The sequence below is a fragment of the Aquimarina megaterium XH134 genome, assembly GCF_000520975.1.
Taxonomy (GTDB): domain Bacteria; phylum Bacteroidota; class Bacteroidia; order Flavobacteriales; family Flavobacteriaceae; genus Aquimarina; species Aquimarina megaterium.
This window is the reverse complement of sequence record NZ_JACB01000013.1, coordinates 1-57,671: the sequence shown is the minus strand read 5'-3', so window position 1 is coordinate 57,671 and position 57,671 is coordinate 1. Positions and strand designations below refer to the sequence as shown.

Sequence of the window (57,671 nt, the reverse complement as noted above, 5' to 3'; positions counted from 1 at the left end):
CTGTGATAGAAGATGGTCACACCACAGGAGACAGACCCCACTTAAAAGCCAAAAAAGTAATTGAGCATTATAATTGGGTTTGGCAAAATATGATTCCAACCAATGGAAAAGTAGAGGTTAAAAATTTTGAATGCATAAAAAATGACCTAATAAGGCATTAAATTTCTTCTTCTATAAATTTTATTAATACTATTTTTAGGCCTTTAAACAATAAATATTTCATTAAAAACGATAAAATATTGAGGAGTTAACAAATTAAAGCTCCTTTTTTTTATATCTTAGAGTTGTGTATTATAAGATTTTTTATAATTTGCGAAACTATGCGCGCATAATAGTTCTTTTAAGTTCTTAGGCAATGGTGTATTCTAATTTGTTTATCTGTAAATTAGTTACCCAATTACCTTAAAAACAACCATCGAAAAAGAGCTTTAGAAGGCTACAAAAATTATTTTTAAACAACTTATGACAAAAATTACGAGATTATTTGATTTCCCACATTATCAATTAGAAAAATTTAATTTAGACAAGGCTTTAATAACTAAATATAATGGTGAATGGATTGCTACTTCTACTAAGGAATATGTAGAAAAAGCAAATCAAATTAGCCGTGGTTTGTTACGATTAGGAGTAAAACCCAATGATAAAATAGCAATTATATCTTCTAATAACAGAACAGAATGGAATATCACAGACATTGGTGCTCTTCAAATTGGAGCACAGGATGTTCCTATTTATCCTACAATTTCTCAAGAAGATTATGAATATGTTTTAAATCATTCTGAAGCTACATACTGTTTTGTTTCCGATGAAGAAGTATTTCAGAAAGTTAAAAACATTAAAGATAATGTACCTTCATTAAAAGAAGTCTATTCTTATGATGATATTTCAGGTTGTAAAAGTTGGAATGAAGTTCTTGAATTAGGTAAAGATAACAGTAACCAATCCGAAGTAGAAGAAATTATGGCTTCTGTAACAGAAGATGATCTTGCTACTCTAATATATACTTCAGGAACTACAGGAAGACCTAAAGGTGTGATGCTAAGTCATAAAAATGTAGTGAGCAATGCTATAAACAGCTCTACCCGGTTCCCTATTGTAGATGGAGAAACAAAAGCTCTAAGTTTTCTTCCCGTATGTCATATTTATGAAAGAATGTTAATGTATTTATATCAATATCGCGGTGTAGGTATATATTTTGCAGAATCTTTAGAAACTATTAGTGACAACCTAAAAGAGGTTAGACCCGAGGTTATGACTGCGGTACCGAGATTACTAGAGAAAGTATATGACAAAATTATTGCCAAAGGAGCTGATCTCACAGGTATTAAAAAGAAATTATTCTTTTGGGCAGTAGATCTAGGGTTAAAATACGAACCTTATGGAGTAAATGGCTGGTGGTATGAAAAAAAATTAGGTCTCGCTCGAAAACTTATTTTTAGCAAATGGCAAGAAGCTCTGGGAGGTAATTTAAAATTAATTGCTTCTGGTAGTGCTGCACTACAGCCAAGACTTGCACGAATATTTAATGCGGCAGGAATGGGAGTTATGGAAGGATATGGCCTTACCGAAACGTCCCCTGTAATCTCTGTAAATGAAACAGGAAACAGAGGAATGAAAATAGGCACTGTAGGAAGAATGATCCCAGATACCGAAGTAAAAATAGCAGAAGATGGTGAGATTCTGGTAAAAGGTCCTCAAGTAATGTTAGGATATTATAAAGATGAAGAAAAAACCAAAGAGGTATTAAAAAATGGGTATTTTCATACCGGAGATATTGGTGAAGTTGATAGTGATGGTTTTTTGCGTATTACCGATCGTAAAAAAGAAATGTTTAAAACTTCTGGAGGTAAATATGTCGCTCCGCAATTAATAGAAAACGCCATGAAACAATCTCGTTTTATCGAGCAAATAATGGTAATTGGTGAAGGAGAAAAAATGCCTGCAGCATTTATACAACCTAATTTCGAGTTTTTAAAAGAATGGGCAGAGCGTAAAGGCATACAAATAGGAAACTCTATGTCAGAAGCTCTTAAAAATCAATCAATTATTGATCGTTACCAGGAAGAAATCGACGAGCATAATAAAAAGTTCGGAAAATGGGAACGTGTTAAACGATTCGAACTTACAGCAGATGAATGGAGTATTGATGCGGGTCACCTCACTCCTACTATGAAATTAAAAAGAAAAATAATAAAAGAAAAATACAAAGATCTTTATTCTAAAATTTATGGCTAATTCAATTAACTGATTACAACGCAAAACATATGTAAGCTTTAACTGTTAATCAGTAAACTCCTCATTTTATGGGGAGTTTTTTTATTAATTCAACAAAAAAGTGTAAATTACATCAACTTTTCTCAATTTTTTACTTTATTTATTATGCACGCATAATAAATTTTCTTACCTTTACATTTATAATAATTTTTTTGAATGAGAGAAAAGACAATCGATTATGCACTTAGAGCTACCTGGATGGCAGTTGCTAAGATGTATAATGAGGAAGCCAGCAAAAAAGGAAGTACAATGGCTACTGGATTTGCATTACTAAGCATAGATCCAGAAAGCGGTACACCTTCTACTTCATTAGGTCCCAAAATGGGAATGGAAGCTACAAGTTTATCACGCACTTTGAAAACCATGGAGGAAAAAGGATTGATTTTCAGAAAGAAAAACCCTCAGGATGGACGTGGTGTATTGATTTATCTCACTCCGTTTGGTCTAGAAATGAGAAATTTCTCTAAAGAAGTGGTTTTTACTTTTGATGCTACAGTAAGAAAACATGTACCACAAGAAAAATTAGATATTTTCTTAGAAGTGTTTCAGACCATAAATGATCTGATATCATCCAAAAAAATTTACTCAAAACAAGAATCTATAAAACCTTAACAACTCTAAGTTAAAAAATGAAAAGAATCATTAAAAAAGTTGCAGTTATCGGTTCAGGAATCATGGGATCCGGTATTGCATGTCATTTCGCTAATATTGGTGTCGAAGTACTATTACTCGATATAGTCCCTCGAGAACTTAACGACAAAGAAAAAGCGAAAGGCCTTACTCTTGACAACAAAGTGGTGCGTAATCGATTAGTAAATGATTCGCTTACTGCTGCTCTTAAATCCAAACCCTCTCCTATATACCATCAAAAATTTGCAAATCGAATCACTACAGGAAACCTGGAAGATGATATCGCAAAAGTTGCAGATGTAGATTGGATTATAGAAGTTGTTGTAGAAAGATTAGATATCAAAAAAATAGTTTTTGAGAATCTTGAAAAACACAGAACACCAGGTACATTAATTACTTCTAATACCTCTGGTATTCCTATTCATTTTATGAGTGAAGGAAGAAGTGAAGATTTCCAAAAACATTTCTGCGGAACTCATTTCTTTAACCCTGCTCGTTATCTTAAATTATTCGAAATCATTCCTGGTCCAAATACTTCTCAGGAAGTTTTGGATTTTCTAAATGGTTATGGAGAACAATACCTGGGAAAAACTTCTGTAGTTGCAAAAGACACTCCTGCTTTTATTGGTAATAGAATAGGAATCTTTAGTATTATGAGTTTATTCCATATGGTAAAAGAAATGGGATTAACCATAGAAGAAGTTGATAAACTTACTGGTCCTGTAATCGGTCGTCCAAAATCGGCTACATTCCGTACTGTAGATGTGGTAGGTCTCGATACTCTGGTTCATGTGGCTAATGGTATTGCCGATAATTGCCCAGATGACGAACGTCATGAGTTATTCAAACTTCCGGATTTCATCAACTCTATGATGGAAAACAAATGGTTAGGAAGCAAAACCAAGCAGGGATTTTATAAAAAGAATGTTGGTGCCGATGGAAAAAGAGAAATCTTGTCTTTGGATTTAGATACTTTAGAATATAGAGAAAAGAAAAGAGCCTCTTTTGCTACTCTTGAAATGACAAAAACTATAGATAAAGTAGTAGATCGTTTTAAAGTATTAGTATCTGGTAAAGATAAAGCTGGAGAATTTTATCGTAAAAATTTATCTGCATTATTCGCATATGTTTCCAATCGTATTCCTGAAATTACAGACGATTTATATAAAATCGATGATGCAATGAAAGCTGGTTTTGGCTGGGAACATGGTCCTTTTCAGATCTGGGATGCTGTCGGAGTAGAAAAAGGAATCGAAATGATGCGTGCAGAAGGTTATGAACCTGCTTCATGGGTACTGGATATGATCGCATCAGGAAGTACTTCCTTTTATACCGTAAATAACGGAGCTACATTTTTCTATGATATTCCTAAAAAAGAACAGGTAAAAGTACCAGGACAAGATGCATTTATCATTCTGGATAATATTCGTAAATCTTCAGAAGTATTTAAAAATAGCGGAGTCGTAGTAGAAGATCTTGGTGATGGAATCCTAAATGTAGAGTTTCAAAGTAAGATGAACACTATTGGTGGTGATGTGCTAGCCGGACTAAACAAAGCTATCGATATTGCTGAAAAAGATTTTCAGGGATTGGTTGTTGGTAATCAGGCTGCGAATTTCTCTGTAGGTGCAAATATCGGAATGATATTTATGATGGCTGTTGAGCAAGAATATGATGAGCTTAATATGGCAATTAAATACTTCCAGGATTCTATGATGCGCATGCGTTATTCTTCAATCCCAACAATTGCTGCTCCTCATGGTATGACGCTCGGTGGAGGATGTGAGCTTTCTTTGCATGCCGATAAAGTAGTTGCTGCTGCAGAAACATATATAGGACTCGTAGAATTTGGTGTTGGCGTTATCCCCGGTGGTGGTGGATCCAAAGAAATGGCATTAAGAGCGTCAGATACTTTTAAGAAAAATGATGTAGAACTTAATGTACTACAGGAACATTTCTTAACTATAGGTATGGCCAAAGTATCTACTTCTGCTTATGAAGCATATGATACCAACATCCTTCAAAAAGGAAAAGATATTGTAGTCGTTAATAAAGATCGCCAGATTGCTACAGCAAAAGCACATGCAAAATTAATGGCAGAACAAGGGTATACACAACCTGTAAAACGTAAGGATGTAAAAGTCTTAGGGAAACAAGCATTAGGTATGTTCTTGGTAGGAACTGACTCTATGGAAGCTAGTAAATATATTTCTGAGCATGATCACAAAATAGCTAATAAGTTAGGATATGTAATGGCAGGAGGAGATTTATCTGAACCAACATTGGTTACAGAACAATACTTATTGGATCTAGAACGTGAAGCTTTCTTGTCACTTTGTACAGAACGTAAGACTCTTGAGCGTATCGAGCATATGCTTAAAAAAGGAAAACCGTTACGTAATTAGTATGGAGAATTTAGTATTGAGTAATTAGATAAATGATGCACAAAGTTGAAGATTTGAAAATATGGAAAAAATCAATTGATTTAGCCAAATCTGTATATCAACTTACCAGTCAGCTTCCATCTAATGAAAAATATGGCTTAGTTTCTCATATAAAACGTAGTGCTATTTCTGTTTCTTCTAACATTGTTGAAGGTGCTGGAAGAAATTCAAGTAAAGAATTTAAACATTTTTTAAGTATTGCTAATGGTTCATGTTATGAACTCCATACACAATTAATATTAGTAATAGAATAAAATATAATAAGTAAAGAAAAAGTAGAACATGTTATTGAATTATGTATTGAAATACAGAAAATGAATTATTCTTTTCAAAAAAGATTATAAATCTCAATACTAACATCTCAATACTCAATACTATAAAACAATGAAAACAGCATATATAGTAAAAGCATATAGAACAGCCGTAGGAAAAGCTCCTCGCGGAGTGTTCAGGTTTAAACGAACAGATGAATTGGCAGCCGAAACCATAGCACATATGATGAAAGAGCTTCCTAACCTTGACAAAGCACGTATCGACGATGTAATTGTTGGTAATGCTATGCCCGAAGGGTCTCAAGGATTAAATATGGCACGTTTAATCTCATTAATGGGGTTAAATTCTGTTGATGTTCCCGGAGTAACGGTAAATAGATTTTGTTCATCAGGAATAGAAACTATTGGTATTGCAACAGCCAAAATACAATCTGGAATGGCAGATTGCATTATTGCAGGTGGAGCAGAAAGCATGAGCGCAGTTCCTATGACAGGGTATAAGACAGAACTTAATTATGACTTAGCCAAATCAGGGCATGAAGATTATTACTGGGGAATGGGTAATACTGCAGAAGCAGTTGCTCATCAATTCAAAGTATCTCGAGAAGATCAAGATGAATTTGCATATAACTCCCATATGAAGGCCTTAAAAGCTCAAGCAGAAAATCGTTTTCAGGATCAAATTGTTCCTATTAATGTAGAGCAAATCTACGTTGATGAAAATGGGAAAAAGGCAACAAAATCATATACTGTATCTAAAGATGAAGGACCTCGTGCCGGAACTAGTAAAGAAGTGCTAGGTAAACTTAGACCTGTATTCGAAGCTGGAGGAAGTGTAACTGCTGGTAATTCTTCACAAATGAGTGATGGTGCTGCTTTTGTGATGGTCATGAGTGAAGAAATGGTTAAAGAACTAAACCTTGAACCTATTGCAAGACTAGTTAATTATGCCGCTGCCGGTGTAGAACCAAGAATCATGGGTATTGGCCCCGTAAAAGCTATTCCGAAAGCTTTAAAACAAGCCGGATTAAAACAAGATGATGTAGAACTTATAGAACTTAATGAAGCTTTTGCTTCTCAATCTCTTGCAGTAATGAGAGAATTAGGTCTCAATCAGGATATCGTGAATGTTAATGGAGGTGCAATTGCATTAGGACACCCGTTAGGGTGTACGGGAGCAAAACTTTCGGTTCAATTATTCGACGAAATGCGTAAACGTGATATGAAAGGTAAATACGGAATGGTAACCATGTGTGTAGGTACAGGGCAAGGTGCCGCAGGTATTTATGAATTTTTAAATTAAAATTAAAATTAGAATTGAGATCTAAGTATTAAAAAATTACATTTTTAATTGGCCTCAATACTAACTACTAAAACCTTACTAAAAAAATGAGTGATAAAACTATAAATAAAGATATTCTTAGAGGAGGACAATTCCTTGTTAAAGAAACAAATTGTGAAGATGTATTTACTCCAGAAGATTTTTCTGAGGAGCAAAGAATGATGCGTGATAGCGCTAGAGAATTTGTAGATCGTGAGCTATGGGCACATTGGGAGCGATTCGAAAGTAAAGACTATGCATATACAGAAGAGTGTATGCGTAAAGCTGGTGAACTTGGACTTTTAGGAGTTTCTGTACCCGAAGCATATGATGGTCTGGGAATGGGATTCGTATCTACCATGTTAGTTTGTGATTATATCTCTGGAGCTACCGGATCGTTTAGTACTGCTTTTGGAGCTCATACCGGTATCGGTACTATGCCAATCACCTTATATGGTAATGAAGAGCAAAAGAAAAAATATGTTCCTAAGCTTGCTACCGGTGAGTGGTTCGGAGCATACTGCTTAACAGAACCAGGTGCGGGATCAGATGCTAATTCTGGTAAAACAAAAGCCGTTCTTTCTGAAGATGGAACGCATTATTTGATTTCTGGACAGAAAATGTGGATATCTAATGCTGGTTTCTGTAGTTTGTTTATTGTTTTTGCTCGTATTGAAGACGATAAAAATATTACAGGATTTATTGTAGAAAATGATCCATCTAATGGAATTTCTCTCGGTGACGAAGAAAAGAAGTTAGGTATTCACTCTTCTTCTACTCGCCAAGTATTCTTTAGCGATACCAAAGTACCGGTAGAAAACATGTTATCAGAAAGAGGTAATGGGTTTAAAATTGCAATGAACGCATTAAATGTAGGCCGTATCAAACTTGCTGCTGCCTGTCTTGATGCGCAACGTCGTGTGATTGGTGAGGCAACTAAATATGCTAATGAACGTATCCAGTTCAAAACACCTATTATGAATTTTGGTGCTATTAAAGCTAAAATTGCAGAAATGGCGACTAATACATATGCCGATGAATCTGCCAGTTACAGAGCAGCAAAAAATATCGAAGATAGAATTGCTATTCGTCAAGCAGAAGGAAACACACATCAGGAAGCAGAACTAAAAGGTGTCGAAGAATATGCAATCGAATGTTCTATTCTTAAAGTTGCCGTTTCTGAAGACGTACAAAGTTGTACTGATGAAGGTGTACAGATTTTTGGTGGTATGGGATTCTCTGCAGATACCCCAATGGAATCTGCATGGAGAGATGCTCGTATCTCCCGTATCTATGAAGGTACCAACGAGATCAATCGTATGCTTGCCGTAGGGATGTTAGTAAAGAAAGCGATGAAAGGCCATGTAGATCTTCTGGGACCTGCCATGAAAGTTGCAGATGAACTTACCGGTATTCCATCTTTTGACACTCCTGATTATTCAGTTTTATTTTCTGAAGAAAAAGAAATCATAGCTAAGCTTAAGAAGGTATTCTTAATGGTAGCAGGAGCTGCTGTTCAAAAATTTGGACCGCAACTAGAGGATCATCAACAGTTGTTACTAGCTGCTTCAGACATTTTAATTGAAATTTACATGGCTGAATCTGCAATCTTACGTACCGAGAAAAATGCAAAACGTTTTGGTGAAGAAGCTCAGGAGACTCAAATAGCAATGTCTCAATTATATCTGTACAATGCGGTAGATATCATTATTAGAAAAGGAAAAGAAGGAATAGTTTCTTTTGCAGAAGGAGATGAACAACGAATGATGTTAATGGGACTTAAGCGTTTTACTAAATATGCAAATCAACCAAATGTAGTTGCATTAAGAACCAAAATTGCTGATAAAATTGCCAAAGAAAATGGGTATTTTATTGGGTAATCATTAGAATATAAAGAAAGAGATTATACATTAAACTCTGTTTGAATAAAAAAATAATTTTATTCAAACAGAGTTTAAATTACACTTCCCTAGATAAAGGGTGATCTTTTTATATTCCTAAAGAAATTGCCAGAAATTATTTCCATACATATACATCTTGCTTAAAAGAGGTCGTTTCTTCTATATTATTTTCATTATCTTCATTATTCTCATCATTTTTATTATTTTTTGCAAGAGTTTCTTCTTTTGATTCTCTATTGGGAGTGTCAAGAATACTGTCATCTTTTTCACAGCTACCTATAAAAATAACCAGTACTAATACCATAATTGTTTCAAGAATTGTTTTTTTCATAATTTGTTTTAAAAATTTAAGATATTGCTAATAATTAATCACATGATAAACAACAAAATATATGATAGGCCAGCTATATGGCACTAAACATGTTTTGTTAAAATCAAAATTAGGGGTCGAAGTTTTTTTTCACCCCCCTCTTTTCCGTGAAAAATAATATTTCTTGATATAAAAGATGATTACTCTAGATTTCTAGGTTTAGTCTTGTTTTCAATTCTAGCTTTCCTTTTCCTGTTACCAAAATCTCTCTTGAATCTTTCTTCCTTCGTATCCAGTCATTTTGTAACATCATTGTAAGAAAAGAGGCCCCCAATGCACCTGCCAGGTGGTGTCTACGTTCACTCCAATCTAAACATGGATGAGCAAAAGATCGTTTTTGCAACATTACATCATTGATATCAATACCAACATTTTGAAACCAATTCTTTCCTATAGAAGTAATTTTATAGGTTCGCTCTACAATTTCAACCATACCATTATCTAGCAAGGCATCAGTAATTTTTACACCAATTTCTCCTGCCAAATGATCATAACAGGTTCTGGCATATGTAATACCTTTAAGTTCTGGCTTTTTTGTTCTGATATATTCATCATTAATAGATACTAGCCCTGCCATAGATTCAATAACTTGAGCTACTTCTGAGCTTGCATACCTATAATACCGATGTCTTCCTTGTTTTTCTACCTGCAATATATTAGCCAGAATCATTTTTTTTAAATGATTACTCGCTGATTGTGCAGAGATATTAGCACATACAGATAACTCAAGAGCTGTATATGCTCTACCATCAAGTAAACACCATAGCATCACAGATCGAGATTTATCCCCTAATAAAGAGGCAATCTCAGCAAATTTATTTTCAAACTCTTCCATTAACTATTATCACAATATGATCTGGTTTCAATACACAAAACTAATACAATAACATTTGTGCATTGAATTTACTATAATATAACCGATATCATCATTTTCAATCCCATATTTTAGGTCTTTTTACTCCAAGTGTTCTTAAATAATCAAGCATCTGTCCCATGTGCACTGCTTCATGAAACACAATTCTATTGAGATAGTCACCAAGTTTTTTGCTCTGCCCTACTTCTGTTCTTTCTATTCTTATGTTTTCAAGATCTGCCTCTGTTACCCCTTCTATCATATTAAGAAAATTCTTTCTATAACTTTTTGCCATCTCTAGCTCAAACTCCAGATCTTCATACTTCATTCCTTGCCATGGTGAATGATAATTACCCAGGTTTCCTCTATTTTCAATTATTTTATGAAATAAATGTTCGGTTTCTAATACATGTCTAATCATTTCAATAATTGAGAATGCATTTTTATCTGGTTTCCAATCAAAATATTCTTCTGGTATTCCATTCCAAAGTTTAATACTTCGCCTTCTTGTTTCTATACAGTTTAATAAAATAATTTCTATCGAATTCATAATGTGTGTTTTAATATATTCCTCTACTCCAATTCTCTGAAACTACTTTACCTTTTTCATGATCGTCTACAACTAATATTAACTGATTATCGTGATCACTATATTGTGTTATTATATTAATATTATTTTTTTCCATCAAACGGCAAATTTTTCCTAACTGCCCAGGTACTCCCTGATTTAATTTCTGAATTAGTACTTTATTAATTGTAAAGACTTCTACCCCATAAGATTCTAATGCTTTCTTTCCTTTCTCTGCATCCTCTACCAAAAAATTGGCTACTCCTATATTGTTATGTACAAAAACACCTCCCCCTTCGAGGCTCACTCCTGCATTTCCTAAAACCTCTCCCATTTCTGCCAAAGCTCCGGGTTTATTGTCTAATTTGATTGCTAAATTTCTCATACTTGATTTTATATTAGTTTAATTTGAATATTTGCTATAATAGAGTTCGCGATATAGCAATTAGAATGTGCTAGATTATGCATTTGCTCTATAGTTTTTATTGAAGGAGAGTTTTCTTTAAAAATTACCTTAGGGAATAACGTAATCGTAGTAATTGCTTTTTTTCCATTTATTTCTTTTAACAACCCTACAGGATGATCTTCATAACGCTCTACAACGTATTTTTTCTTTGAAGCAATAGAAAGAAAAAATAGCATATGACAACTCGAAACAGATGCTAAAAACGCTTCTTCAGGATCTACAGCAGATGCATCAGACATTGGAGTAGGAATTATGTCTGGAGAAGAAGAAGCTAGTACTTCTGCGCCTCCATCAAAATGCCAGGTATGCGCCCTGCTATATTTTCCATCTTTAAATATTTCATGTTGATTTTTCTTCCAAAATATTCTTGCCGAGTGTTTCATTTTACGTATTGGTTTCTGTGTAATGCAAAAGTAAAACAGCTTTATTTTTTTTATTTCATTCTAGAATGAAGTGTCAAATTCTAGCATGTTAACCAAAAGACATGTATATCGTCTGTTTTTAAAGAAAATATTTTCTTATTGTATCTTTAACAAGGCATACAACTAATATTATTAAAACATGAAAACAACAACACCGATTATAATGATCATCTTTTATATAGTGGTAGTAGTTGCTTGTGCCGATAATGACAACACTGCAAAAAACCCTATCATTGAAACTGAAAATGAAGGAATTACAATAACATCTAATTGGTATGACGTAGATTATCTAAAAGATAAAACTTATATTATTAAAGAGCCTAAAAGTTCTCAGACCAATGTGAGTTATTTATTAATCGGAGATAATAAAGCTATAATGTATGATACTGGTTCTGGTGAAAATGAACCTGAAAATGGAACTAAAATTAAGCATATCACAGACCAATTAACCAATTTGCCGGTTTCTCTTTTACTCTCACATTTTCATTTTGACCACAATCAAAACATATCAGAATTCGAAAACATTGTTTTTCCAGATTTACCTTTTTTAAAAGAACGTATCACTGGGGATAATATATTTTCTTTTACTACCGGAGATCTGTTTATAGGAGAACATCCATCTCAAGTACAAGTAAATGAATGGCTCCCAGTTAACGAGGATATAGATCTGGGTAATAGAATTATACAATTGGTTAATATCCCTGGTCATACCATAGAATCTACCGCAATTATTGACAAGACCAACAAAATTGCTTTTTTAGGAGATTACTTATATAATGGGGCTTTATTTTTATTTAACAACAATGATCTTAATGTATATAGAGAAAGTATTGATCATCTCATCTCTATTTTAGATTCTGATTATACGCTCTATGGTGCTCATGGTGCTCCAAAAATTGCTTTTAACAAACTACAAACCCTTAAGGATTTCTTAATATGTATCGAAAATAACAATTGTCAATCTTCGACTGCAACTCTATGGGGATATAATGTAAAACGTTATAATTATAGTGGGATGGAAATAATTATTTTTCAATTGTAATACACTTTACATAGACAAAAAATGTATGGTATTTATATACGATATTCCATATTTTTTCGTCCCAAACAATAATAACCAAGAGCTCCTTATTATTATTTAGCACCTAAATTCTGTCTATATATCTTTTACCTCATCCTTTTATTACTTACACAGAATAAAAGAAAAACCTAGTGTTTTGTTTAAAAATGAGTATTACGTTTTATTGAATGCTTACTAAAATCAAAACTCAACTTAATACACTTTTTAATATCATATGAATATAAAATATCTATTTCTGGTTATCCCGTAATCTACCGTTAGAAATACAAATGATTATTACTTATTTATATGCTACAACTAATTTTTAAATTTTGTTCACTACATTTATCATGATTATGTCACTAAATCTCATTATGAAAAGAATACTTTTATTATTCATTTTATTATTTATACTAAGCTGTAAAAAAAACCTTCCTAACTCGACTAACGACGAACTGGCAATCCTAGATCAAAAAGATTTACGAAAACAGAACGTTAAAATTGATCATCAAATCAGAAAAGTTAAAAAAGCAGTAATTGTTCCTAAGTTAGATGGCATGATGAATGACCCTATATGGAAAGAAGCTACCTGGTATGGTTTTGATCAAAGATGGTTAGGGGCACCTTATACCTTTGATGATTTTTTTGGAAGATATAAAGTGGTCTGGACTCCAGAGGCCTTATATGTATTAGTCGAAATCAAGGATGATGTTTTATTTGATCAAAACAAAGATCCGTTAAGTTTATGGTGGGATGATGATTGTGTAGAAATTTTTATTGACGCAGATAATTCTGGCGGAGATCATCAATATTCTAATAATGCATTTGCATACCATGTGGCATTAGATGGAAATGTGGTGGATCTGGATAAGCATAAAAAACCTTTACTATATAACAATCATGTTAGTTCTAAACGTGTTACTAATGGTGATGTATCGGTATGGGAATTTGAGATTATCGTATATGATGACACTTATGAAGAAGGAAAAGTTAATGACCCAATGATCTTAAAAAAAGATCAGAAACTAGGTTTCGCTATTGCTTATAATGATAATGATGGCAGCAAAGAAAGAGAAAATTTTATAGGTTCTGTTTTTATCCCGGGAGAAGAAAAAAACCTGGGATGGATTAATGCCGATATTTTCGGCACAATCATTTTAGAAGAATAATGTATTGAAATCAAAATTCTACATACTCCCGGTGATTATCATTTCGCAGTTTTTTTGTACTTCGCTATGGTTTGCTGGTAATGCTGTTATCGATGACCTTGCCTCTCAGTTTAATGTGGGGTTTAATATTCTGGGGTATCTTTTATCCTTTGTACAATTCGGGTTTATTGTAGGAACACTTACATTTGCTTTGTTAACATTAGCCGATCGGTTTTCTCCTTCTCGTATATTTATGATTTGTGCCTTTTTAGGAGGGCTTAGTAACCTATCATTGCTTATTCCTGACATCACAGTTTTTAATTTACTTACAGCAAGATTTGGTACTGGTTTTTTCCTTGCAGGAATATATCCTATTGGTATGAAAATAGCTTCTGATTATTATAAAGATGGGCTCGGAAAAGCGCTTGGATATCTTGTAGGTGCTTTGGTATTAGGAACAGCTTTTCCTCACTTAATTAATCAATTTTCATGGAGTAGTGATTATAAAGCAGTCATTATTAGTACATCTATTTTAGCATTTGTTGGAGGATCAGCAATGTGGTTTTTGGTTCCTGATGGTCCATATAGAAAACTTGTTTCTAAGCTTCAACTTGGGATAGTCACACAACTTTTTAACATCCCCAGTTTTAAAAAAGCTGCTTTTGGATATTTTGGGCATATGTGGGAACTCTATGCATTTTGGGGGTTTATCCCTATTATCCTTAAAACGTATTCTCGCCTACAATCTATACAACTACCGGTGCCATTTTGGTCTTTTATTATCATAGGTGTTGGTTTTATTTCTTGTATTCTAGGCGGTTTGATTTCATTAAAAACCGGGAGTAGAAAAGTAGCATATAATTCATTATTAGTTTCTGGAATATTTTGCCTTGCTTCTCCCCTGCTTTTCCTATTACCACCCGAATTATTTTTAATTGCTTTAAGTATTTGGGGGATGTTAGTCATTTCCGATTCCCCTCAATTCTCAACAATGGTAGCTGCTGCTGTACCACCCGAATTAAGAGGCACAGCTCTTACAATTATCAATTGTATTGGATTTGCCATTACTATAATTAGTATTCAGCTATTATCTTTTTTAACAGGAAAATTAGACAACACTATGCTATATGTATTCTTAAGTATAGGCCCTATTTTCGGAATATATACATTAAGAAAATAAGTATCTAAGTATTAATAGGTTTGAAAGTATTCTTTTTAATAAGAGATATCCTAATCAATAGGCTCTAGAGCTTCTTTAATTCTTGACATAGCTTTTGACATTTGAGCTTCAACAGTTTTTATCGAAATATCCAATTGTTCTGCTACCTCTTTATATTTAAACCCTTGAATTTTATTTAAAACAAATACTTCTTTACATTTTGGAGGAAGTTTTTCGATTTCTGCCTGAACAAGGTGTATTTTCTTCTTGATAAAATCAGTATCGTCCTCTACAAAAATATCTAAAGTGTTTTTTTGTATTTGTTCTATATAACTTAACTCTTTTTTATTTTTATTATAAGTATCTATCAATTCATAATAACATGCTTTATATAAATAACTCTTGATAGAAGTATTAATATTTAATTTTTTTTTATTCTTCCAAATCTTAAGCATTACGTTCTGAACAACGTCTTCTGACTGTTGTTTATTCCTTGATAAACTATAGATATAGGAGCACAATTCGTTATAGTACATTTCATACAAATGCCTATATACAAACTCATTACCTTTCTTAAGTTCCTTTATTTGGGTCTCGTTCTTTATAGTATTCTTTTTTTAACTCATTTTTAAACCCTCTCGCAAAACAATTAACAAAAACTTTACATAAATAATAAAAAAAATAGTTTCCGAAGTAAGGGTTTTTTATTTTTTTCAAGTCTTAACTATAAATAAGCCAATAATTCGCATGAAAAAAAATAAAGATTTGGATATAAATCAAATACTTAAATACCTAAATAATGAGATGTCCGAACGAGAACTCACCGAGTTCAAAAAATTATTGAATGATGAAGAAAATTTAAACGAATTTAAAAAATACATTATCACCGATCATTACATCCAATTAGGCAAAAATGATTTTGATAATCAAAAAGCAGCATCATCATTCCAAAAACATATACAAAGTACAAAATCTCATACTAAAATCCGCAAAAATAGAATCAATAATTATTTAAAATATGCTGCAGTTTTTGTAGGGCTTATAATTGGCAGTACTTTATACTACAACAATACTTTTTTTGGTACTGATTCTACTCTAGACGAAGTAACATTACAGTTAAGCGATGGTACTCTTGAAACCATACAAGAGAATGAGTTATTTAAAGAAATTAAAAATAATGATGGTACTGTAGTAGGGGTTCAGGAAAAAGGTAAAATAGTATATCACAACGAAAAAAATAACATCGCTGAAGTAACGCCAAGGATCAATACGTTAAAAGTTCCTTATGGAAGAAAATTTCAATTAGAACTATCTGATGGTACAACGGTTCATGTTAATGCAGGTTCTACATTAAAATTCCCTGTACATTTTGTTGCCGGGCAGGTTCGTGAAGTAGAATTATCTGGTGAAGCCTATTTTGAAGTTGCCAGAAATGAAGAAGCTCCGTTCGTTGTATCTACCAATGGTATTAAAACTGAAGTTTTAGGAACAAAATTTAACGTCTCTTCTTATGCTGATGATCCATTTTCTGAGGTTGTTCTGGTAGAAGGTAGTGTTGGAGTATTTAAAAATAAAGGACGATTTAATAAAGATACCGATCAAATACTTAAACCAAATCAAAAGGCTAGTCTTTTGAAATCAGAGCGGAATTTGAATATTTCTACAGTAAAAACAGAAAATTATACCGCTTGGGTTGATGGAATATTACTCTTTAAAAATGAAAGTTTTGAGAATATCATTAAGAAACTAGAGAGGTCTTACGACAAGAAAATAACAATTAATTACCAAAAAATAAAGAAAGAAAAATTTACAGGTCAGTTCGATGTAGAAAATATAGAAGATGTGCTAAAAACGTTTAAAAGCAATACCTTCTTTAATTTCACCATCAAAGAAAATGAAATAATTATTAACCCCTAAAGCAAAAAAAGTATGTTTCCAAAATGATTAGAAAACAAAAAAATCGAGAAATGCTGCAACATCTCCCGATTTAGAGTAAGCGTAATTTAACAATGGTTCAATCATTAAATCATATTAAAAATATGAAAATAATTAGACAAAACCACACAAATGGTGTGGCAAAATTAATATTTAATTTGAAAATGAGGCTAACAATACTATTAATTATATTGTCTCTATTTAGAATAAACGCAAATACGTATTCTCAAAACACTAAGATTTCACTAGACGTGAAAAACTTTACAATTGAGAGAGTATTTGATTTAATACAGCAAAAAACTGAATTCAAAGTATTTTTTAAAGATGCCGAGGTAAATACTAAAAGAAAGGTATCTTTTAAAGTTTCTAACAAAAGAGTAGAATATGTTTTAGATAAAATATTTAGAAACACTAATGTTTCTTATAAAATAGTAGATAAGCAAATCGTATTAGTAAAAAAAGAAGTTAATTCTAATATACCAACAATCAAAAAACGACAGTCTGCGCTTGTTAAACCTCAAAAAGGGTTTGAAATTAGCGGGCAGGTAGTCGATAAAAATGGTCTCCCCATCCCCGGGTCTACTGTATCTATTCAGGGAACTACTCAAGGAGTAGTTACAGACTTTGATGGAAATTTTACGATGCGAGTTTCGGTATCAGATATACTTAAAATCGAAAACTTAGGTTACGAAACTCAAACGCTTACGATTACAGATAAGAATAAAAAAACATTTAATATCGTATTAAAAGAATCTGTAGAATCACTAGACGAAGTTATAATCACAGATGGTTATAAAAAAGTAGATCGCCGTCTTTTTGCCGGAGTTGCTACAAAACTTAATCTGGAAGACATTAAAATCGAAGGAGTTTCTGATGCCTCAAGGCTTTTAGAAGGTAGAGATGCAGGTGTTGTTGTAGATAATGTTTCTGGTTCATTTGGTGCATCACCAAGAATTAGAATTAGAGGTAACACATCTCTTAATGGTAACAATAACCCAATCTGGGTAGTTGACGGAGTAATTCTGGAAGACAATGTTGAATTAGATCAACAAGATTTAGCTTCTGGAGATATCAATTCATTAATTGGTTCTTCTATTGCTGGATTAAACCCAGATGATATTGAGAGTTTTTCTATCCTAAAGGATGCTTCTGCTACAGCTTTATATGGAGCACGTGCCAAGAATGGTGTAATCGTAATTACAACCAAAAAAGGTAAAAGAGGAGGATTAAGTGTAAACTACAGTAATAATTTTGCTTATCGTTTAAGACCTCGATATACAAATTTTAATGTACTAAATTCTCAACAGGAATTATCTGTATATGCCGAATTGGTAGATAAAGGATTAATAGATCTTACTACAGCTCAGCTTGCAGAATCTTACGGTGTTTTAGGTCAGTATTACAACCTAAGAAGAACTAATGATGTAGAGATTGGAGCTAACGGAGAATTAGCAGATAGTTTTTTCAGACGTTACCAAGTAGCCAATACAGATTGGTTTAAAACACTTTTTAATGATTTTTCATTACAACAGACACATTCTTTAAGTGTATCTGGAGGAAGTGATGATGCGATTTATTATTTCTCTGCAAGTTACCTTAATGATCAAGGACAAACTATTGGTGATAATGCTCAGCGATACACTACAAAACTAAATACCAAATTTAACCTTTCTGATAAATTCTCGATAAATACATCATTAACGGGTAGTTTTAGAAAACAAAAAGCTCCGGGTACTAATGATAGATCATTAAACCCATTAACTGGTGAATTTGAGCGTGAATTCGAAATCAACCCATATAGTTTTTCTTTAACCAATAGTAGAAGTGTTACTCCATATGATGAAAATGGTAACCTAGAATTCTTTAGAAAAAACTATGCTCCTTTTAACATCATTCATGAATTAGAAAACAACTATATTGATATTGATGTAACCGATATTACTTTTCAAACAGATTTAAATTATAAGATTACTAATAATTTAACAGCTACTTCTACTTTTAACTATCGTAAAGCAATTACTCAAAGAGAGCATATTATTGGTGATAAATCTAACCAGGCAGAAGCATTTAGAGCAGATGAAGGCGTTTTAGCAAATGTAAACCCTTTCTTATATCAAGATAGAGATAATTTAACCAGACCTCCATACTCTATATTACCAGAAGGTGGTATAAATATTTTTAATGAAGATATTTTAGACTATGTATACTGGAGAAATTCTATTTCCTGGAACCCATACATAGGAGATAATCATCAATTTACATTCCTTTTAGGGCAAGAAATAAAATCTTCTACAAGACAACGTAGAGAATATAATGGTATTGGTATTTCTTATGATAACGGATATCTAATTAACACCAATCCCGATGCTATTGATCAGGCAATTGATAATAACGACCAATATTTTGATATTGCGAACTTTAGAGATCGTTTTACTGGTTTCTTTTTCAATGCGGGATATACTTTAAATAACAAGTATACAATTAATGGTACTATAAGATATGACGGATCTAACTTACAAGGATCAAGCCCGGATGCAAGATATCTTACCAACTATAATGTAAGTGGAGCGTGGAATATTGATAAAGAAGATTTCTTCAACGCAGAATGGGTAAATCTTTTAAAATTAAAAGCTACCTATGGTTTATCAGGAGGTAGAGGTCCATCAAACACAAGTGCTTCTCTTGATTTAAGAGGTCAGACACCATTACGTCCTCAGGATCAAGAAAGTGTAATTAGAATTAATTCGTTAGAAAACTCTAATTTAACTTTTGAAAAGCTTAAAGAATTTAGTGTTGGATTAGAATTCTCTATGTTTAATAGCCGTGTTGCTGGTGAATTAGGGTACTATACTCGTCAATCTTTTGATCTTATCGGAGATATCAAAACCAGTGGTGTTGGTGGTGAAGCTTTTAAAAGAGGAAACTATGCAGATTTAGATGTGGAAGGATATGAATTTGCATTATCTACAGTAAACCTAAAAACAGGTAAGTTTGAATGGTCTACAAATATTAATGTAGGTTATAATACTGAAGAAGTAAAAGAACTTAAATTTGATCCTCGTATGGTAGATTTAATATCTCCATCCGGAGCACCTTTTACTGGTCGTGAAATCTCTGCACTATACTCAGTTCGATTTGCTGGCTTAAATGAATTTGGTATCCCAACATTCTTTGATGCAGACAATAATAGAGTGACCAATATAGATCTTCAAAGTAGAGAAGATATTGAAAAAGTATTAAAGTATGAAGGACCTACCCAACCAAGAGGAGCGGGTGGACTTAACAATACTTTTGAGTACGGTGGTTTTTCTTTATCAGCTAACATTTCATTTAAATTCGATTACAAGATTCGTTTAAACAGTAATTTCGATGCAGCATATACAGATTTCAACTCTCTTCCTGGAGAATTAATCAACAGATGGGCTGTTCCGGGAGACGAAAACGTAACTAATATCCCTGCTATACTGGATAATCGTGTTTTAATAAGTGAACTTAATGGCTTTGTGAATAACGGAGTGGTATTTGCGGGAGATAACGCATACCAGTTATATAACAATAGTGACCTAAGAGTGGTAGACGGAACATATGCACGTATGAGATCTATAGCATTAGGATACTCTGTACCTTCTTCATATGCTGAAAAATTGGGTCTTACCTCTGCGAGAATTCGTTTACAAGGAGAGAATTTATTCTTACTATACTCTGACAAAGGGTTAAATGGTCAGGATCCTGAATTCTTTAATTCTGGAGGAGCTGCATTACCAGTGCCTAAAACTGTATCTCTTTCACTTAATGTTGGATTCTAAAAAAAGATTAATTATGAAGAATTATAAATTAACATCATATATATTACTACTACTTCTTGTAACCATTGGTTCAAGTTGTGAGAATTATTTGGATGAAACCCCAGATGATAGATTAGAATTAGATACTGTTGAAAAAGCTGCCAAAGTGGTAGCAGATGCGTACTCACAAGGTAGTTATGCTTTTACAGATGCATATACAGACTTAGTAGGACCAACAGGAAATCCAGATTCTGAAGGAGTTATCCAAACTTCGGGAGGAAATACAATTAGGCTTCAGGATACTCAGATATATACTTGGGATAATGTAACCGCTATTTTTCAGGATACTCCAACATATTTTTGGGATCAAACCTATGAAGCTATTGCACAGACCAATGAAGTATTAGCAGTAATTGATAATCTCGAAGGAGATCAAGATTTAAAAAATGTAGTAAAAGGAGAGGCTCTTCTTTCTAGAGCATATAACCACTTCATGTTAGTGAACATGTTTGGTATGCATTACGATCAAAATGCTTCTTCAAACTTAGGAGTACCTTATGTATTAAAGCCTGAGACCGAATTTCTACCAACTTACACGCGTAATACAGTGGCTGAAGTTTACGACCTTGTTGAAAAAGATTTATTAGAAGGATTAGCCCTAATCAAGGATGATTTTTTCTCGGGGACAAAAAAGTATCATTTTACTAAAAAAGCTGCTCAGGCTTTTGCATCGAGGTTTTACTTATGGAAAGGAGATTATGCTAAGTGTAAAACATATAGTGATTTATTTCTTGGAGGTTCTCCACAGACTTATATTAAAGATTATGCAACACTTACAGGATCAGGTTATAATGATATTGCCGATAAATATGGTAGTCCAGAAGACGAAAGTAATGTATTGGTTGTTCAAAAATTTAGTACATTCCAACGTCGTAGTATTGGGTATAGATTAAATAGTGCAGGTATCAACAATACCTTTTCGAATATCTTTAACGCAGCAGATGCAAGAACATCTACAGGAATCTGGAACGTAGGTACAGATGCGAGATACCTTTCTAGACTTAGAGAATATTTCTTTAGAGAAAACCTTTCTTCTAATTCGGGATTAGCATATCATATTTCTCAAGAGTTAAAAGGAGAAGAAGTGATATTAAACAGAGCTGAAGCAAACCTATTTCTTGGTGATCAAGCTGCAGCATTAGCAGATATTAATTTGATTGCCAATAATAGATATGCAGGAAATCAATATACCGATCTTGCCGCTCTTGTTACATTTTATTCTGCAAGTAGTGAAACCGATGCTATTACTCAGCTATTATTAGACGAGAGAAAAAAGGAATTTATAGATCATGGATTACGTTGGTTCGACATCAAAAGATTTAATCTTCCTGTTACTCACATATTGCCTGTAAGTGAAGGTGGAGGAACTTTTGAACTTACCGCAAATGATCTAAGAAAAGCAATACAAATTCCTGATGATGCTATTTCATTTGGATTAACCCCAAACCCTAGATAAAAATATTAATTATGAAAACATCAAAAATTTTAATAAAACAAATATTATTTATCATCCTAGGTTTAGTAGTAATATCTGGATGTGATAGAGAAGAAACATTACAACCAACAACTATTTTTGAGGGAGAGGCTGAATCAACAGATCCACTTGATATATTCCTTAAACAAGAGTTTAGAGATCCTTACGGGTGTGATGTAATATATAAGTTTGTAGATCGATATATAGATCCTACAAAATCTGCTGTACCACCACGTAGAGATGTTGTACAACCCATTGCCGAATTAATCAAACAAGCATGGATAGAACCTTATAACAAAGCTTCGGATCAGGGAGAAGATTTCTTAAAAAAATATTTCCCTGCAGAAATTGTATTAATAGGTTCTCCTCTATTCAATGGTGATGGTACAATCACACTTGGAGTTGCAGATGCCGGAGTAAGAGTAACACTTACACAAGCTAATGAGTATGCCCCAGGTAATACTGCATGGATTGTGCAAACTTTTAGAACTCTTCATCATGAGTTTGCTCATATAGTAGATCAGAATTTCAACTTTGATGTAGAATCCTTTTTCAAAATCTCGAGTGATGATTATACATCGCAGGGTACATGGACATCGGAGACTCAAGAAAGTGCAATTATAAGAGGTATGGTAACTCCTTATGGTACTTCTGCTGTTGGAGAAGATTTTGCAGAAATCATAGCTCGTATTGTTACTACAGACCCTGCTGAGTTTGCAGATACATATCTTACACCAATAGATTGTTCAGCTGCTGGAGCTCCTGCAAATTGTGCCGAAATAAATACGGGTAAAGCTCGTATTCAACAAAAATATGATGCTGTAGTAAAATACATGAAAGAAGATGTAGGAATCGATCTTTTAACAGTAAGAGACGAATTTTTAAACAGTATTAACTAATTAAACATTAGAACGACATGTTAAAAAACATAAAAATATATACATTACTATTGATTACTCTGGGTTTTATGGCCTGTAGTACCGATAATGAAGTAGAACCGTTATTTGATCAAAACGTTGATAGCCGTGTTGATGCTCTTTTAAAAGGTTATAAAAAAACACTTACTGATGCAGAATTTGGATGGAAACTTGTTTACCAACCCAATAACAGTGTAGGTTTTTATAACATCTTCTTAGATTTTAATGCAGATAATACTGTAGAAATTGTTTCTGATCACGCTCTGGGAGCACAAGATCTTGAAACAACTTATAGAGTAGGAAAAGCTCATTTTCCAGAATTAGTATTTGAAAATTACTCTACTTTTCATAACCTTTTCGAAATCAATGGTTTTAATTTAAAAGCAGAATTCGAATTTATATTCCAAAAAGTTGAAGCAGATCGAATCGAGTTTAGAAGTAAAACCGATACCGATGAAGACGATATCACTATACTTGTTTTTGAAAAAGCAACCCAAGGAGAAAAAGATCGAGTTACAAATGCGAGAGATTCTTATGAAGAGATTGCTATAGGCCATGACAGTAACCGTTTCCTTAGAAATATAATTGTTACCGATCCTAATGCAGCACCTACAGATCCTCCTTTATTTCAAGGTACATTTGCTTATGCAGAATCTGCTAGAGTTGGAGTAATTACAACTTTTGATCAATCAACAGGAAATATAACATCTACGAATTACCCTATAGCTGGTACAGATGTTGGATTTAATTTCGGAACTGCTTTACAGGTAAATGGTTCAGATATTTCTATCTTTACTTTTGATGAAACTACCAATACTTTTGTTTCTACAGATGGTGGATTAAACACTGTTATTGGTTATGATTTGGCTCCTGTTGCTACAGGACCACTTCCTTCATTATTCTCTACCGATGTAGATGCTTTTGACACAAGGTTTCCAAGATATTTATATTTTGATGATACTTCGCGATTTTACCTTCAGCGAACTTCTCCCGACTTTTTAAATCTGGTTAAAAGTATTAACGCGTTCGGTTTAGATATTAGAATGAATCGATTTGGTCCAGGTGTACATGGTATAGAGTTTAGAGGAGTTTCTGGGCCTAACGGACCACTAACTGCTGCCTTTAATTTTACAAAAACCCCAGGAGAAAAACTTACTCTTACGTATCTTGGTGCTACAGATCCTGTTGATGATGTAGTAAGTGTACTTCTTTTGCTAATCGATGCAGGAGGATGGTACATACAAGAAACCGATGAAAGTACTTTTGCTTCAAATCCATCATTTCAACTTACAAGTGTAAATTTCCCCAATTTTAGATTCTCCGTGTATGGAATCTAATCTTATTAACAGTATACACAATTGACTATTGTTCCCTCAATAGCCTTTCTAACTCAACTTTCGAAAACCCGGAGCATTAGCTCTGGGTTTTTTGATTAATTTTAGTTTTAAGTAAAAGCTAATTGTGTTTTAGCTATGTTGTGTCCAGCCACTCTGGATTGAGTTGCATAGGAAGAGCTACAGAAAGAAAAAAGCGAAAACAACATTTTTTTTAGCAAATTGAAAAAGTATAAATGCGTTCATTAACATTTACTTAAGAATAACGTCAATATTTCAATGTATTTTAGAAAACAAAAACAATGAAGCACATAATTGTTCTTTTAGTATTACTCGCTGCAATTCCTACTTTCTCACAAACCGACACCGAGGTATATCTTTTTGATATCATCAAAAAAGGAGAAACAATAAAACTTAACAACCAAAGAAACATATCTAACAACAAAGGATATGATAATCAACCTTCTATCTTTAATGATACCATGGTTTTGTTTTCCTCTACCCGTAATAAACAAACAGACATAGCTGTATATGACAGTAAAAAAGCTAAAGTAGATTGGATTACAGAAACCAAAAATGGTAGTGAATACTCCCCTACTAAAATCCCAGGGGAAAATGAAATTTCTTCTATTCGTCTTGATCAAGATGGTAAACAACTCTTGTATCGTTATAACTATAAAACCGGGGAGTCTAAAGTTCTATTAGAAGGGCTTAAAGTGGGGTATCATACCTGGTTTAATCAAGACATATTGGTTTCATCTGTGCTCGAAGATAATGCTATGTCATTGGTCATATCCAATATAAAAGAGAATATCAATCATACTTTTCAAAAAAAAGTAGGAAGATCGTTGCATAAAATGCCAAATTCAAACCTAATCAGTTATATCAGTAAAGAAAATAAAAATTGGGAAATTAGATCGATTGACCCTATAACGGGAGCTACCAAAAAAATCATAAATACAATATCAGGATCCGAAGATATGTGTTGGTTACCAGATGGCACTATCCTGATGGGAAAACAAAATCAGATTTTTAAGTTTAATCCAAAAACAGATTCTGGCTGGAACATCTTTTATACTTTTATGAATAAAGAAGTTGGTAATATTTCCAGAATAGCAACAAATACTACCGGAAACATGCTCGCTGTAGTATCAGATGTATCTCCAGAACATATTGTTCAAAAACAATTAGACGCCTATAATGCCAGAGACATAGATGCTTTTTTAGCTACATATAATGACAATGTATTAATTTATGACTATCCAAATACAGTTCGATATAAAGGCAAAGAAGCTATGCGTCCATATTATGCAAAAAAATTTAAGAATGAACCTAATCTTTTTTGTGAAATAAAACATCGTATTGTACTGGGCAATAAAGTAATCGACGAAGAATATGTTACTTATAGTGATCGAAAAGTAAGGGTCATTTCTATATATGAAATTAAAAACGGAAAGATTGCAAAGGTGACTTTTATTAGACCTCAATATGATAATACTATTGAAAAAAGTACTCTAAACATTATTGATGAACAACTCGATGCATACAATACAAGAGATATTGATGCTTTTGTTGCTACATATACCGAAGATATAAAAGTCTACAATTTCCCTTATAAATTCTTATATGAGGGTCATAAAAAAATCAAAGAAGGATATGCCGATTTCTTTAACAACACACCTGATCTTAATTGTAAAGTCAAAAACAGGATTGTTATGGGTAATGTTGTTATTGATGAAGAGTTTCTTACCATTAATAAACAACATTATAGTGCTGTTGCCATTTATGAAGTAAAAAATAAGAAAATAGCCAAAGTTGTTTTTATTCAGTGATGTAAATAATTACACAAACTAAATGATGAAAAAAATAGTAACCTTAATAATTTTATTTATAATTATTAATCCAGCTTTTAGTATAGCTCAATCAATAATTATAGAAAACATTAATATAATTGATGTTGAAACTGGGAAGATCAAAAAACAGCAAAATATAGTAATAGAAGGTCAAAAGATAATATCTATTTCTTCTAAAAAAATCGTCTCAAAAGAAAATACCAGAGTCATTAATGGTACCGATAAATTTGTCATTCCCGGTATGATTGATTCTCATATTCATTTTTTCCAAACGGGAAGTTTATATACCCGTCCCGATGCTATAGATCTAAAGCACATAGTGCCGTATGAAGATGAAATAGAATTTGCAAAAAAAATAGTCCCTGATACTTTTAAAAGATATTTAAGGTTAGGTATTACATCTGTTATGGATGTTGGTGGGCCGTTCTCCAATTTTATAATCAGAGACAGCGTATCCCAAAATAATATTTCTCCAAATGTTTATGTTACCGGCCCTCTCTTTTCTCCCTACCAACCTAAGGCCTTTTCTGAACTCGAGGACATTCCTATTGAAAAAATCACTACCAAAGAACAAGCTACTACCCTTTTTAATAAAATGCTTCCATATAAGCCTGATTTCATTAAGATTTGGTACATCGCTACAAAAAACATCCCAGCAGAAAAAACATATCCTATTGTAGAGCATATTGCTCAATTAACACATAAAAACAATCTAAAACTTACAGTACATGCCACTCAATTAAATACAGCAAAATTAGCAGTAAAAGCAGGTGCGAATATATTGGTTCATAGTGTGACAGATACTTTAATAGACAACGAGTTTATCGAATTGCTAAAAAAGAATAATGTTACATATATTCCTACATTATTAGTTTCTAAAAATTATGGGAAATCTTTTTTAGGTAAGCCTGACAACCATTATCAAGATCTTGCCTTTGCAAATCCCACTGTATATCGTTCATTAACAGATGTAAAGAAATTCTCTGATGAAAATATTCCTAAAGAACTTAAGAACCTAAGAGATAATGAAAAAGCATATCTGGAACGATCTGCTACAAAAGATAAAATTCTGTTTCATAATCTGAAAAGATTAACCGAAAACGATATAAATATAGCTACAGGAACAGATGCGGGAAATATAGGAACTATTCACGCTTCTTCTTATATACAAGAAATCGAAGCTATGAAGAAATCTGGCATCAGTAATTTAGATATTTTAAGAGCTTCTACTATAAATGCTGCAAAAGGTTTTGGTTTAGACAATCAGCTTGGTACTATTATGAAAGGAAAAATAGCAGATTTAGTTATTCTAAAAGACAACCCATTAGACAATCTTAAGAACCTAAATTCAATCGAGGAAGTAATTAAAGGCGGTAAAATAATAGGAATTTCAGATTTAATTAAAGAGACACCAGAACAAATCGTACAACGGCAAGTAAATGCATATAATGCAAGGAATATAGATGCATTTATGGATACATATTCGGAAAATATTAAAGTTTATAATTTTCCCGAAGAAATTTCAATAGATGGGAAAGATCAAATGCGGGAAAGATTTAAAAGTATGTTTCAACGTGTGCCAAATCTATATTGCGAAATTAAAAATCGCATTGTATTAGGTAATAAAGTTGTGGATCAAGAATATGTAAGGTTTGGAGAAAAATATTCAAGTGTTATAGCAATTTATGAAATAATAGATGGTAAAATTTCAAAAGTTACTTTTTTAAGATAATTCTTATCATCTTATAAATTTGTTAAGAGATCATCATTACTTGGCTCTTTTCTTTAAATTAGGCGATCAAATTCACACAAATGAAAACATTTTTTACCGCTACCCTACTTGTATTATCTACCATTTTAACCGCACAAACAGATCAACGTATTTATGATATCATTAATGCAGTCTCTGCAGATAGGATTGAAACCGATATCAAAAAATTAGCAAATTTCGGAACTCGTAATACATTTAGTGATACTATTTCTCAAACACGAGGTATTGGAGCAGCCCGAAGGTGGATCAAAACAGAATTTGAGAAAATCTCTACCGATTGTAAAAACTGTTTAGATGTATTTTATCAAAAAGATTTTGTTACTAAAGATATGGGATCTAGAGTACCTCATGATGCCTGGGTTGTAAATGTAGTAGCTATACAAAAAGGAACAAAATATCCTAATCGCTATATTATTATGAGTGGAGATATCGATTCTAGAGCCAGTGATACTATGGATTTTACTACCGATGCTCCTGGTGCTAATGATAATGCCAGCGGAATGGCAGGAACCATTGAAGCCGCACGGGTATTATCAAAATACACTTTTGAGAACAGTATTATTTATGTTGGATTGTCTGGAGAAGAACAAGGTCTCTTTGGTGGTGGTGGATTAGCAAAATACGCTAAAAACAAAGGCTGGGATATTATAGGAATCCTTAATAATGATATGATTGGAAATATTAAAGGAGTAGACGGAGTTATTGATAATCGAGCTTTTAGAATATTTTCTGAACCTACCAATCTTACAGATGACGAAAAAACAGTAAGACGTAGACGTTTTTATGGTGGAGAAGTTGATGGAATTTCACGTCAATTGGCCAGATATATCCATAAAAATGTAAAAACTTATATGCCAGAAATGAACCCAATGATGATTTATCGATTAGATCGTTTTGGTCGTGGTGGGCATCACAGACCATTTAATGATTTAGGCTACGCCGGAATTCGAATTATGGAAGCGCATGAAAATTACACACAACAACATCAAAACATTCGTGAGGAAAACGGAATCAAATACGGAGATGTTGTAGAACATGTTAATTTTGACTATGCTGCAAAACTCACCGCAGTTAATGCTATAAATTTAGCAAGTATTGCGTGGGCTCCTCCTGCCCCATCCGAAGTAAAAATAGGTGGTATTGTAGAGCCTTCAGCAAAATTTAAATGGAAAAAAACCAATGACCCTAACATCAAAGGTTACAAAATATACTGGCGAGATACGACTTCTCCCACCTGGGATCATAGCCGTTTTGTAGGAAATGTAGACAATTTTGTTTTAGATGGCATTGTTATTGACAATTTCTTCTTCGGAATAGCCACTGTCGGAAAAAACGGTCATGAGAGTCCAGTTGTATTTCCATCAGAAACTTTTAGATAAAGTACAGAAAAGAGTCTGCTAATAATTTCGAAACTAATACAAAATTGATTATTATGCGAATTCTACTGATCCAACGGTTAGACATTAAGTATAATTATCGAGAAATAAACATACCATAGATGAAAACATTCTATACTATAGTCTTTAGCATTTTAAGCCTTACGCTACTATCTGCGCAAGAATCACAATTTACCAGGCAAGATTCATTACGAGGATCAATAACTCCAGAAAGGGCTTGGTGGGATTTAACCTATTACCATCTTGATATTGCTGTAGATCCGGATAAAAAAACTATTTCAGGAAAAAATACAATTCATTATAAAGTGTTGAAAGAGCATAACGTAATGCAAATCGATCTGCAACCACCTTTAAAAATAGAAAAAGTACTTCAGAATAATAAACCGTTACAGGTAACATCTGAAGGAAATGCTCATTTTATAACACTATCAACAGCACAAAAAGAAAATAGCAAAAATGCAATAGAAGTATACTATAGCGGTAAGCCTCGTGAAGCCGTTCGGGCACCATGGGATGGTGGCATTTCATGGAAAAAAGATCAAAATGGGAAACATTTTGTAGCTTCCTCATGCCAGGGATTAGGAGCCAGCGTTTGGTGGCCCAACAAAGATCATATGTATGATGAAGTAGATAGTTTACTAATTAGTGTTAATGTACCATCTACCCTTATGAATGTATCTAATGGTCGATTGCGTAAAACAGAAAAACATGACAATGATACCAAAACATATCATTGGTTCGTAAGTAATCCAATCAATAACTATGGTGTAAATATCAATATCGGAGATTATGTGCATTTTGGAGAACAATATGAAGGTGAAAAAGGTAAACTCGATATGGATTATTATGTATTAAGAGACAATCTGGAAAAAGCAAAAAAACAATTTAAAGATGCCCCAAAGATGATGAAAGCCTTTGAACATTGGTTTGGTCCTTACCCATTTTATGAAGATAGTTTTAAACTGGTTGAAGTACCTTATCTGGGGATGGAACATCAAAGCTCTGTCACTTATGGAAACAAATATATAAATGGATATCTTGGTAATGACCTTTCTGGGTCAGGATGGGGATTGAAATTTGATTTTATTATTATTCACGAATCTGGTCATGAATGGTTTGCTAATAACATCACCTATAAGGATGCTGCAGATATGTGGATTCATGAAGGTTTTACAGCATATTCTGAAAGTCTTTTTCTTGATTATCATTATGGAAAAAAGGCCGCTGCAGAATATGTAATAGGTACCAGAAAAAAAATACAAAATGATTCTCCAATTATAGGTACATATAACGTAAATAATGAAGGGTCAAGTGATATGTACCTTAAGGGATCAAACATGTTACACACACTTAGGCAACTTATAGAAGATGATGAAAAATGGAGGTCCGTCCTTAGAGGGCTTAATTCTACATTTTATCATAAAACAGTCACAACAAAGCAGATAGAAGATTATATTAGCAAAGAAACCAACATCGATTTAACTCAGTTTTTTGATCAATATCTAAGAACTATAAAAATACCTGTTCTCGAATATAATTTTAAAGACGGCAAATTAAAATATCGTTATAACAATATCGTAGATAAATTTGATATGCCTGTACGTCTCTTTATAGATGGTAATCCAGAATGGATACAGCCTAATGCTAATTGGCAAACAAAAGATGTTAAAGGAAATAAGCTTACTGTAGATCCCAATTTTTACGTAAATGTAAAAGAACTATAGTATTATAAAATGACATCTTACCTTATTCCCTTTACCGCTGCTTTTATATTAGGTATATCTAAATCAGGGCTCAAAGGAATAGGGATTGTGGTTGTAACTCTAATGGCATTGGCACATGGTGCAAAAGCATCTACAGGAATACTACTGCCTCTTTTAATTTTTGCAGACGTTTTGGCTGTACTCTATTATAATCGACATGTCCGTTGGAAATATCTCTTCCAATTGCTCCCATGGATGATCGGTGGAGTTCTAATAGCTGTTTTCGTAGGAAAAGATCTTCCCGAATATATATTTAAGAAAGGAATGGCAGTCATTATCATTATCAGCGTTATCATCATGTTTTTTTGGGAACGATACGACAAAAAAAACATTCCTAATAAGCTTTGGTTTATTGGCACTACTGGATTTGCAGCAGGTTTCACTACAATGATTGGAAATCTGGCAGGAGCATTTACCAATATCTTTTTTATGGCAACCCGAATACCAAAAAATGAGTTTATCGGCACTGCAGCCTGGCTTTTTTTTATCATTAACCTGTTTAAACTACCTTTTCATATTTTTAGTTGGGATACCATAACTATTCAGTCGTTAACTGTGGATTTATATTTGATTCCGGGAGTTATATTGGGATTCATTATTGGACTTAAAGTAGTAAAACAATTTAAAGATCACCAATACCGAAAATTTATTTTAATTATGACAGCAATTGGAGGGTTAGTTATTTTATTCAAGTAATCAATAGTAATATCAAATGATTCTTGGGGTATGATTGTTAGAATACTTTAAGTAAAAACCACTGTTTTATTTAATTGGTTAATACCTGCATAGTTAAATTTTTAGTTAATTAATTCGATCTCTAAAAAATAACACTGCTAATTTGGTACATTTAGATATTAATCAAAATTAAATATATATCATGAAGAAAAAGCAATTAAAAAAACTTAAACTCAACAAAAACACAATTTCTAAGTTTAGTGCTCAAAAAATTAAAGGAGGTACTGGTACAGGGGATTGTGATTCTAGTATTGCTCCAAATTGCAACTTTGCTTGCGCAACAGGAACATGTATTTCGCATAGAAATGATTGTTAAATAAGATAAGCTATTTTTAAAGCTATAAAACAGCCAAATATTTAAATATTTGGCTGTTTTTATATAGTATATAATTAAAATGATTGTCAGTAATTTTAAATGTGTATGAGAATACAATTCTTTTGAATATTTTTAGCCTTTATAAAAGTTTCAAAAAACTAAATTTATAATGTTTCCAGAACTACAAACCGAAAGATTATTCCTAAGACAATTAAAAGAAAGTGATGACCAAGTGATTCTCTTTTTACGATCTAATGAAATCGTTAACACATTTGTAAAAAGACCTAAAACAAATACAACTGAAGAAGCTATCAGTTTTATCAACAAAATTAATAAAGGTATTGATCAGCAAGATTGGTTATTTTGGGGAATAACGGTAAAAAATAATCCCGAACTTATTGGTACTATCTGTCTGTGGAATTTCTCTGAAGACAAAAAAATAGCAGAAGTAGGCTACGATTTACATCCAGATTTTTATAAGCAAGGAATCATGAACGAAGCTCTGATAAGTATCCTAAATTATGGGTTTAAAACTTTGGAGTTAGATCATATAGAAGCTTTTACACATAAAAACAATGAGCCTTCAAAAAAACTACTCATGAGAAATAATTTCAATCATATTGAAGATAGAATAGATAGTGATAATCCAGATAATATTATTTTTTCTATTTCCAGAAACAAATAGTGTAAAATTATCTATTCAAAAAATATTTTTTTAGTAGTAACCAAAACCTATCCATATTTTATATCATATATGATGATTAAATACTTTTGATAGGCTTTGGTTTCTAATTTAGTTAACATCTATTCTTTAAACAGGTAGTGTTAGTCTTTGTAAAATATTTTAGAGATGCTCTCTTCTTTAGATAGAGGGTATAATTTAATAATGTAGGCTCCTTTAGATAAAGTAGATACGTCTATACTATTCTCATTTTGTTTTTTATATTCACCTACTTTTTTACCATATATATCAAATATCATTATCACAAATTCTTGTCCGGCAACAGAGTTACTTATCTGTAATTGATCTTTTGCAGGACTAGGAAATATTTTTATATCCTGTAACCCTCTACTATTTTCATTAGGTGGCAATGAGGATTTCGCTCCATTCTGGCAATATGCTGCATTTTGATATGGTGTAATCGCAACGGTTTTATACACGGGAGGATTGTTGTAATACTCACTTATTTTTGTAGCTAACCACCGATCATCATCTCCATTAGTACCAATAGAACCTATTCCTGTGGTAGATCCTCCACCCCATAAAATTGCAAAAACATTCATATCTGCTAATCTTTGCAGATTAGAGGTTCCCCAATCGTAACCATTATCCTTAGCCAAAAGCTTTCCAACCGTATTTGCATCATAATGAGGAAGTGCTGCTAACGATATATTTTTTAAATCTGGATGAATTTTATTTAGATTCGTTCCTATTCTACTATCTCCAAGAAAATAAGGAGCAGAACCCGAAGAATGATTAGCAATATCGAAATTAACAATATTTTCATCTGTAGTAGGGATATGCCCACCGGGGATTTGCCATAGCATAATAGGTACATTACCTACTCGTTCTGCTATTTCTTTACAAAAGATCAGATATTTATCCCAATGTCTGGCAGTCCATGCATAATTTTGTATTGCAGCCGGCCCAAAACAATCTCTTTCATATCGATCAAAAGCTATAAAGTCTGGTTTCCAATCTCCTGTATAAAGCTCAAGGCTATTCATAAAATCTGCTACTTCTATTGCTTCACTCACAGGATCATTAAACTCTCCTGCTTTTTCAAACACCCAACGGGCAGAACCAGCAGCCCACACATTTTGCTGATATCCAAAAGGTATTTTACATTCTCCGACGTGATGGATAAGGAAATTAACCGATTGAAAATAACCTTTTAGGTTATCAGAAAAAGAAGGAAGTCCCGTAATACTTAAATTTTCATCTTCAAAAGCTCTTTTGATATCCTGATTAACCTCAACTCTCATCGTTCTGATATTATGATCATTTCCAAAAACGACATCTTGTTGAATAGCACCTATTAGATCTGGACTAATTACAAAAGCTCCGGGATTAGGATGATCGGTATCTTCATAGCTTAACATAACTTTAATTTCCTGAATCAAATTTCTATAATGAAAATATAGGTTCTGATTTTCAGACAAATCTTTTATTGCTTCCAAAGACCCTCCTCCACTAGCGTTGGCAGTGTAATGTACCATCACGGGAAGTATTTTTCTACCACCTTGATTATTTTCTAATCTTCGTGCTTGCTCAATGGTATTCTTTGTAGGAGTCATATCAGGAATTTTACCTCTATCCCCTGCACCATCTAATCCAGAATATTTAAAAAGAACACTTAAAGGCGAGTTCTTAAAGTTATCGTCAAAAGAAGCCGCTGCATTTGTTATAGTTCCATGAGATAGGTATTCAGGAAACCCTTTAACAGTAAACTCATGCACAGAAGAAGCGGTAAAAGAAACAGCCAGAGTATTGCTACCTCCTGCTGCTACTGTAAGATTAGCAGTGTATTGTGGAGTATAAATTAGGTTATTAGCACTATCGGTATAGGCAGATATTGTAACACTATAGTTTCCTTCGAGAACCTGTGATATAGTAGTACTACCATTAGCAATCTGTGTGTTTTTACCTACACCGTTTATATCATTATTCTTAAGCGTAATTGCTGTAGAAACTCCGCTGGGAAGTCCAGATACATTAACAGTTACATTTTCTGTTCGGATAGTAGATTTAGTAAATCCTATTGCAATAGCGGTATTTGTTTCAGAAGGAGTAAATAATAAAGGTGATAATTCTGAATATGCACTGGTGTATTGAGTCATACCTACAACAAAATTATCTGCCCATATCTGGTATTGCTGATTTACTCTTAACGAAGAAGTTTTCGATGTAGTAATTGTTTCTGTGGATTGAGCATTAGAACTCATATTTTTATAGTTAACCACAACAGCATTAGTATCATTTCCTGTTACCGTAGTTGTTACATTTGTAAATAAAGAAGGAACTCCATCTTCTGTATAAAATCTAACAGAATCTGCAAGATCACTGTATGTTGATGTTACTGTTCTAAGATCAATTCTAAGTTTAAAACTTTCATTAGGAGATAAAATATGATCGACCCAGGATGCTTCAGGAAGTCCAATATTTAAGGAATTAATAAATTGATTTCCATCTTGTAGATGGGTCATAGTTACAGTTGGGTATGAAATACTTCCATTTGGTGTAAAATTTACAAGGCTTGGAGTACCATCCGATAAAAACTGAATTTTCGCATTTCTAGCATTAATACCGCTATTTCCCGTGTTTTTCATCTCTATATCAAGATAAACATCTCCCCAAGATTGTGGTAAAAATTCCATTTTTAATTGATAAGTTGCTGTAGGATTACTATAATCTCTAATAAATGTTTGGGAATACATACATAAAGTAAAGAGTAAGCATACGACGAATAAGAGTTTGTGTTTCATTGTTTACGTTTTAAATAAGTTGGATTAATATATATTGAGATTCTTTAAAAGATAGAAATAAGGAAAAGGTCTAAAAAACTAATTAGCTGAATGGCTCTAATTTGTAGATTTTCGGAGTGTTTTTTGAAACAAGAAGCAATTTACGATCAGAAAAAGAAAATAATTTTTAGTACATTAGATAGTATAAGGCGTGGTTAACAATGTATAAAAACTCTAGAAAGATGATCGTTATGATAATAGGTAGTATGGTAGTAATTAGTATAGTTACTCTTGTCTTCCTTTTGAGTAAAATTAAGCCAAGCCCTAATTGCATTTTTTATGAAAACTATATTCTAATAAAAGAATCACCTTATTCTGATGAGTTGAGTGATTATGAAATTATAAGAGAAGAACAAGAACTTAGGTTTAGAACCAAAGAAGGCTACTCTTTATTTATCATAAAATTAAATTCTAAAGAAAACCAGGAAGTAAAATTAATAGGGCTTGCCAGTTATGGTGCAAGAAATGTTGAATTTAATCGATACATCTGTAATTTGGTTGATCAAATCAATACTAAAACAAATACTAATTAAGTATATACTTCATACCAAGAGTTAGTAAGTTTTAATCGGATCATCTCTACATCATCGATTTTCGCGATTTTATCTTCAAATAAAAGTACACATACGGTATATGTACCTTTCGCCCCCTATTATTCTTCATTTCCCAGATGATAGCATATACATTTGTCTTGTAAAAAAATTCATTAATTAAAACTGAAGAACTATATGAAGCTTTTAAAAATCTCGTTATTAACACTCTTTTTGACTGTTAATTTTACATCCCTGAATGCGCAATCAAAGACAAAATCATATACCCTAAAAAAAGGGCACGTATTTGATATCATATTTCTGAATACCAAACCCGATACTAAACAAAAACTACAGCATTATTTTAAAACTGCATTTCCAGTTGCCGAAAAAATGGGATATCATAATTTACCGGGGATTGCAATAAAAGGAAGTCCGACTCAAGGTAATTATCATCCCGAAAGTATGATTTTTGGATATTGGGATACCCTTAATGGTCGAGAAAAATTCTTACAGGATATTCAAAAAATAATGCCTGATTTTCATGAAGAGAGAAGAAATATCTGGTCAACATTTGGTCTTACTTATTACGAATTAAAACAAGATCTTTCTTTTAGTATTAATCCTGAGAAATTTAATATTGTTACTGCGTATTGGCATAAAGACAAGTCGTCTTTTCAAAAATTTAAACAAAGATGGATACAAAAAATGAAAAAAGCAGGTGGTCAAACACAAGTTGAGTTTACAGAAGGTGCATCTCCTTTTGGATATAACTACAATCCAGATTATTTGGTTATTACCACCTGGGAAAATAAAGCCGCTTTTGAACAATTTTATAAAGAAAACCTAAAAATGGATCATAGTTCGGTGAAACATGTGAACCAGTTTCAGATTTAGTAACTATTTTAGACCTATAAAAAGCAGGTTATTAAATAACCTGCTTAATACATCATTATGCAAACACTTTTAAATCAACTTGTATATTTTGGTTATTTCCAGAGTTTATTTTTACTCTGTATTTATCTTTTTTCGCCAAAAAACAGAAAAAACATTAATGGATATGTTGCTTTTTTGGTTCTGGTTCTTATGATTGGTTTATCGGGGCGAGTCCTTTATATATCTGATATCTTTGGTAAAAACTTTCGGTTGATTGCATTTTCTGAGTTTGCAACACTATTATTTGGATCTACAATTTACTTGTTTACCAAATCTTCTTTATTAAACAAACGCTTTTCGTACCAGGATTTGTTACACTATCTCCCCGGGGTTTTCTATATCATTTTTGTTGTTTTTATGTTTATGCTTCCTACAGACGAAGTCATAGGAGCAAGAATTAAAAGTGGAGAATTATTTCGTACCATAACTATTTTTATAGGCATTGGATTGCTCTTCAATATCACATATTGGGTAATGAGTCTACAATTATTTCTTTCTTTTAGAAAAGAGTTACGTAACGAATTAAGTTATACTGTAAAAACTCAGTTTTTTCTTAATTTCCTAATCGCAATTGGTATTTGCTTGCTATCTTGGGTGGTTGTCTATTTCATTAGTATTTTTGGATTCGAAATGATAGAAAGAACAGCAAGAGAGACGATTTGGTTAAGTATTGCATTAATCATTCTTTTTATTGCTTATTACGGTATGATTTCTCCTGATCTGTTTAAAATCATCCCCAGTGGAGTTCAAAAAAAATATACGCAATCCAAATTATCCAAATCCGATCTTGATCAGTTGCAAGCCAAATTAGATCGATTAATGGTAGAGAAAAAACCATATCTCAACAGAAAATTATTAAAAGCAGAACTTGCCGATATGCTAGGAGTAAGTAGCCCCGAAATAGCACGATTATTGAACGAAAATATCGGCATGAATTTCTTTGAATACATCAATTATCATCGGATTAAAGAATTTGTAGAATTAGCACAAACAGATAAAGCAAAAAACTTAACTTTTTTTGGGCTGGCGCAGGAAGCAGGTTTTAATTCTAAAACTACATTTAATAAGTCTTTCAAAAAATTGATGGGAACATCTCCAAAAGAATATTTTACTTCTCAGCAATAAAAAATTAATCCTTATTGTTCGTTAATATTTAAGAAAACTTTCAAATTTAATTATTAGATATCTTCTATTTTAGAAACAAAAATAAAAGGTCTTTATCATGAAATATATGTTTAAAATTGTTTTACTATGTTGTATCGGTTTACTTTCCTATCAAACAAATGCACAATCCAAACAAGATTCTCTGGATATTAAACAAGTAGCTCTTGATTACCTAGAAGCACAACACAATGTAAATCCTAAGCAGTTTGAACGTGCTGCTCATCCTAGAATGGTAAAAAGAACTTTTTGGAAAAATAAAGCGACAAACAAAGAATACCTTCGAGAAACGTTTACAGATTTTATGGTAATTCTCTCAGAGTTTTATAATAGTAACGGAGATAAGTTTCCCAAAAAACCAAAAAAAGAGGTTATTATATTAGATGTTTTTGATAAAACAGCTTCTGTAAAACTTATTGCAGATGAGTGGATTGATTATATGCATATTGTAAAAATAAACGGCACATGGAAAATTGTAAATGTCCTTTGGCAATTTAACGATTCTTCCAAACATTAATCTCTCTTCTTATATGTATATATTCAATAACTCTAATATCCTCTGTATGTTATCAACCAACTATTGACTAAGTTTTCACAGGTCTTTTGTATTTCTTTTTATTTTTTTTATCCCACGTGTAACAATTCACAACTTTCTGCATCAAAGGGGAAAATCAAAATAGAAATACAATAAAAATAAAGACATGAAAACATTTAGAATTACCCTCTTAGCATTAGTTATCATTAACCTGGGATTTAGTCAAACATCGGCTATTACGACCAAAATAGTTGGACAAGGAAATCCTGTATTATTTTTACCAGGTTTTACTACTCCCGGATCGATATGGAACGATACTGTTGAACATTTAACTACAAAAAGTGAGGCTCATCTTATTTCCTACGCTGGTTTTAATGGTAACCCGCCTATTGCAATGCCATGGTATGATACCATTAAAAAAGAATTGATCGTATATATTAAAGATAAAAACCTAACCAATGTAACAATTATAGGGCACAGTATGGGTGGAAATCTAGCTATTGATCTTGCTGCAGCACTACCCGATACAATTACCAGATTAGTTATTGTAGATTCTATCCCGTGTATGCGAGAATTAATGATGCCTAGTGTACCAGAAAGTCAAATACAATACGATAGTCCATATAACAAGCAAATGCTACAGGCAGAAGATACACAGTTTAAACAGACTGCTACCATGATGGCACAAAACATGACCAATAATAAAGATAAAGTAGATACTCTAATCAATTGGATTATGGAAGCTGATCGCGAAACCTATGTATATGGATATACCGATTTATTGAAGCTTGATTTAAGAAAAGTTTTAAACAAAGTGACTGCAAAAACCTTAATTCTGGGAGCATCTTTTCCTTCTGTAGAAATTGCAAAGTCTAATTATGAAAAACAATATGCTACTTTAGCAAACAAATCTATCGAGATGGCTTCAAACAGTAGACACTTTATTATGTTTGATCAACCCGAATGGTTTTATACAACAGTAAACACTTTCCTCGCAAATGAGTAAAAAGAATCAACAGCTTTTTGAGACCGTATATCGCCAGTGCTATCCTATGGTTCAGCAAATGTGTCTCGGTTTTATGAAAGGAGATATAGATATGGCTAATGATCTTTCGCAAGAAGTATTCATTAACATCTGGAATGCTCTCGAAAACTTTAAAGGGCAATCCACTCATAAAACCTGGGTGTATAGAATCACGGTAAATACATGCCTGCAATACATAAGAAAAGAAAAAAAGAAAAAGAGATTATCCTTTGATAAAATTGAACATGTACTGGTTGATGAGTCACAAAATCAAGATGCAGAACAAGAACAAGGATTGTATATAGCTATAGGCCAATTAGAAGAACTGGATAGGTTAATCATTATGATGGTGTTAGAAGGACAGGACTATGAAACTATATCACATGTTTTAGGTATTAAACCCACCAATGTTAGGGTAAAAATTCACAGAATAAAGAAACGACTTAAAAAAATATTAGATCATGAGTAATGAATTTGATGATTTGCAACGTAAGTGGCAAAAAGGAAAAAAAGATATTGAGAGTAATTCTGGAGTATTAGAAGAGACATTATCTTCTATTACTTCGAAGAAAAATTCTAATACCCGTTTTCACTACGGAAATATCATAATACTATCAATCACATTAATAGGAATATCTGCCTTTTTCTACTATATAGCTCCGGTAAAAGAAATACTTAGTAGAATTGGAGTAGCTTTAATGATAGGAGGATTACTACTACGAATACTAATTGAGTGTGGTAGTGTCTTAAAATCAAAAAAGATCGATATAATAGACGATGTCTTAAAAACAACCAATAATACAATAGCATTTTATAAGTTTAGAAAACGTATTCATGGACCAATCACGATCACTATTATTGCATTGTACACTATTGGTTTTTATATGATCACTCCAGAATTTAGCTTATACTTTACCACATGGCAAATGGTATTGATCGACGTTTCCTATGTTATTAGTGCTATTATCTTTATTAAGTTCGTTAGAAGTAGTATTCAAAAAGAAATACGGACTCTTTTAGAAATTATCGAGTTAAAAAATAAAATCATTGAAGAAAACGAAGCATAAAAACCTTCTCTTTGCCCATTTAATAGTCTCTAAATAATACTATTTATTAGTATTTTAGCTTAAAATAAGATTATCAAAGATATCATTTTTGTCATACCACCCAAAGTTCATTTATTAGACATTAATGGTCCAGCACATATCTTTTATGAAGCAAAAGAATATGGAGCCGATATCAATCTTTATTTTGTTACCATAAGCAATGAACAAGAAATACAGAGCAGTGCTGGATTGTATTTTGCAAAGCTTTCTAATTTTGAGAAATTCGAATTAACAGAGGATGATTTTATTTTTATCCCAGGGATAGAATTTCAATTACTTTCTGATTCTGAATTTATACAAAAAAGTAAAGCATTTTTGGATTGGTTAAATATTCAACATTCTAATGGAGTTAATATCTGTTCTGTATGTACCGGAAGTTTTTTACTTGCTGAATCAGGATTATTAGATGGGCATAAATGCACAACACACTGGAAATACTTTAACGAATTTGCAAATAAATTTGGTGAAGTCGATCTAGTAAATAATAGATTATTCGTTGTAGATGATCGTCTGTACTCTAGTGCAGGAGTTAGTTCTGGTATTGACCTTTCCTTATTTATTCTTGAGCAACAATATGGTCCCAAATTTGCTACAGATATAGCCAAAGAAGTAGTTATATATTTTCGCCGTAGCGAATCCGATCCACAATTAAGTGTTTTCTTACAATATCGAAATCATCTGGATACTCGAATTCATGATGCCCAAGATTATATGACAAAACATCTCCACACTTCATTCACTCTTGAAGATATGGCCGAGTATGTGCATATGAGTAGTCGTAATCTTACACGGCTCTTTAAAAAAACGACCGGAATCACCGCTGGTGCTTATCTCGAAAAACTTAGGATAGATAAAGCCATACATCTTTTGGCCGATGGTAATAAGGTTAGTTATGTTGCCAATCAATGTGGATTAAAAAGTACGAACCAATTACGAGCTTTACTTAAAAAGCATAAAGAAATTTTACCTGTTAACTTCACTTATATATAATTTATCTGTCCTAATACTGCGTACACCTGTCCTTTTAAGATACATAAAAGACATTTAATTTTGAAGAATTAATCATTACTCAAAAAAGAATGCAAAAGTTACTATTATTATTGTTGTTGATCAATATATCAGCTATATCGCAATCTTCAGTAAATTCTAATGAAATTTATGTATGTCCTCCTTGCAATAGCAGCTGCGATACTTTAAAATTTAATAAACCTGGAATCTGTCACCATTGTAATATGAAACTTACGACAAAAAAAGAACTTCAAAAACTCGCCAGCAAAAAAATGAAAATTGCTTTCTATTTACAACCTGGTATAGAAGTATTAGATTTTGCTGGTCCTATGGAAGTATTTGCCTATGCAAATTTTGAAGTTTTTACGGTTTCTAAAACCAAAGAACCTATTATTTCCCAGGGTATCCTAAAAGTACTTCCTGATTATAGTATAGCTAATAGTCCTAATGCAGATATACTTGCTTTTTTTGGAGGAAATTCTTCGAGTGCTTTTAATGATCCACAAGTAATTGAATGGATAAAAGCCCAACAAAATATCAAATACCATTTCTCTGTATGTACAGGAGTATTTGCACTAGCAAAAGCCGGAATTCTTGATGGTAAATCAGCAACCACTTTTCATAACGCATTGAATGGCTTAGAAACTAATTATCCAAATATAACAGTGATAAAAGACGCCCGATTTGTTGATAATGGACAAGTAATCACCACAGCTGGTATTTCTGCCGGTATTGATGGTGCTTTACATTTGGTAGCAAAACTCCAAGGGTTTAATGAAGCGCGAAGAATAGCATACCATATGGAATATGATAAATGGATACCAGGAGAAGGGGTAATTTTATCAGAAGATGATCCTTATAAAAATTATAATGACATAACAATTCTCGAAGCATATACCGGAACCTATGAGTATCTGGACGGAGCCAAGGTGAAATTAAAAATTAACTCTAGAGAAAAAGCCTTATATGCTATAATAGACGATAGAAACTATCCAATTTTTCATGTGCAAAATAATACTTTTATAAACCTGGCAAACCATAAGATCACATTTATAAAAGATAAAAATAAAAAAGTTACAGGGTATACGTCTTCACAACATCCAAAAACAATATTTCATAAACTAAGTGATTAATACCAATCTATATAACAGCACAGTTTAAAACCTCCTTGTTTAACTTTTATTTCAATTTATAACTGCAAAACTGTAACAATCTTTAAACAATAGTATCTTTAGAAAAGATGATGTTCTTTAATGTCATCTTTTTTAAGGAATATAGCTATTTATTCACATTTTAAATCAATCATTATGGGTTTGCGCTTTAATTCTCTTACAGATACCATTCATCATCAATCCAACGAACATCGTAATATTTCAAAAAGAGTAGTGCATATAACACTACTCTTTTTTGTGTTTTTCAATACTGCATACAGTAATTTGAATGATACAAAAACAAAATCAGAAAGTTTAATAGAAATCTCTAATGGTGCTATCGCCCATGCATATCCTGTATCTTCCATAACTATTGATGGAAATACCCAAGATTGGCCAAAAGATTTTACTCGTTATCCTATCAATAAACTGCCATATGGTGGTGGACCTAAAGACAAAAATGATTTTGATGCTTATTTTCAGGTGGGGTATAATCTCTCTGAAAAAGCACTTTATATTGTTGTTGTAATAACAGACGATTCTCATATTGTAGATACTACCGACGCATCAGGGTGGAATACACAAGATACCTTCAATTTTTATATCGACCAGCAACACTCTCCCGATGGTTCTGGTGTAGATTTATATCAATATGGTGAAAATTATAAAGACACCAATAATCAATCTATAAGCTGGGATCCCACAAAGAAAAACACAAATTGGGATGCTATAGAGATTAAATCCAAACGCAATAAAAACACTACTATTTATGAATGTAAAGTAAAACTGAATAGTACCTTGATTGTAGGAAAATCTATTGGAATCGATCATGTGTTCATAGATAAAGATGCCGACGATGATCAAAACTCTAATTCTTTTATTGCCTGGGGAAATAGTGGCGGTAAAAGTAGTGCCCCAGGAAGACTTGGTGATGTAATATTGATGAAAGAAAAAGAAAAAACAGGTACAATCAGCGGAAAATTAAAATGGAAAAATAGTGCTATGAAAGGCTATCCTAACCGAATTCGATTTACATCTACTCATAATCCCGCCCTTTGGATACAAACTGTAGTAGATTCAACAGGGAATTACTCCTTAGATCTTCCTTCTGGTGAGTATATCATTTCACCCGCATCAGGTTTATTTTATCAAGATGAAAGTGAATTTAGAGACGAAAAGCTTTTTAGAATAAATACAAAAGATACCAATATCAAAATCACAGCAGTATCAAATAAAACCATCACTGCCCCAATATTTGAATTATCTACCATTCCTGATCCAGATATAATTCCAGACAAAGGAATTTTACACGATTTTGATATCAAAAAAGCTTCTATAGTGGATACCTTTATCAAAACATATCAGGAACATTATCAAATCCCCGGAGTATCTCTTGCTTTGATTAAAAATGGTAAAGTCGTCTATCATCAAACCTATGGAGTAAAGAACACACTCACAAAAAAGAAAGTAGATCACAACACCTTATTTGAAGCTGCTTCGATTACCAAACCTGTTTTTGGTTTTGCTGTAATGCGATTGGTAGAACGCGGTATTATTGATCTTGATAAACCATTATATGAATATTTGCCATTTAAAGCCATTGCACATGATGATCGCTATAAACTTATAACAGCTCGACATGTAATGTCTCACAAAACAGGATTTCCAAACTGGGCTTGGATGAACGAAGATGGAAAGATTGATATTAAATTTACACCAGGGACCAAATATCGATATTCTGGTGAAGGTTTTGAATACTTAAAAAGAGTCGTTACCAAAGTAACAGGTAAGGATATCAATACTATACTAAAAGAAGAAGTGCTTACACCATTAGGTTTAGAAAACACCTATTTTTCTAAAAACGAATACCTGGCCAAAGTAGTATCTAATGGTCATTTTGATAACCTGCCATCACAGGCTTCATTACCAGAAAATCCAGGTATGGCCTGGAGTATGCATACAGAGGCTAAAACATTTACCAATTTCTTATTAGGATTACAGAACAAAAAAGGACTAAAACCAGAAACCTATAAAGAAATGTTCAAAATACAAACCAGAATTCCTAAAGATAAAGAAGATCCTAGTCCAGAAGGATGGGAAAACTATTTTGGATTAAGTATCCATATGCAAAAAACACCATTTGGGCCTAGTTTCGGGCATGGAGGTAATAATGGTGATTTTAGATGTGAAGCTGTACTGTATAGTGATCTTAATATGGGATATGTTGTATTTACCAATAGCAATACAGGAGATAGTCTTAATACTGCTTTATTAGAGTTTTTAATTACTGGTAAGCAAAAGAAAAGTAATGATTAGTTTTCTTTACATCTCATACATTTTTTATTCATGATCAAAATAAAAATAACCTGGAAGTATTGCCTAGCCTTTTATAGTATCATAATGTTATATGCATCATTACATGAACTAGTGCATCATTTTTCTGGATATTTTATTTGTGGAGATTGGGGAGTAAAGACATTCAATTATTTTGAGACGGCATGTGAGCAAGATTCAAAGTCATTAATAGCAACATACATTGGTCCAATTTTTAGTTTTATCATGATGTACCTGGGAGCACATTTTCTAAGGAACAAATCATCAGATTATAAAAAACATTTAGGTTTTGCTATCATCTTTGCTCAATTACCACTTCAAAGAATGATCTCTCCCTTTTTTAAGATGAATGATGAATTTTATGCTACAGCTAAGCTTTTCGGAGACTCTTCGTTTATATATTGGTCAGTAATTATCATTATTTGGTTAATTTGCCTACCTCCTCTTATAAAAGTGTATCGATCAATAGAAAATAAACATAAGTTAATATGGTTCCTTTTTTACCTGGTTCTTTTCCCTTATATATTGTGGGGGCCAATTTTTGGAATTCTTGAGTTTTTAATGGTTGAAAAAAAGTTTTTAGCGCAGCCCATCATCGGAATTGGATTACTATTTATTATTAATGAAGTCATTACTATAATAGGATACTACTTAACCAAAAAATATATAAACCCTTACCATTAATAATAATTGCTTCGTGTATTTTTTCTCTAAATCTTAAAGCAAGAACATTAGTATTTAAAAAACTCATACCACCAAGTTATCATTTATGATGTTTTATATTTCTAAACCTTATAATCACAAGCAAAATACTTAAAAATTATAATTACATTGGTGTCTATATTTAATTGTTGGTCCTTATCAAAAACCAAAATTCACATGAATAAGAATATCATTATAATTCTTAGCTGTTTCATAATACTGTCTTGTAGTAAGAAAAACACAGAATTAATTCTTTTGGGAACCGTTCATCAACCCATAGAAAATTTTAATTCGGATAGTCTATATAATATTCTGGTCAAAATAAAACCAGATCTCATCCTATATGAATGTGATTCTTCTTTTTTTACAACAGATTTTAAATTCAAAAAGACCTGGGATAGCAATGAGAATATCGCTACGATAAAATACATGAACACTTTTGATGTAAAAGTAAGACCATATGATTTTACAGGGCGAAATGAATACCGAATCAAAATAGGCTCCAGACCAACAGATAGTAAAGCTTTTAAAATGCTCGATAGTCTATATAAAAATGGAGTCCTTAATCCGCAAGAAGAACAAGTTTACAAAGAATTTTTAGTCATAAATGATACCCTAAATTCTTTTGCCTATTTGGGTCCAAAAGCATTTAACAACCTAAAGACCGATAGTGTATCTAGTATCAGACAGGATTTTCAATATAAAAAATTGGGAAAAATAATGGCTAATATCCCTGCTTTTAAAACTACATATCATAAAAAAGCAGATGGAGACAGCATTAGCTATCTCGAAGGTTATAAACGAGCATCTGATTTTTGGCAGCTTAGAAATAAAACAATGTCTAAAAACATTCTTCATTTCACAGAAGAATATAGAGATCAAAGAATTGTAGTTTTAAATGGTTATTTTCATAGATACTACCTAAATGCACTACTTAGGTCTAAACAAAATATAAATGATTTTACGATAAAAGAATTTCATGAATATTAAAACCATATTATATAAGCACATGAGTTTCTTTCATGTTAACATAACATCTCGCAAAAAGAATAAATGAAAAGAATTGGAGTATTAGGTTTGGGGGCAATAGGTTCTGTAATATCACGGATATTAGTAGCACATCCTGAAAACGACATATTCTATTATACTAGAACCCCAAAATCAAAAATCAAAATACTATATCAAGATGAAAAAATAGAAATACCTATCGACTCTAAAAAAGAAAGATCAGAAGAACTCGATTGGCTAATAATATGTTTAAAAGAATATCATTTTGAAGCAGCTAAAGAGCAGCTCGCTCAATTAATTGGAGTACATACCAAAGTTGTTGTTATAAGAAACGGTATAGAATTAAAAGCATCTATTACACCTTTTACCAGAGATGAAAATATTTTGGAATGTATGATTGATTGCCCTACTCAACCTATTGAGGATAATTATTACTTACAATTCTCAAAACCAACACTTAAAGTCCAAAAAAGCGAGTTAGCTAAACGATTTAGAGCGCTTTTTACCAAAAATGATGTGCAAATAATAGAAGTACTTGATTACAAAACTGAAAATTGGAAAAAACTAATAGAAAGTTCTACATTGGGGTCCATATTATGCTTAACCGGAAGAACATGTTCTGTTTTCGAAAACCAGGAAGTAGTTGATCTCTTTAAAAATTTATTGAGAGAAGGAATTGAAGTTGCAAAATCAGACGGAGCTATAATCGAAAGTAGTTTCGAACCTGAAATATTACATAAAATAGCGACCTACTCAAAAACAAAAGGAAGTTCGATGTTATCAGATCGGTTAATCGGTAACATCATAGAAGTTAACGCAAAAAACGGGGCGATCGAAAAGATAGCTTTACAAAATAGAATTGCAACACCAATTAACGATACTATTTGTAAATTACTCAGGCAAATAAATCAGAATTAATACCAAAAAACAAATGAGTAAAATTGTCATACAAGGAATACAATTTGATAAAAAATCTTCTTTTCAGCAAGGTCCCGGTCTTGCTCCCCCACTAATTAGAGAAGCATTACACTGCGGTTCGCTTAATTTATTTACCGAAAACGGAATCACAATCGAAGATTCCCGAATAATCGATAAAGGAGATTTTGATATTTCAGACTATTTCGATATCGAAACCATAACTTCGAATCATTTAGCACCTGAAACAAAAGTTTTTACCCTAGGAGGAGATCACTCTATTACTTTTCCTATCATTAAGGCACATCATAAAAAATATCCAAAATTAGATATTTTACATATCGATGCGCATTCTGATTTGTACGATAACTTTGAAGGTGATAAATATTCTCATGCTTGTCCTTTTGCAAGAATTATGGAAAACGGATTCGCTGCCAGGTTAGTTCAGGTAGGGATTAGAACACTAAACACACATCAAGCAGAGCAAGCAGAAAAATTTAATGTCGAAATTCATCAAATGAAAAACCTGGACTTAACCAAAATATCTCAATTTGATAATCCTGTATATATCTCACTGGATATGGATGGTTTTGACCCGGCCTATGCACCCGGAGTTTCGCATCACGAACCAGGAGGTCTATCGTCTAGGCAAGTAATTGATTTAATTCACAATATAAAAGGCGAAATTGTTGGAGCCGATATCGTAGAATACAATCCTAACAGAGATTTTCAGAATATGACAGCATTTCTGGCTGCCAAAATGATGAAAGAGATTTTAGGAAAGATGCTATAAAATAAAAGTAACAACCAATTATGATGTGATAGATGTACTAACAGGTATATTAATACATTATCGTAAATTGTTTTTTTTGATAAAAGAAAATTAGAGTGACATCCGAAAACGAAATTGTAACCTCAAAAAAATGGGAATTGGATAAGATTTCAATTTCTCACAATATTATTGATTATAAAACATTTGGATCTTATATCTCTAAAAACGATTCTGAATCGGTAAGACTACATTTTGGATTAAGTGGAAATTATAATTTTAAGTACAAACAGCTAAACTCTTCTTTCGATTTAGTAGGATCACACAATAATATCATGTATTCTAAAGGAATAGAAATCGAAGTATCTAACAAAAGTAAAAGAATTGAGACTTTTGGAGTTAATTTCAATACAGATTTCTTTATTCATATTGCTCAAAATGGTAATGAGTCACTAAAAAAACTTGCCGATAAAGTAATCCTTAATGAAAATGCTATTTTATCTAATGAATGGAGGCCTAATAATTTTAAAATACAGCAGGTCATTAATGAGATTCTATATGCACAATATACCAATGAACTCAAAGACTTATTCCTGTTATCTAAAAGTATAGAACTTCTCGTATTACAGGCAGAACTCTATGAATTAAATACCACGAACAAATTCATTAAATCTAATTCTGATAAACAAAAACTATTTGAGGCAAAAGAAATTTTAACCCTGCAAATAGATAACCCGCCAACAATTAGTCAATTATCAAAACTAATTGGTCTCAACGAATACAAACTTAAGAAAGGGTTTAAAGAACTATTTGGTACTACTGTATTTGGATACATTCACAATAATCGAATGAATCTAGCCAAAAGACTATTATTAGGAACAGATTTATCTGCAAAAGAGATTGCTTACAAAACTGGTTATAGTTCTCCTCAACATTTTTCAAAAGCATTTAAAAAAGAATTTGGTACTACTCCCGATAGTATTAGAAATTATCCCGATCGTACAATCTAAAAGAAGAAAATAGTGGCATTTTTGGTTTCAAATTGTAAAACTAAAATATATGAAAACCAGATTTTCCTTATTAGTAATCACCTCATTATTATTAATAGGTTGTAAATCAAAAAACACTGCTGCAATTATGATGATCGAAAAAGAAATTCAATTCAATATCAATAAAGAAAAAGTATGGGAATTATTAACAAACCCAACAATAACCAAACAATACATGTATGGTTGTGAAGTCATATCAGATTGGAAAGTAGGGAATCCTATCTTCTGGAAAGGGTTAACCGAAGATAGTAAAGAGGTTATCTATGTAAAAGGAAAGATAGTAGAGTATAAAAAAGGAGAACTAGTAACTTTTACAATGTTTGACCCAAACATGGAAATTGAAGACATTCCTGAAAATTATTTGAGCCTGACATATTATCTGAAAGAAAAAAACAATAAGACTACACTAAAATTAACTCAAGGAAATTTTGCTACCGTTGCTCTAGGAGAAAAGAGATACGAAGAATCTCTAAAAGGATGGGAAATGGTAATCCCCGTTATGAAACAAATAGTCGAACCATAAATACCTTATAAAGAAAAGTAATAGCGGTTTGATTATTTTTTTCAAACCGTTTTTTGAGTATTGAGTTTTTCCAAGAAAATGATCACAAACGATTCCATAACACTATCAAGAAGTTATCGACGTAAAGATTTCACTGAAAACAAGGTGACACAAATCATTTATGATATCTATCTTTGGTCTAATGATATATAGTAATCGAAAGGTGTATCACTGATTAACATGAGAACGTATGAAAAAAATAGTTTTAATTCTTTTAGTATCCTTGCCATTATTTTCTTTTTCACAAAATAATTTGGATAAGATTTTGATAGGTAATCATTATCTGTCACTTCAATGGATTTCTTGGGACCATTTTGGAACTGTCAAAATCGAAAAAACAGATAAAGACAATGTGTACACAATAGAAGGTCATCAAAATAGTAAAGAAAATAGTGATTTCTTAAAAATTAAAGGCACTATTACTCCACGTTCTGCAAAGCACCTGGTATTTAATGGAACTATTGAGACCCAGATAGATTTTATAAACAACGGAAAACCTTGCAAAAGAGAAGGAGAATTCAATTTTAAAGTAAAGGGAAATAGAAAATACTGGAGACTCCAGGAGATGAGTAATCCTTGTAGTGAAGTTACCGATTATGTAGATATTTATTTTATTCAAAAAAAATGATATCCTCCAAAATTTCACTTATCTAAACAGCCATTTAGGAGCTATACTTCTAATTTTTATCTACAGAATTATTTTTTTTCTATATTTGTATAGACAGAAATATAGTAACAGTATGTTACACTCTTGTTTTTTAGCTTAAGGAAGAACATCGGAAAAACAAGTGAATTTCTTACGGAAAACCTCCGTATACCTTAATCAACAAAAGTTGGTTTGGTGTACGGAGGTTTTTTTATTACATCTGGTATTAATTAACACATTACTATTATGAAAAAAGTTATCATCGCATTTGTGGCAATCATCATTGTTTTTATTGTCACTTTGTATTTCTTTCCACAAATTTTATATACCACATCTCTTGGGCAAAGGATATTGATGAAAATGGAAGGCGATCAAGTAGCAGAATTTTATTTTAAAGAAAATCAGACTACCAAAGACACTCTATATATGAATGGTGTTATTTATTCTAATACACTATATGATATTAAAGAAATCCTGTTCGAAAACCCAAAAGTAACCACATTGGTAATGGAAGAGGTTCCCGGGTCTATAGACGATGAGATAAATCTTCTTGCTTCTCGTGAAATCAGGAAACATCATATAAACACTTACATCCCAGAAAACGGAATGGTGGCTTCTGGAGGAACAGATATGTTTTTGGCAGGAGAAAAACGAGATATTCATGCTACAGCCAAGCTGGGGGTGCATTCCTGGTCGGGAGAAGATAGTGTAGCACTAGATTTTCCGAAAGATCATCAAGAGCATAAAAAATATCTAAACTACTATACCGAAATGAATATTCCTACAGCATTTTACTGGTATACCTTAGAAGCAGCTCCTGCAGATAGTATTCATTGGATGACAGCTAACGAAATAAAAAAGTATGATGTGGTAACAGATTCGGGAATAGAAACAACCGAATTACTGGATATTCAAAAACAAATATCATCAGATCAGTACTTGGGAAGAGGTACAGGAAATAATCAAAAAGCACAAGATTTTATCAGGTCATATTTTAAAAACATCGGTTTAGAAAAATTAGATACCGATTACGATTCTCATTTTACTTTTAAAGATAGAAAAACCAAAAAAGAGAGAACAGGAACTAATTTTATAGGTTATGTAAAAGGAAAAATGTATCCCAAAAAATATATCGTTATTGGTGCGCATTATGATCACCTTGGCATTATAAACGACACTATATACAATGGCGCAGACGATAACGCCTCTGGTACTTCTGCCCTATTGATCTTAGCAAAGCATTTTTCTAAAAACCAACCTCAGCATTCTATTCTTTTTGCTGCTTTTGATGCCGAAGAATTAGGACTATTTGGTTCTAAACATTTTGTAGATAACCCGCCGGTTTTGTTATCCGATATCAAACTCAATATCAATATGGATATGATTAGCCGTAATCCTAAAAACGAAATATATGTGGTTGGTACCTATCCTTATCCACAGTTTAAACCTATAATCGAAAGTATTGCAAAAGATAGCTCGTTAACTGTTTCTTATGGTCATGACGATCCAGAGGATAAAACCAAAGATTATTGGATGTTTTCTTCTGATAATGGTCCTTTTTTCAGGAAAGGAATCCCTAATATTACTTTTAGCGAAGAAGATCACCCAGGGTATCACCAGGCAACCGATGATGTCGAAGAAATACATCCAGAATATTATAAAAACGTAGCAAAATTAATCCAGAAATCTATTGAAGCGATAGATCAAAATTTTCCAAATTCAAAATAATGATACGGGCTACAGATATAATTGATGCATACAAAATCAGCAAGCCTGATTTGAATAGAACACCTATGGCATATTCTCCTGAATTAAGTAAAATATCTGGAGCGAATGTCTTTCTAAAAATGGAATTTTTACAATATACGGGATCGTTTAAAATACGAGGAGTTCTTACTAAGGTACATAGTTTAGACAAAAGTGTTTTTGACAAAACTTTTGTAGCAGCATCTACCGGGAATCATGCTGCAGCATTTGGTTATGCTTCAGAAAAATTTGGATTTAAAGGTGTTTTATTCCTTCCGAAAAAAACAAGTGACGCAAAAATAAAAGCTCTTGAGCAATATGGGATGAGAGTTATTTTCTATGGCGAAAATAGCCTGGAAACCGAAGAAAAAGCAACAGCCTATGCAAAAGACATCAATGGTGTTTTAATTCATCCCTATAATGACCAAGAAATTATTAAAGGGCAAGGTACTATCGCTGTCGAAATAGAAGAACAAGTACCAGAAGTAGATGTTATTTTAACTCCTGTTGGTGGTGGTGGACTGGCATCTGGCATGAGTACTTATTTTAGTACTCATAATAATGTTTCGGTCATTGGTTGTCAACCTAAAAATGCATCAGAAATGCATTTATCGATACTAAAAAACAGTATTGTTCCTCCAAGTACTTTATCCACTATTGCAGATGCATCTGCAGGCGGAATTGAAAATAACGCTATCACCTTTGATATTTGTAAAAAATACTTGTCTGGTTTTGAAGTCATCGAAGAAGAGGATATTAAAAAAGCCGTAGCGTTTATGGTGAAATATCATAAGGTAGAAATTGAACCTACCGCTGCTCTTCCGGTAGCAGCATTATTACAAAGCAAAGCGTATGATGGTAAAAATGTGGTTCTGGTGCTAACAGGAAGAAAAATAGATAATCAATTATTAACCCAAATAATGGTGAAATATGGCGACTATTATTAATCTGAAAGACATTAAAGAAAGTATACAATCATTAGATGTAGTTGCGGCTATGGAAGAAGGTTTTATACACTACAGTAATGGTAAAACGGTGGTTCCGCCTGTAGGTGAATTACTATTTGAAGATCCTCCCGGGGATGTACATATTAAATATGGATATATAAAGAATGATGATTTTTATGTTATCAAAATTGCCTCTGGTTTTTATAACAATTCAAAATTAGGAATAGCTTCCAGCCAGGGAATGATGCTCATATTTAGCCAGAAAACAGGACAACCTATAGCCATTTTATTAGACGAAGGGCACCTTACCGATATTCGAACTGCAGCAGCAGGTGCTTTGGCAGCTACATATTTTGCTCCAAAAAAAATAAACGCCATTGGTATTATAGGTACAGGGATACAGGCCAAATTACAGTTGCAATTTCTGCAGAAAAACAATCCCTGTAAAACCGTATGGGTATGGGGAAGAACACTCGAAAATGCAAAGAAGTTTAAAGCAGAATTGAATACTGATTTTGATATCTATATTGCCAAAACTCCAGCAGAAGTAGCAAAAAATAGTACTCTAATTGTTACCACTACTCCTTCTGAAGTCGCACTGCTCGATGCAAAAGACATCTTGCCGGGCACCCATATCACAGCAGTAGGCTCTGATACTTCGGATAAGCAGGAACTTGATAGTGAATTGCTTCAAAAAGCAGATATCGTTATTGCAGATAGTATTCCGCAAAGTAAAAGTAGGGGCGAAATATATCGAGCCGTTAAAGATGGAGCAATTTCCGAAGAAAAAATCGTTGAGCTTGGCAGTGCAATTCAGGACCCTGCCTTACAACGCACCGATGATCATCAAATAACAATAGTAGACCTTACAGGAGTTGCAGTACAAGATATAATGATTGCAAAAGCTGTTTATAAAACATACATGAATACTAAAATATAATAGAATGAATATTCCAATTTTTGAGCTCGAAAGAGTACAATCCTTATTTGAAAACACGGTAGATTATAATCTTACCGAAAGTGGTTTTCATCCCTATACGCTTAATGAACTATTAGAGAAGGATCAGATAGATACACTTACCAATACTGTTTTAGGATATGGGCAAACTAACGGTTCTATCCCATTGCGTAAAAGGATTAGTGCTATGTATAATGGAGCCAATGAAGAAAATGTATTGGTCACCAATGGTTCTTCTGAAGCAAATTTTATTGCTTGCCATACTTTATTAGAAAAAGGAGATGAAGTGGTTATGATGGTCCCCAACTATATGCAGATCTGGGGTATTGCCGAAGAAATGGGGTGCATCCCAAAAGCATTTCATTTACGTGAAGAAAATAAATGGAGACCAGATATTGAAGAATTAAAGACCCTGGTCACTTCAAAAACAAAAATGATTGCACTATGTAATCCTAATAATCCTACGGGATATACGCTCTCTTCTGAAGAAATGCAGGAAATCGTAGCTATCGCAAAGAGTGTAGATGCCTGGGTATATTGTGATGAAGTATATCGTGGAGCAGAATTAAACGGAGAAATCATAGAAAGCTTTATTGGGATGTATGATAAGGTTATGGTTAATGGTGGGTTGTCTAAAGCTTATGCCCTACCCGGATTACGTTTGGGATGGTTAATAGGACCAGAAACGTTAATTGCAGATACATGGGCATACCATGATTATACCTCTATTACTGCAGGTATTATGAGTCATTATATTGGTGAGATCGCATTAAGACCCGAAAAACGTAAAGAAATACTAACCCGAAACAGAACCATGCTTAATGAAAACTTAATAGTAGTAAAGCAATGGCTCGATCAATATGGGGATTTATTTGAATATGTACCCCCAAAGAGTGGTGGAATGTTATTTATAAAATACAATTTAGATATTAATTCTACCGAACTGGCAGAATGGTTACGAACAGAAAAAAGTGTATTCATTTTGGCAGGAGATTGTTATGGGATGGACCATCATTTCAGAATAGGGATTGGAGAACGCAAAGAATATATCCTGGCGGGTTTAGAACGCGTTAAACAAGCTCTAAAAGAACGGTTTAATTTATCATAGCAGTCTGCCTGTCATAATTTTACTAAATAATAAAAACAGGCTGTCTAAAAAGACAGCCTGTTTAATAGGGTAATTTTTGTTTACATCAAATTTAGACTACTCTTATCTAACAAAGTAGTTTTTAGGTCCACTTGACTGAGTAGTGCATCCATTTTTAGATACAGAAAGGGTAATGGTAGATCCTCCTTTACTTAACAAAACACTTCGTCCTGTTTTATAAGTGGTACGGCCGTTATGAACAATTTTCCACTTATAGGTATACTTGGTATCATAATTCTTGGCATCAAGAACAGAATTAAAAACTTGCTCTATCATTGTATGTCCACTGCTTGGACATGAAGCTGTAGGTGGAACCGATGATGGAACTTCTACAAAAGTAAGTACAGTACCAGCCTCTCCACTTGGTACTGGATACATATATATGATAGACGAAGCTTTTCTACCAGTTCGAAGAATTCGCACTCTCCTTTTGGTAGGGTCTCCTATAATCTTAAAATCTCCAGTAACTTTCCAATATCCAGGGCCTTCTGCTTCTGCAGTTATATATGTTCCTACATATACTATGATTTTTCCGTCTATAATCGAATAGGCTTTTCCATTAGGGTTGTCATAGCTTATAATCCTAAAATAAACAGGGTCGGTTTGGGACATTGCTTCGTTGGCATTGTCATTAAGATAACCTTCTGACTGATTTTCTGTTAATAAGCTTTTTGATTCTCCTTCGAGATTATCAATAGTACCACCATCTGTCTCGCAACTACCAATAAAGATGGTTAGCATTAGAATTGAAGCAATTTTTAAAATTGTTTTTTTCATGATTTGTTGTTTTATGAATTAGATGTGTGATTGTAAATAATTAGAATACTCAATACAGAGCATAGCAAGTCATGGTCATACTACATTAGATATGCCTATTCTGTAACTCAAAGTTGAAGGCAAGTCTGCTGCCTAATTACCTTCCAATATTCACATAAAAGTTTTGAGTTCTGGTTTGGGTAGTACAACCATCCAGGGTAACAGTAAGCGTGACATTAAAATTTCCATAACCTCGCAGTCTAATATTGCTTCCTGTTCCATGGTATGTATTTCCTTTATTAACGACTGTCCAGTTATATGTATATCTCTCATCATAATTACTGGCAGCAGCATATTTAGAAAAGCTTTGTCTCATTTTGGTATGCTCGCTGGTAGGACATGAAGTTGTAGGTGGTGTAGTGTCTGGATAAATGAAAGCATCAAAAGTAAGAACAGAATAGCCCCCGCTGGTAATAAAAAAAAGCTTGCCTTCGTTCTTATTGATTCTTTTAACCCGCACTGTTCTTTTATTATGAGTATTATCAATAATTTTAAAACCTCCGGTAGCTTCCCAAATTCCATCACAATTTGCCTCAGCAATTGTGATCGTATTTACATAAGGATATACTTTTCGGGTCCTAAAATCCATCCACATAGGGCCTTCATACCTTTTAATACTCCAGTTATGGCAACCATTAGCTGCTTTTGTAGCAGATTTATCTATTGTAGAAGTCTCTACAGATATATTTTTTGATTCTCCTTCAAGACCATCAAGAGTACCATCATCTGTCTCGCAACTACTAATAAAGGTTGCCAGCATTACCATAGTGATTACTTTAAAAATTGTTTTTTTCATGATTTGTTGTTTTATGAATTAGATCTGTTATTGTAAATAATTAGAATACTCAATACAGAGCATAGTAAGTTA

General features: G+C 32.7%; 52 protein-coding genes (1 of these 52 running past the window's edge). 43 read left to right on the top strand and 9 right to left on the bottom strand.

The genetic code is table 11. The features are described 5' to 3' along the window. The 7 genes from Z053_RS0109860 to Z053_RS0109830 form a co-directional block, all read left to right on the top strand. Positions 1–161 carry the final stretch of an isochorismatase family protein gene (locus Z053_RS0109860; RefSeq protein WP_025664854.1) on the top strand. 397 nt of this gene lie to the left of the window's left edge, so the window shows 161 of its 558 coding nt (coding positions 398–558); its start codon lies off the left edge, out of view; its stop codon occupies positions 159–161. 301 nt (positions 162–462) lie between these two features. Beyond that, complete coding sequence (locus Z053_RS0109855; protein WP_025664853.1) at positions 463–2,235, top strand: AMP-dependent synthetase/ligase; 1,773 nt, start codon at positions 463–465, stop codon at positions 2,233–2,235. Between the two features lie 195 nt (positions 2,236–2,430). Beyond that, the gene (locus Z053_RS0109850) at positions 2,431–2,886 is read left to right on the top strand and encodes a MarR family winged helix-turn-helix transcriptional regulator (RefSeq protein WP_025664852.1); all 456 of its coding nucleotides are present in this window, start codon (positions 2,431–2,433) and stop codon (positions 2,884–2,886) included. 17 nt (positions 2,887–2,903) lie between these two features. After that, the gene (locus Z053_RS0109845) at positions 2,904–5,309 is read left to right on the top strand and encodes a 3-hydroxyacyl-CoA dehydrogenase/enoyl-CoA hydratase family protein (protein WP_025664851.1); all 2,406 of its coding nucleotides are present in this window, start codon (positions 2,904–2,906) and stop codon (positions 5,307–5,309) included. A gap of 32 nt (positions 5,310–5,341) precedes the next feature. Continuing rightward, positions 5,342–5,602 (top strand): four helix bundle protein, encoded by a 261-nt coding sequence (locus tag Z053_RS28285; protein WP_316930171.1) that lies wholly within the window; start codon positions 5,342–5,344, stop codon positions 5,600–5,602. 130 nt (positions 5,603–5,732) lie between these two features. Continuing rightward, entirely contained in the window at positions 5,733–6,923 is a 1,191-nt protein-coding gene (locus tag Z053_RS0109835) for an acetyl-CoA C-acyltransferase (RefSeq protein ID WP_025664850.1), read from the top strand. 86 nt (positions 6,924–7,009) lie between these two features. Next, complete coding sequence (locus tag Z053_RS0109830; protein WP_025664849.1) at positions 7,010–8,821, top strand: acyl-CoA dehydrogenase family protein; 1,812 nt, start codon at positions 7,010–7,012, stop codon at positions 8,819–8,821. A gap of 136 nt (positions 8,822–8,957) precedes the next feature. Here the strand turns inward: Z053_RS0109830 and Z053_RS0109825 are convergent, their stop codons facing one another. The 5 genes from Z053_RS0109825 to Z053_RS0109805 form a co-directional block, all read right to left on the bottom strand. After that, entirely contained in the window at positions 8,958–9,173 is a 216-nt protein-coding gene (locus Z053_RS0109825) for a hypothetical protein (RefSeq protein ID WP_025664848.1), read from the bottom strand. 184 nt (positions 9,174–9,357) lie between these two features. Next, positions 9,358–10,047, bottom strand: a complete 690-nt coding sequence (locus Z053_RS0109820; protein WP_025664847.1) for an ArsR/SmtB family transcription factor — start codon at positions 10,045–10,047, stop codon at positions 9,358–9,360. A gap of 97 nt (positions 10,048–10,144) precedes the next feature. Next, positions 10,145–10,615 (bottom strand): DinB family protein, encoded by a 471-nt coding sequence (locus Z053_RS0109815; protein ID WP_025664846.1) that lies wholly within the window; start codon positions 10,613–10,615, stop codon positions 10,145–10,147. Positions 10,616–10,625: 10 nt separating this feature from the next. After that, positions 10,626–11,018, bottom strand: a complete 393-nt coding sequence (locus tag Z053_RS0109810) for a hypothetical protein (protein ID WP_025664845.1) — start codon at positions 11,016–11,018, stop codon at positions 10,626–10,628. A gap of 8 nt (positions 11,019–11,026) precedes the next feature. Further along, complete coding sequence (locus Z053_RS0109805) at positions 11,027–11,482, bottom strand: OsmC family protein (protein ID WP_035095727.1); 456 nt, start codon at positions 11,480–11,482, stop codon at positions 11,027–11,029. A 178-nt stretch (positions 11,483–11,660) separates the two neighbouring features. Here Z053_RS0109805 and Z053_RS30035 point away from each other — a divergent pair, with 178 nt between their 5' ends. The 3 genes from Z053_RS30035 to Z053_RS28275 all read left to right on the top strand — a co-directional run bounded on the left by Z053_RS30035 (position 11,661) and on the right by Z053_RS28275 (position 14,909). Beyond that, positions 11,661–12,563, top strand: a complete 903-nt coding sequence (locus Z053_RS30035; RefSeq protein ID WP_025664843.1) for an MBL fold metallo-hydrolase — start codon at positions 11,661–11,663, stop codon at positions 12,561–12,563. Between the two features lie 392 nt (positions 12,564–12,955). Further along, positions 12,956–13,750, top strand: coding sequence for a sugar-binding protein (locus Z053_RS0109795; protein ID WP_035095724.1), 795 nt, complete (start codon positions 12,956–12,958; stop codon positions 13,748–13,750). A gap of 4 nt (positions 13,751–13,754) precedes the next feature. Beyond that, positions 13,755–14,909, top strand: a complete 1,155-nt coding sequence (locus Z053_RS28275; RefSeq protein ID WP_035095721.1) for an MFS transporter — start codon at positions 13,755–13,757, stop codon at positions 14,907–14,909. A 50-nt stretch (positions 14,910–14,959) separates the two neighbouring features. On the opposite strand, the gene Z053_RS0109785 is transcribed toward Z053_RS28275, so the two are convergent. Beyond that, positions 14,960–15,433, bottom strand: coding sequence for an RNA polymerase sigma factor (locus Z053_RS0109785; protein ID WP_255518894.1), 474 nt, complete (start codon positions 15,431–15,433; stop codon positions 14,960–14,962). Positions 15,434–15,635: 202 nt separating this feature from the next. On the opposite strand from Z053_RS0109785, the gene Z053_RS0109780 reads away from it, so the two are divergent. From Z053_RS0109780 to Z053_RS0109725, 12 genes are all read left to right on the top strand, one after another. Beyond that, a complete protein-coding gene (locus Z053_RS0109780; RefSeq protein WP_025664840.1) occupies positions 15,636–16,805 on the top strand; it encodes a FecR family protein in 1,170 nt (389 codons plus the stop codon). 122 nt (positions 16,806–16,927) lie between these two features. Beyond that, complete coding sequence (locus Z053_RS0109775) at positions 16,928–20,629, top strand: SusC/RagA family TonB-linked outer membrane protein (RefSeq protein ID WP_160170075.1); 3,702 nt, start codon at positions 16,928–16,930, stop codon at positions 20,627–20,629. Between the two features lie 13 nt (positions 20,630–20,642). Next, positions 20,643–22,124 (top strand): RagB/SusD family nutrient uptake outer membrane protein, encoded by a 1,482-nt coding sequence (locus tag Z053_RS0109770; protein ID WP_160170074.1) that lies wholly within the window; start codon positions 20,643–20,645, stop codon positions 22,122–22,124. A gap of 11 nt (positions 22,125–22,135) precedes the next feature. Continuing rightward, positions 22,136–23,041 (top strand): substrate import-associated zinc metallohydrolase lipoprotein, encoded by a 906-nt coding sequence (locus Z053_RS0109765; RefSeq protein ID WP_025664837.1) that lies wholly within the window; start codon positions 22,136–22,138, stop codon positions 23,039–23,041. A 17-nt stretch (positions 23,042–23,058) separates the two neighbouring features. Continuing rightward, a complete protein-coding gene (locus Z053_RS0109760; protein ID WP_025664836.1) occupies positions 23,059–24,396 on the top strand; it encodes a DUF4302 domain-containing protein in 1,338 nt (445 codons plus the stop codon). A 299-nt stretch (positions 24,397–24,695) separates the two neighbouring features. Continuing rightward, a complete protein-coding gene (locus tag Z053_RS31845) occupies positions 24,696–26,225 on the top strand; it encodes a nuclear transport factor 2 family protein (RefSeq protein WP_025664835.1) in 1,530 nt (509 codons plus the stop codon). 22 nt (positions 26,226–26,247) lie between these two features. Beyond that, positions 26,248–27,978 carry an amidohydrolase family protein gene (locus tag Z053_RS0109750; protein ID WP_081748241.1) on the top strand — a complete coding sequence of 577 codons (1,731 nt, stop codon included), beginning with the start codon at positions 26,248–26,250 and terminating at the stop codon, positions 27,976–27,978. Between the two features lie 80 nt (positions 27,979–28,058). Then, the gene (locus tag Z053_RS0109745) at positions 28,059–29,396 is read left to right on the top strand and encodes a M28 family peptidase (protein ID WP_025664833.1); all 1,338 of its coding nucleotides are present in this window, start codon (positions 28,059–28,061) and stop codon (positions 29,394–29,396) included. A 119-nt stretch (positions 29,397–29,515) separates the two neighbouring features. Next, on the top strand, positions 29,516–31,138 hold the full coding sequence (locus tag Z053_RS0109740; protein ID WP_025664832.1) for a M1 family metallopeptidase: 1,623 nt from the start codon (positions 29,516–29,518) through the stop codon (positions 31,136–31,138). Between the two features lie 9 nt (positions 31,139–31,147). After that, a complete protein-coding gene (locus Z053_RS0109735) occupies positions 31,148–31,873 on the top strand; it encodes a sulfite exporter TauE/SafE family protein (protein ID WP_025664831.1) in 726 nt (241 codons plus the stop codon). A gap of 181 nt (positions 31,874–32,054) precedes the next feature. Beyond that, a complete protein-coding gene (locus Z053_RS31465; protein WP_159025625.1) occupies positions 32,055–32,228 on the top strand; it encodes a hypothetical protein in 174 nt (57 codons plus the stop codon). A gap of 169 nt (positions 32,229–32,397) precedes the next feature. Continuing rightward, complete coding sequence (locus tag Z053_RS0109725) at positions 32,398–32,913, top strand: GNAT family N-acetyltransferase (protein ID WP_025664830.1); 516 nt, start codon at positions 32,398–32,400, stop codon at positions 32,911–32,913. Between the two features lie 140 nt (positions 32,914–33,053). Here the strand turns inward: Z053_RS0109725 and Z053_RS30030 are convergent, their stop codons facing one another. Continuing rightward, entirely contained in the window at positions 33,054–35,714 is a 2,661-nt protein-coding gene (locus Z053_RS30030) for a T9SS type A sorting domain-containing protein (protein ID WP_081748240.1), read from the bottom strand. 221 nt (positions 35,715–35,935) lie between these two features. Between Z053_RS30030 and Z053_RS0109715 the strand changes: the two genes are divergently transcribed. The 21 genes from Z053_RS0109715 to Z053_RS0109615 all read left to right on the top strand — a co-directional run bounded on the left by Z053_RS0109715 (position 35,936) and on the right by Z053_RS0109615 (position 55,948). After that, positions 35,936–36,286, top strand: a complete 351-nt coding sequence (locus Z053_RS0109715; protein ID WP_035095716.1) for a hypothetical protein — start codon at positions 35,936–35,938, stop codon at positions 36,284–36,286. Between the two features lie 195 nt (positions 36,287–36,481). Further along, positions 36,482–37,180 (top strand): hypothetical protein, encoded by a 699-nt coding sequence (locus Z053_RS0109710; RefSeq protein ID WP_025664827.1) that lies wholly within the window; start codon positions 36,482–36,484, stop codon positions 37,178–37,180. Positions 37,181–37,237: 57 nt separating this feature from the next. After that, the gene (locus Z053_RS0109705; RefSeq protein ID WP_025664826.1) at positions 37,238–38,344 is read left to right on the top strand and encodes an AraC family transcriptional regulator; all 1,107 of its coding nucleotides are present in this window, start codon (positions 37,238–37,240) and stop codon (positions 38,342–38,344) included. Between the two features lie 97 nt (positions 38,345–38,441). After that, positions 38,442–38,897 carry a nuclear transport factor 2 family protein gene (locus tag Z053_RS0109700; protein ID WP_025664824.1) on the top strand — a complete coding sequence of 152 codons (456 nt, stop codon included), beginning with the start codon at positions 38,442–38,444 and terminating at the stop codon, positions 38,895–38,897. A gap of 184 nt (positions 38,898–39,081) precedes the next feature. Continuing rightward, positions 39,082–39,921, top strand: coding sequence for an alpha/beta fold hydrolase (locus Z053_RS0109695; RefSeq protein WP_025664823.1), 840 nt, complete (start codon positions 39,082–39,084; stop codon positions 39,919–39,921). Beyond that, positions 39,914–40,408, top strand: a complete 495-nt coding sequence (locus tag Z053_RS0109690; protein WP_024770999.1) for an RNA polymerase sigma factor — start codon at positions 39,914–39,916, stop codon at positions 40,406–40,408. Before Z053_RS0109695 ends, Z053_RS0109690 begins: the two co-directional genes overlap by 8 nt. Then, entirely contained in the window at positions 40,401–41,006 is a 606-nt protein-coding gene (locus Z053_RS0109685; protein WP_025664822.1) for a hypothetical protein, read from the top strand. Before Z053_RS0109690 ends, Z053_RS0109685 begins: the two co-directional genes overlap by 8 nt. 69 nt (positions 41,007–41,075) lie before the next feature. Next, positions 41,076–42,035: a GlxA family transcriptional regulator gene (locus Z053_RS0109680; RefSeq protein ID WP_316930172.1), complete on the top strand. Its 960-nt coding sequence runs from the start codon at positions 41,076–41,078 to the stop codon at positions 42,033–42,035. Between the two features lie 242 nt (positions 42,036–42,277). After that, complete coding sequence (locus Z053_RS30025; RefSeq protein ID WP_051476019.1) at positions 42,278–43,186, top strand: DJ-1/PfpI family protein; 909 nt, start codon at positions 42,278–42,280, stop codon at positions 43,184–43,186. A 174-nt stretch (positions 43,187–43,360) separates the two neighbouring features. Further along, a complete protein-coding gene (locus Z053_RS0109670; protein WP_025664819.1) occupies positions 43,361–45,520 on the top strand; it encodes a serine hydrolase in 2,160 nt (719 codons plus the stop codon). A 30-nt stretch (positions 45,521–45,550) separates the two neighbouring features. After that, the gene (locus Z053_RS0109665; RefSeq protein WP_025664818.1) at positions 45,551–46,222 is read left to right on the top strand and encodes a hypothetical protein; all 672 of its coding nucleotides are present in this window, start codon (positions 45,551–45,553) and stop codon (positions 46,220–46,222) included. Positions 46,223–46,417: 195 nt separating this feature from the next. Further along, entirely contained in the window at positions 46,418–47,230 is an 813-nt protein-coding gene (locus tag Z053_RS0109660) for a hypothetical protein (RefSeq protein WP_025664817.1), read from the top strand. A gap of 63 nt (positions 47,231–47,293) precedes the next feature. Then, positions 47,294–48,166, top strand: coding sequence for a ketopantoate reductase family protein (locus tag Z053_RS0109655; protein WP_025664816.1), 873 nt, complete (start codon positions 47,294–47,296; stop codon positions 48,164–48,166). 13 nt (positions 48,167–48,179) lie between these two features. Then, positions 48,180–48,956, top strand: a complete 777-nt coding sequence (speB, locus tag Z053_RS0109650; protein WP_025664815.1) for an agmatinase — start codon at positions 48,180–48,182, stop codon at positions 48,954–48,956. 95 nt (positions 48,957–49,051) lie between these two features. Then, positions 49,052–49,942 (top strand): helix-turn-helix domain-containing protein, encoded by an 891-nt coding sequence (locus Z053_RS30020; RefSeq protein WP_025664814.1) that lies wholly within the window; start codon positions 49,052–49,054, stop codon positions 49,940–49,942. Between the two features lie 49 nt (positions 49,943–49,991). Further along, complete coding sequence (locus tag Z053_RS0109640; protein ID WP_025664813.1) at positions 49,992–50,504, top strand: SRPBCC domain-containing protein; 513 nt, start codon at positions 49,992–49,994, stop codon at positions 50,502–50,504. A gap of 229 nt (positions 50,505–50,733) precedes the next feature. Further along, positions 50,734–51,171, top strand: coding sequence for a hypothetical protein (locus Z053_RS0109635; protein WP_025664812.1), 438 nt, complete (start codon positions 50,734–50,736; stop codon positions 51,169–51,171). 264 nt (positions 51,172–51,435) lie between these two features. Further along, complete coding sequence (locus Z053_RS30015) at positions 51,436–52,917, top strand: M28 family peptidase (RefSeq protein WP_025664811.1); 1,482 nt, start codon at positions 51,436–51,438, stop codon at positions 52,915–52,917. Next, on the top strand, positions 52,917–53,882 hold the full coding sequence (locus Z053_RS0109625) for a threonine ammonia-lyase (RefSeq protein WP_025664810.1): 966 nt from the start codon (positions 52,917–52,919) through the stop codon (positions 53,880–53,882). Before Z053_RS30015 ends, Z053_RS0109625 begins: the two co-directional genes overlap by 1 nt. After that, positions 53,866–54,822, top strand: a complete 957-nt coding sequence (locus Z053_RS0109620; RefSeq protein ID WP_025664809.1) for an ornithine cyclodeaminase family protein — start codon at positions 53,866–53,868, stop codon at positions 54,820–54,822. Before Z053_RS0109625 ends, Z053_RS0109620 begins: the two co-directional genes overlap by 17 nt. A 4-nt stretch (positions 54,823–54,826) precedes the next feature. Beyond that, complete coding sequence (locus tag Z053_RS0109615; protein ID WP_025664808.1) at positions 54,827–55,948, top strand: aminotransferase class I/II-fold pyridoxal phosphate-dependent enzyme; 1,122 nt, start codon at positions 54,827–54,829, stop codon at positions 55,946–55,948. Positions 55,949–56,050: 102 nt separating this feature from the next. On the opposite strand, the gene Z053_RS0109610 is transcribed toward Z053_RS0109615, so the two are convergent. Together Z053_RS0109610 and Z053_RS0109605 are read right to left on the bottom strand one after the other, a co-directional pair. Next, positions 56,051–56,764, bottom strand: a complete 714-nt coding sequence (locus Z053_RS0109610; protein WP_025664807.1) for a hypothetical protein — start codon at positions 56,762–56,764, stop codon at positions 56,051–56,053. Between the two features lie 136 nt (positions 56,765–56,900). Continuing rightward, complete coding sequence (locus tag Z053_RS0109605; protein ID WP_025664806.1) at positions 56,901–57,599, bottom strand: hypothetical protein; 699 nt, start codon at positions 57,597–57,599, stop codon at positions 56,901–56,903. Between the last annotated feature and the right edge of the window lie 72 nt (positions 57,600–57,671).

Excerpts from the sequence above, each read along its gene's own strand:
- Z053_RS0109635 (WP_025664812.1), top strand. The coding sequence starts at position 50,734 with ATGAAAAAAATAGTTTTAATTCTTTTAGTATCCTTGCCATTATTTTCT.
- Z053_RS0109700 (WP_025664824.1), top strand. The coding sequence starts at position 38,442 with ATGAAATATATGTTTAAAATTGTTTTACTATGTTGTATCGGTTTACTT.
- Z053_RS28285 (WP_316930171.1), top strand. The coding sequence starts at position 5,342 with ATGATGCACAAAGTTGAAGATTTGAAAATATGGAAAAAATCAATTGAT.
- Z053_RS0109670 (WP_025664819.1), top strand. The coding sequence starts at position 43,361 with ATGGGTTTGCGCTTTAATTCTCTTACAGATACCATTCATCATCAATCC.
- Z053_RS0109830 (WP_025664849.1), top strand. The coding sequence starts at position 7,010 with ATGAGTGATAAAACTATAAATAAAGATATTCTTAGAGGAGGACAATTC.
- Z053_RS30015 (WP_025664811.1), top strand. The coding sequence starts at position 51,436 with ATGAAAAAAGTTATCATCGCATTTGTGGCAATCATCATTGTTTTTATT.
- Z053_RS0109775 (WP_160170075.1), top strand. The coding sequence starts at position 16,928 with ATGAAAATAATTAGACAAAACCACACAAATGGTGTGGCAAAATTAATA.
- Z053_RS0109835 (WP_025664850.1), top strand. The coding sequence starts at position 5,733 with ATGAAAACAGCATATATAGTAAAAGCATATAGAACAGCCGTAGGAAAA.
- Z053_RS0109855 (WP_025664853.1), top strand. The coding sequence starts at position 463 with ATGACAAAAATTACGAGATTATTTGATTTCCCACATTATCAATTAGAA.
- Z053_RS0109780 (WP_025664840.1), top strand. The coding sequence starts at position 15,636 with ATGAAAAAAAATAAAGATTTGGATATAAATCAAATACTTAAATACCTA.
- Z053_RS0109665 (WP_025664818.1), top strand. The coding sequence starts at position 45,551 with ATGATCAAAATAAAAATAACCTGGAAGTATTGCCTAGCCTTTTATAGT.
- speB (WP_025664815.1), top strand. The coding sequence starts at position 48,180 with ATGAGTAAAATTGTCATACAAGGAATACAATTTGATAAAAAATCTTCT.
- Z053_RS30025 (WP_051476019.1), top strand. The coding sequence starts at position 42,278 with ATGAAACTTACGACAAAAAAAGAACTTCAAAAACTCGCCAGCAAAAAA.
- Z053_RS0109615 (WP_025664808.1), top strand. The coding sequence starts at position 54,827 with ATGAATATTCCAATTTTTGAGCTCGAAAGAGTACAATCCTTATTTGAA.
- Z053_RS0109825 (WP_025664848.1), bottom strand. The coding sequence starts at position 9,173 with ATGAAAAAAACAATTCTTGAAACAATTATGGTATTAGTACTGGTTATT.
- Z053_RS0109605 (WP_025664806.1), bottom strand. The coding sequence starts at position 57,599 with ATGAAAAAAACAATTTTTAAAGTAATCACTATGGTAATGCTGGCAACC.
- Z053_RS0109705 (WP_025664826.1), top strand. The coding sequence starts at position 37,238 with ATGCAAACACTTTTAAATCAACTTGTATATTTTGGTTATTTCCAGAGT.
- Z053_RS30035 (WP_025664843.1), top strand. The coding sequence starts at position 11,661 with ATGAAAACAACAACACCGATTATAATGATCATCTTTTATATAGTGGTA.
- Z053_RS0109740 (WP_025664832.1), top strand. The coding sequence starts at position 29,516 with ATGAAAACATTCTATACTATAGTCTTTAGCATTTTAAGCCTTACGCTA.
- Z053_RS31845 (WP_025664835.1), top strand. The coding sequence starts at position 24,696 with ATGAAGCACATAATTGTTCTTTTAGTATTACTCGCTGCAATTCCTACT.
- Z053_RS0109815 (WP_025664846.1), bottom strand. The coding sequence starts at position 10,615 with ATGAATTCGATAGAAATTATTTTATTAAACTGTATAGAAACAAGAAGG.
- Z053_RS0109625 (WP_025664810.1), top strand. The coding sequence starts at position 52,917 with ATGATACGGGCTACAGATATAATTGATGCATACAAAATCAGCAAGCCT.
- Z053_RS0109735 (WP_025664831.1), top strand. The coding sequence starts at position 31,148 with ATGACATCTTACCTTATTCCCTTTACCGCTGCTTTTATATTAGGTATA.
- Z053_RS0109710 (WP_025664827.1), top strand. The coding sequence starts at position 36,482 with ATGAAGCTTTTAAAAATCTCGTTATTAACACTCTTTTTGACTGTTAAT.
- Z053_RS0109845 (WP_025664851.1), top strand. The coding sequence starts at position 2,904 with ATGAAAAGAATCATTAAAAAAGTTGCAGTTATCGGTTCAGGAATCATG.
- Z053_RS0109715 (WP_035095716.1), top strand. The coding sequence starts at position 35,936 with ATGATCGTTATGATAATAGGTAGTATGGTAGTAATTAGTATAGTTACT.
- Z053_RS30030 (WP_081748240.1), bottom strand. The coding sequence starts at position 35,714 with ATGAAACACAAACTCTTATTCGTCGTATGCTTACTCTTTACTTTATGT.
- Z053_RS0109820 (WP_025664847.1), bottom strand. The coding sequence starts at position 10,047 with ATGGAAGAGTTTGAAAATAAATTTGCTGAGATTGCCTCTTTATTAGGG.
- Z053_RS0109620 (WP_025664809.1), top strand. The coding sequence starts at position 53,866 with ATGGCGACTATTATTAATCTGAAAGACATTAAAGAAAGTATACAATCA.
- Z053_RS0109610 (WP_025664807.1), bottom strand. The coding sequence starts at position 56,764 with ATGAAAAAAACAATTTTAAAAATTGCTTCAATTCTAATGCTAACCATC.
- Z053_RS0109805 (WP_035095727.1), bottom strand. The coding sequence starts at position 11,482 with ATGAAACACTCGGCAAGAATATTTTGGAAGAAAAATCAACATGAAATA.
- Z053_RS0109685 (WP_025664822.1), top strand. The coding sequence starts at position 40,401 with ATGAGTAATGAATTTGATGATTTGCAACGTAAGTGGCAAAAAGGAAAA.
- Z053_RS0109695 (WP_025664823.1), top strand. The coding sequence starts at position 39,082 with ATGAAAACATTTAGAATTACCCTCTTAGCATTAGTTATCATTAACCTG.
- Z053_RS0109810 (WP_025664845.1), bottom strand. The coding sequence starts at position 11,018 with ATGAGAAATTTAGCAATCAAATTAGACAATAAACCCGGAGCTTTGGCA.
- Z053_RS0109690 (WP_024770999.1), top strand. The coding sequence starts at position 39,914 with ATGAGTAAAAAGAATCAACAGCTTTTTGAGACCGTATATCGCCAGTGC.
- Z053_RS0109795 (WP_035095724.1), top strand. The coding sequence starts at position 12,956 with ATGAAAAGAATACTTTTATTATTCATTTTATTATTTATACTAAGCTGT.
- Z053_RS0109770 (WP_160170074.1), top strand. The coding sequence starts at position 20,643 with ATGAAGAATTATAAATTAACATCATATATATTACTACTACTTCTTGTA.
- Z053_RS0109850 (WP_025664852.1), top strand. The coding sequence starts at position 2,431 with ATGAGAGAAAAGACAATCGATTATGCACTTAGAGCTACCTGGATGGCA.
- Z053_RS0109660 (WP_025664817.1), top strand. The coding sequence starts at position 46,418 with ATGAATAAGAATATCATTATAATTCTTAGCTGTTTCATAATACTGTCT.
- Z053_RS31465 (WP_159025625.1), top strand. The coding sequence starts at position 32,055 with ATGAAGAAAAAGCAATTAAAAAAACTTAAACTCAACAAAAACACAATT.
- Z053_RS0109655 (WP_025664816.1), top strand. The coding sequence starts at position 47,294 with ATGAAAAGAATTGGAGTATTAGGTTTGGGGGCAATAGGTTCTGTAATA.
- Z053_RS0109765 (WP_025664837.1), top strand. The coding sequence starts at position 22,136 with ATGAAAACATCAAAAATTTTAATAAAACAAATATTATTTATCATCCTA.
- Z053_RS0109750 (WP_081748241.1), top strand. The coding sequence starts at position 26,248 with ATGATGAAAAAAATAGTAACCTTAATAATTTTATTTATAATTATTAAT.
- Z053_RS0109640 (WP_025664813.1), top strand. The coding sequence starts at position 49,992 with ATGAAAACCAGATTTTCCTTATTAGTAATCACCTCATTATTATTAATA.
- Z053_RS0109745 (WP_025664833.1), top strand. The coding sequence starts at position 28,059 with ATGAAAACATTTTTTACCGCTACCCTACTTGTATTATCTACCATTTTA.
- Z053_RS0109725 (WP_025664830.1), top strand. The coding sequence starts at position 32,398 with ATGTTTCCAGAACTACAAACCGAAAGATTATTCCTAAGACAATTAAAA.
- Z053_RS0109760 (WP_025664836.1), top strand. The coding sequence starts at position 23,059 with ATGTTAAAAAACATAAAAATATATACATTACTATTGATTACTCTGGGT.